This window comes from Ruegeria sp. CF5 (assembly GCF_056537325.1).
In genome coordinates this window covers 168,437-224,587 of sequence record NZ_JBQFRI010000005.1, presented here as the reverse complement: position 1 = coordinate 224,587, position 56,151 = coordinate 168,437, and the positions used below count along the sequence as shown (strand labels likewise).

Here is a 56,151-nt window from a genome sequence, read left to right as displayed (position 1 = left end):
CGTTCGGCAGTTTCAATCCCCGCCATCGCGTTGCGCGGCTGATAACCGAACCGTTCCACTTGTTGGAAACGCCCCCGACCGGATCAGAGCGGCAGGATCGGATTGCCGAGATGCTGACCGCAGTCGGTCTTGGTCCGGATGACGCGGGCAAGTACATCCACGAATTTTCGGGCGGGCAACGCCAGCGGATTGCCATTGCCCGCGCCCTGATCATCCGGCCGGAACTTATCCTGTTTGACGAGGCTGTATCGGCCCTCGACGTTTCGGTCAGGGCTCAGGTTCTCGATCTGCTGGCCGAACTGTGCGCAACCTATGATCTGACCTACCTGTTCATCAGCCACGACCTGAGCGTCGTGCGCACAATCACTGACCGGGTGATGGTGATGCAGGCAGGTCAGATCGTCGAGCAGGGGGAAACCGAGCAGGTGTTTGCCGATCCCCAGCACAGCTACACCCAAAAACTGATCGCGGCGGCGCCGACCTTGCCGAACTTTGCAAGAGGTGCGGCGTGAAACATGGATTTTTCCCTATTCAGGGCCTGATTTTGTCAAGGAGGCACCAATGAGCAACCCAATATGGTTCGATCCCGGCCATTGTCTGATTGGTGACCAGTGGATACCTGCATCTTCCGGTGAAACCCTTGTCCTGACAAACCCCTCCGATGGATCTGAAATCTGCCGTATCGCGCGCGGCGGACCTGCCGAGGTAGATCAGGCCGTTCAGGCAGCGCACCTTGCGATGGAGGGGGAGTGGGGCCGTTCAACGGCATTGGAACGAGGCCGCATCCTTGCCCGATTGGGGCAGCTGGTGCTGGAACGGGTCGATGAGCTTGCCGTGCTCGAAGCGATGGATGTGGGCAAACCCCTGACACAGGCACGCGCGGATGCCTTGGCTCTGGCGCGATATTGCGAGTTCTACGGGGGGGCGGCGGACAAGGTGATGGGCGAAACCATTCCCTATCTGGATGGCTATACCGTTTATACGCTGCGCGAACCGCATGGGGTCACGGGGCATATCGTGCCGTGGAACTATCCGATGCAGATCATCGGGCGCTCTGTCGGGGCCGCCTTGGCGATGGGTAACGCCTGTGTGCTGAAACCGGCAGAGGAGGCTTGTCTGACCGCGCTCGCCTTCGCCCATCTCGCGGTTGAGGCAGGGCTGCCAACCGGGGCCTTGAACGTCGTACCCGGATTGGGGGCCGAGGCGGGTGCGGCCCTGTCCGGCCATCCGGGAGTCGATCACATCTCATTCACCGGATCGGTTGCCACGGGCGCTCTGGTCCAGCAGGCAGCAGGGAAAAACGTGGTCCCGGTGACGCTGGAACTGGGTGGCAAGTCCCCGCAACTGGTCTTTGACGACGCCGATCTGGATGAGGCGCTGCCGTTTCTTGTGAATGCGGGCATACAGAATGCCGGTCAGACCTGCTCGGCTTCGTCCCGAATTCTGGTTCAGCGCGGCGTATACGATCAGGTCAGGGCCAGAATGGCCGAGGCGTATTCAGACCTTACCGTCGGACCCGCACAAGAGGATTTGCGGGTTGGGCCGTTAATTTCAGCCCGGCAGAAAGAGATCGTCAGCGGGTTTCTGGCCAAGGGCAGCGATCTGAACACCGCCGCGCAGGGCCGGGTGGTCGACCATGCGCCTGAAACCGGGGCTTACGTGCGCCCAACGCTGTTTGCCGACGTACCGCCGGATCACGTTCTGGCACGGGATGAAATCTTTGGACCGGTTCAGGTGCTGATCCCGTTCGACACCGAAGACGAGGCCATAAAAATCGCCAACGGGACAGAGTATGGGCTGGTCGCCAGTATCTGGACGCGGGACGGCGCCCGGCAGATGCGTCTGGCCAAGCACCTGCGCGCGGGTCAGGTCTTTATCAACAATTATGGCGCCGGTGGCGGCGTGGAATTGCCATTTGGTGGCGTGGGCAAATCAGGCCACGGGCGGGAAAAAGGGTTCGAGGCGCTGTATGGGTTCTCGCAACTGAAAACGGTGGCCGCCCGCCATGGCTAGATTGGGGCGGGATCTGCTGCCAGCCAGCGGGTGATGATTGCTTCTGCCCACGTCGATTGGGATGGGATAGTGAAAGCCCTTTGACGGCTTTAATGTCAGTCGTTCCTTAAAGCATCCATGATCCTGGGCCTTCGGAGGCCTAATTTATTTTTGCGCGCGTGTTCTTCCCCGAAATAACTGGGGCGGAGCATACTCTGCCCCTCTGACCTTGTTCATTTGCTCTTGCAGATGCAGCCCTCCATTTGGCAAGCTTGCACCGTTCTCAGGGCGGGGCGGAATTCCCCACCGGCGGTATGCGGATTATCTCCGCAAGCCCGCGAGCGGCTTCTGGTAACGGAAGTGTCAGCAGATCTGGTGAGATGCCAGAGCCGACGGTTACAGTCCGGATGAAAGAGAACGTGCAGGCCACGCCGCGATCCGGCGCGGCTGCTCGTGATCGCCTTGGGTGACGTGTCTGTTACGAAAGGAGATCACAATGACACACACCCGCTATGCATTCGTCAAAGCCAACTGGCATTCCGATATCGTCGACCGCGCATTGGATGGATTCCTCGAATTGATCCACGCCGATAAGGTCGATGTTTTCGATGCCCCCGGCGCCTTCGAAATGCCACTGCTGGCCCGCGATCTGGCCCAGACCGGCAAATACGCTGCAATTGCCTGTGCCGCCTTCGTCGTGGACGGGGGCATCTATCGGCATGATTTCGTGGCGCAGGCCGTCGTCGACGGGCTGATGCGCGCGTCTCTCGATACCGGCGTTCCAGTTCTGTCCGTATCGCTAACACCCCATCAGTATCAGGAAACCGATCATCACAATGCGATCTACCGCGCGCATTTCGTCCAGAAAGGCCGCGAAGCCGCGCAGGCTGCCCTGCAGATAACCCAAACACGCCAGAAACTCGATAACGCGGCCTGACCGCTACATCTTGTTTCAAATCCGGTGGTGGTGAATTGAGCCACCGGCTCAAGAGGGGGCAACGCCCCCTCCTTTGCCCTTGTCAAACGCAAATCCGCTTGAGGCCAAGGACACTCCCCGCTAATCACATCGTTCAAAGGAGCACGCCCATGTCGATGAACAGCTTTGGCCATCTTTTCCGCGTCACCACCTGGGGCGAAAGCCACGGTCCGGCGCTGGGCGCGACTGTCGATGGTTGCCCGCCGGGCGTGCAGATTGACGAAGCGATGATCCAGCACTGGCTGGACAAGCGTAAGCCCGGTCAGAACAAGTTTACCACGCAACGGCGCGAAGCGGACGCGGTGAAAATAATGTCGGGCGTGTTCGAAGGGCAAACAACGGGCACCCCGGTCCAGCTGATGATCGAAAACACCGATCAGCGGTCCAAGGACTACGGCGACATCATGGACAAGTTCCGCCCGGGCCACGCCGATATCACCTATTGGCAAAAATACGGTATCCGCGACTATCGCGGCGGCGGTCGCAGCTCGGCCCGCGAAACAGCTGCGCGGGTGGCAGCCGGTGGGCTGGCGCGTGAGGCGATCAAACAGCTGGCCCCGAATGTCCAGATTACCGGGTACATGGTGCAAATGGGTCCGTACAAAATAGACAGAGACCGTTTTGACTGGGTACAAATCGAACAAAACCCGTTCTGGACCCCCGACGCGCAGGCGGCCGGAGAATGGGCGGACTATCTGGACGAGCTTCGCAAATCCGGCAACTCGGTCGGCGCGGTAGTCGAGGTGGTTGCGCGCGGTGTCCCTGCTGGGCTTGGCGCGCCGGTTTATGCCAAGTTAGACACTGATCTTGCCGCCGCGATGATGTCGATCAACGCCGTCAAGGGTGTCGAGATCGGCGAAGGCATGGCCGCCGCCGAACTTACCGGTGAAGCCAATGCGGATGAGATTTTCATGGGTCAGAACGGCCCTCAATACAGCTCGAACCACTCAGGCGGCATTCTCGGCGGCATCTCGACAGGACAAGATATCGTTGTACGTTTTGCTGTTAAGCCAACGTCTTCGATCCTGACGACGCGCAAAACCATCACCAAGTCCGGTGAGGAGACCGAGATCATTACCAAGGGCCGTCACGATCCCTGCGTCGGTATCCGGGCGGTGCCCGTGGGTGAGGCCATGATGGCTTGCGTTATTCTGGACCACCTGCTGCTGCATCGCGGCCAGATCGGCGAAAACCGTGGTAAAATTGGCTGATCTTCGCAACCAATTCCGTAGCATCGCCGCGTCCCGCATGGCGACGGACCCGGCGCATGATCTTGCACATCTGGATCGTGTCTGGGTTAACGCCCGCGCCATCGCAGACGAGCAAACCGATATGCGCGTTCTGCTTGCTGCCTGCTATCTGCACGATTTGGTCAATTTGCCCAAAAACGCGCCTGACCGTCACCTTGCGTCTCGCCTGTCCGCGGAAGAATCAGAGCCTGTGCTGAAGGAAATCGGCTATTCGAGGACGGAAATTCAGGCCACGCAGCACGCTATTGCGGCCCATAGTTTCTCGGCTCAAATCCCACCTGAAACACAGGAAGCCCGCATTTTGCGCGATGCGGATCGTCTGGACGCGCTGGGTGCAATCGGTATTGCGCGCACTTTTTCGGTTTCTGGTTCACTGGGGCGGGAGCTTTATGACCCCGCGGACCCGTTTGCCAGCGCACGGGCCTTAGATGATCTGCGCTTTTCGGTCGATCACTGGAAGGTCAAATTACTGAACCTGCCTGACGATATGTTGACTGATGGTGGAAAAGTGATGGCCGGTGCCCGGATCCAGCGAATGATCCGGTTTCTTGAAGAATTTGCCGAAGAAATCGGCAGCGACCTGCCACCGGACTGGATACCAGATTAATCACGTCCCATCCGGGCGTTGATCTTTAGCCCATAAAGGCGCAGGGTCGCGCCGATGGCAAAATCCTTAACATCGCATCGACCCGTTCTTGCCGTGGTGCTCAAACTGAGCGCCCTTTTTCTGTTCACGGCGATGTCAGCGCTGGTCAAGGCTCTGTCGGATGACTTTCCGCCCGGCGAGATGGTGTTTTTCCGGTCGCTTTTTGCAATCCCGGTCATCGTCATCTGGTTGATTTCACGCGGAGAACTGGCGCACGGGTTCATTGTGAAAAAGCCATCGGGTCATTTCTGGCGCGGCGTTCTTGGGACAACCGCAATGGGGCTGACATTTACCGGGCTTAGTCTGTTGCCTTTGCCCGAGGTTACCGCAATTGGTTATGCGACGCCGATCTTTACCTTGATTCTGGCGGCGCTGATGCTGGGGGAACGTATCCGGATGATCCGCATCGGCGCTGTAGGGATCGGATTGCTTGGTGTTCTGATCATGTTGTGGCCCCGGCTGGGCAGCGGCGGAATGGAGACCGCCGCCACCATCGGCGCCCTGTGCGTGCTGGGTGCAACAATCGCCCGAGCTTTTGTGCAGATACACATCCGGCAACTGGTACAGGTCGATCATCCGGCAGCTATCGTGTTCTATTTCTCAGCGACCGCGACAGTACTGTCCGCCCTGACGGCCTTTTTCGGGTGGACCATGCCAACCTGGGAGCAGGCAGCGATATTGATCGCGATGGGACTGATTGGGGGCGTGGCGCAAATCCTTGTCACGTCATCTTATCGGTTTGGTCAGGCCTCGATGCTGGCGCCCTATGATTATACGACCATGCTGTTCGCCATTGTGATCGGGTACATCTGGTTTGACGAGTTGCCGACGTTGGTGATGTTGTCTGGGGCGGCATTGGTCATTGCAGGCAACGTTCTGGTGATTTGGCGCGAACGCCAGCTGGGGCTTGAACGTGGCAAGGCCCGATCGGTCACGGACCCCAAAGCATGACCTTTACCTTTTCCAAACTTCCCCTAGTTTGGCCCTGACAATGAAATGAGGTTCCCCCATGAGCGACGCCCAGGATCACAAGGAAAAGATGCAGCAGGTGCAGGCCCAGCACCGCAAGAAAGTGTCCGAGGCGGTTGATCCCGAACGCGGGCTGGTCCTGATCAACACCGGCAAGGGCAAGGGCAAATCCTCGGCTGCGTTCGGGGTCGTGATCCGGGCGCTGGGCTGGGGCAAGAAAGTCGCCGTTGTTCAGTTCATCAAGGGCAAGTGGAAAACCGGCGAGCGTCGGTTTTTTGAAGAACACAATCTGGTCACCTGGCACACGATGGGTGAGGGTTTTACCTGGGACACGCAGGATCGCGAACGCGATATCGCCGCCGCCACCGCTGCCTTTGGCAAGGCGCGTGCGCTGATGGAAAGCGGTGAATACGATCTGGTGGTTCTGGACGAGATCAATATCGCCCTGCGTTATGAATATCTTTCGGTGGCTGATGTTCTCGAGGGCCTGCAGGCCCGGTCCGACAAAACCAGCGTGTTCCTGACCGGTCGTGACGCTCCTCAGGAGTTGCGCGACTATGCTGATCTTGTCACCGAGATGACCGAGGAGAAGCACCCGTTTCAGGCAGGGATCAAAGCCCAGCGTGGCGTGGATTTCTGAATCGACGCGCGTCGGATCAAGCTAGTGCCAGATGTCCGGCAAGCTTGATTTCTTGCGCGCCATGAAATCCTGCAACGCCTCTTCGACCGCCTCGTCCAGAGGCGGTGCCTGAAAATCCGAAAGCTGCTTTTTCCACTTGGCATTGGCGCGGACCGCCATATCCGCGCCACCCCGCTCGGACCATGTTTCAAAGGGCTGCGTGTCGGACAGTTCGGCGTTGTAGAACGCGGTTTCGTAATTCCGGAGCGTATGGGCGCAGCCAAAGAAGTGTCCACCCGGCCCGACCTCGGTAAAGGCGTCCATCGCAAAGGCCTCGTCATTCAGGGGAAGCCCGGCCACAAATCGGTGCATCGCACCCAGATAATCCGCATCCATGACCAGCTTTTCGTATGAGATGGTCAGGGCGCCCTCCAGCCAGCCCGCCGATTGCAAAACAAAGTTCGCACCGCTCAGTACGGCGGCATGAAGGGCAGTTACGCTTTCCATCATGGATTGCGCGTCCGGCAGTTTCGAACTGGTAAACGCGCCCGAACAGCGGATGGGCAGACCAACACGTCTGGCAAGTTGCCCGGCCACATAAGACGCAAGCGCCGATTCCGGGGTGCCAAATGAAGGCGACCCGGATTTCAGATCCACCGAGGTGACGAAGTTGCCGAAAACTACAGGCGCCCCCGGGCGGACCAATTGTGCAAGTGCGCATCCGACAAGCACTTCGGAATAGGCCTGAGTGACTGCCGCGATCATCGATACCGGCGCTGTTGCACCACCCAGCACAAATGGAACGATGACGGGGCATTGATTGGCGGCGGCATAAGTTCGAATGGCGCCCGACATCGCATAATCGAACATCAAAGGTGAATTCATGTTGATGTTCGCCATGATCACACAGTTCTGGTCGGTGAATTCGTGTCCGAATGCAATGCGCGCCATCTCAATGCTGTCTTCTGCCCGTTCGGGTGCTGTGACTGACCCCATGAACGGCTTGTCGCTGTATTTCAGATGGGCAAAAACCATGTCCAGATGGCGTTTGTTCACCGGCAGATCGGTGGGTTCGCAGGTGGTCCCGCCGGAATGGTGCAGCCATGGGGACATGTAAACCAGCTTTGTCAGGTCCTGAAAATCGGCAATGGTGCCGTACCGGCGCCCCCGATCAAGGTCACTGACAAAGGGCATGCCATAGGCAGGACCAAACACCAGGTTGTTCCCGCCCAGATCCACCGTGCGATCCGGATTACGGGCGTGCTGACGGAATGTCCGCGGGGCCGTCTTCAGAAGACTCTGTATAAGGCCCGGCGGGAATTGTACCCTATCCCCCTGAATATCCGCCCCGGCTTCGCGCCAAAGTCGCAGCGCCTCGGGGTCGTCGATGAATCGGACGCCGACATCCCGCAATAGCTGCTCGGATCTGACCTCGATAAGCTCCAGCCCTTCTTCGCTCAGCATGTCATAGGGCGGAATTTCGCGCCGTACACCTGCGATGATTGCGGGCTTTAGCGTGCTTGGCACACGCCGGGCGGTGCGTCTTCGAATAGTGCGTTCCATGTCACATCCTGAAAACAGCTGTAATCAAAGACAGTTTCACAAGAAATGGTATCCGGAACTTCGCCGGATGCGACACGAGCCTCCAAACGCGACACAGCGGTTATCACGTTTTTGCGGATTCGTGGACCTGCTGCGCACTAAGCGCGGATACAATTCGGGCCGCGCATTTCTATATACGCGGCCCGGATTTTAGCGATTTGCCGGATCGGTTCCGGTTGTTTCAAGCTGTCACGCCCCGTTCAGGTGCACTGAGTAAAATCACCAGCACCACCGCTGCGCCGTTCAGCCAGTAATAGGCGGCATCCAGACCGGAAAAGCCCAAGAGACCTGGTGCAAACAGGAAAGTGATGCCGACAACAAGGTCCACTGCAAGGTGGAACCTGTATGGCAGAACCCTCCAGATACCCAGATGGTGATCGGTCAGTACGGTCAGAACAAAGGCCGCCACACCGGTGATCACCGAAAGCCAAAGCGCCATCGGGTTGGACTGCCCCAACCCCAGAACAAATGGCAGGATGACCAGCGCAAGGGCGACAGGATAGTCAAGATAGGCGTGCACTGTACGGGTCACAAAACGTAAAGACATTCGAGTTTCCTTTCCCTGGTTAAGATACCCCCAAGTTAGGAAAGTCATCCCGGACGCAGCAGCCCAGATCGTTTTGCATTCTTTGCAGATCGTTCAAAATCCGGCGCGTATTAATGCAACGCCCTGTAGGCCGCCGGTGACACCCCGATCTGTTTTTTGAACACGCGCGAAAATGCGGCCTCGGATGCGTATCCCACTTCGATCGCGGCATCAGCCACATTCCATCGGTTTTCCGTCAACCCGTGGCAGGCGATCTGCATCCGCCAGCTGGTCAGGTATTGCAAAGGCGTTGTTCCCATCTTTTGCGCGAACAGCTGCGCAAATGCCGTTCGTGACATGCCGGCCTCACGCGCAAGGGTTTCAACACTCCAGCTTTGCGCCGGAGAATGGTGAAACGCCGTCAGGGCGCGGGAAATACGGGGATCGGCAAACCCGGCCAGTGCCGCATTGTCCGGGCTTTGACGTTCGAGATAGGCCCGTATTGCCTGGGCAAACAGCACTTCAGACAGTTTCAGCGCAATCAGGTCGCCCCCAATACGCGCGCCGCCCACCTCCGAGCCGATCATGCGCAGTGTGGCTTCGATCCAGGTGCCCACTTCTTCGCCATAGTTTTCTATCAGAATGTATGGCGGCAACCGGTCAACCAACATGTGCCCTGCGCCCCGTTTGCCCGGCGCTTGCGTAAACGAGAAATGCCCGCAGATCAGCTGAGTGTCCCGGCCTTCTTCGGTCCCGCCATAGACCAGAACGCCATCGCCATTGTAACCGGCTGCTTCCAGCACGTTTTCCAGAGGTAAGGCATCCATCGGCCGCACTTCGTTACACAGCAGCGCATGCGCCGCGCCATGTGGAATAAGGATCAAATCCCCTTGTTTGAGCCTAAGCATATCTCCCGTTTCAGGTAAAAACACCTTGAGCTCGCCGCGTTGCACAAAGTGGAACCGCGCCACGTTTTCAAAACTTGGCACCTGAATTCCGAAGGGCGGCGTAAAGGAAGTTCGAAAATAGAATGTCCCCTTCAGGGACAGGCGGGTGAGGATATCGCTTAGCAGGTCCAACATGGCCAGAAGATAGGCAAGTATTGCCTTTCGTCCACTATGCTGAACGATCTGCAACACTATTTGGATGAATGGCACAAAAAAGCCCCCGCAAAATGCGGGGGCGGAAAAAGGTCGTGTATAATTCTCAGGACCGGACGAGTTTCTCGTAGTCCTCGGCGATTTCGCGGGTCAGATCACCAACTTCGAAGGTGTATTCACCAATCTGACCTACAGGTGTGACTTCGGCTGCAGTGCCGGTCAGCCAGCATTGTTCGAAATCTGACATCTCTTCGGGCATGATGTGGCGCTCATGCACGGTGATCCCTTTATCCTTCAGCATCTGAATCACGGTCTGACGGGTGATGCCGTTCAGAAAACAGTCCGGCAGCGGCGTATGAACTTCTCCGTCCTTGACGAAAAAGACGTTGGCGCCCGTCGCCTCGGCCACATAACCGCGGTAATCCATGAACAACGCATCCGAGCAGCCCTTGGCCTCGGCCTTGTGCTTGGAGATGGTGCAGATCATATACAGACCCGCCGCCTTTGCATGAACCGGAATGGTCTCGGGGCTGGGGCGTTTCCATTCAGCGATGTCCAGCTTAGCCCCCTGCATCTTTGCGTCGCCGTAATACGCTCCCCACGGCCAGACCGCGATGGCCATGCGAACCGGGTTCTGGGCGGATGCGACACCCATGTCATCGCCCGAACCACGCCAGACAACCACGCGGACATAAGCATCCTGCAATCCGCTGGCCTTCAGCGCCTCTTCTTTTGCGGCCTCAATCTGATCGACAGTGTAAGGCATTGGCATATCGAGGGCTTCTGCCGACGCAATAAGACGCTCGGAGTGTTCGCGGCTTTTGAAGATTTTACCATTGTATGCCCGCTCACCCTCGAACACGGACGAGGCATAGTGCATCGCGTGGGTCAGAATGTGCACCTTCGCGTCGCGCCAGGGTACCAGTTCGCCATCCATCCAGATGACACCTTCACGATCGTCATAGCCCGCCATGCTAACCTCCAAAACCGGCCTGAATTTCCGATTGTTGCGCCCAATAGGTCCGGAGTGGACATAATGTTGCGCAAAAACTGCGAGTCGATACCTGTTCACTATTGGAATGTCAACAACGCTGACATAAACTCGGATAGAGCTAAGAAAAGAGGCCCGATATGTCCGAAACCCGCCCCGCCCCTGTCTTTGGTGGCGAAAGCCTGTTGTTTCTGACAGACGAGCAATTGCGGCAGGGAATCGAGGCGATGTTCTTTGCCTATCGCGGATTTACGGCGGATCCGGATCGAATCCTGACCCAGATGGCCTATGGTCGTGCCCATCACCGGGCCATCCATTTCATCAACCGGGCGCCGGGAACCACCGTCAACAATCTATTGGCCATCCTTGGTGTTACCAAACAGTCTCTGAACAGGGTTCTGAGGACTTTGATCGAAGATGGTCTTGTCGAAAGCCGTGTGGGCAAAGTGGATAAACGTGAACGGCATCTGTTTTTGACTGAGGCCGGTAAGGCACTGGAAACCCGCCTGTCCGACGCCCAGCGCGCCCGGATGCGTGCCGCCTACAAAGATGCAGGTCCCGAAGCCGTGGCAGGGTTTCGTAAAGTACTTGAAGCGATGATGGATGCTGATATGCGTCGCGCCTATACCAAATTGCGGGAAACAACTTCATGAGCGAAATGGACGCCCACCTGCTGATCGTTGACGATGACGAACGGATTCGCGATCTGCTCAGGAAGTTTCTGATGCGGAACGGCTTTCTGGTGACGGCCGCACGAGACGCCGCGCATGCGCGCCGGGTTTTGTCGGGACTGGATTTTGACCTGATCGTGCTGGATGTGATGATGCCCGGAGAGGATGGCGTCAGCCTGACGCGGGCGCTGCGTGAAACGCACAACACGCCGATCCTGCTGTTGACGGCGCGGGGGGAAACCGAACACCGGATTGCCGGGCTTGAGGCCGGAGCGGACGATTATCTGGCCAAACCTTTCGAACCCAAAGAATTGCTGCTGCGGATCAATGCGATCCTGCGGCGTATGCCGGAAACACCGGCACAGGACAGCGTTTCCAAGATCCTGCATCTTGGGCCTATTCGATATGACATCGAACGCGGCGAGATGTGGCAGGGCGAAAACCCGGTGCGCCTGACGGCGACGGAAAGCCAGCTCATGAAGATATTTTCTGCACAGCCTGGTGAGCCGATCAGCAGGGCAAAACTGGTCGAGGACCTTGGGCGTGACCGGGGACAGGCGCAGGAGCGCGCCGTCGACGTTCAGATCACTCGTCTGCGCCGAAAGATAGAACAAGACCCCAAGCGGCCACGTTATTTGCAGACGGTTCGCGGCGCGGGCTACATGCTGGCACCGGACTGACGTTACGCTTTTTGTGAGTAGTACTCTGGCTCATGATACACTGCGCGCGATTTTAATCGAGTGGAGTGATTATTATGCGTTTCCTCACATTATTTATTGCAATGCTTCCAATGTCTGCGATGGCCCAGGAGTTATGCCGGAATTACGGACCTCAGTCCCCTCGGGACATCTCCAACGATGCGGGCACGAACCCCATCAGTTTTCCGGTCGCAACAGATGCCAGACGGATGAACCTGTGCGACATTCATTCGCATACGCTGGCCGAACACAAGGGGCCGGGCTTCTCGGTGCTGGCGGCTGACGACGGGATGGTGGGGTATAGATGCAATCAAACGGATAAGCTTAGCGAAGCGGAACTCACCCAGCCCGATGGCACCGTAAGCTATGGCGGAGCAAAACCGGGCGACACGATCGAAGTGCATTGGGTGTTTACCACATGCGATGTGGCCCCCGGGCCTACACTGAACTCCTGCTTTAGCGACAGTTGTGCCAACCCTGCACTACGTGTTGAAAGTCAGGTATTTTTGGTCGTCAATGATGATAAAGCGGCTGATTTCGCAGTGTTTGCCTATGACGGCAACATTGCCAACGGCTTTCACCAACCCATGGCCTTGCCGTCAGCTGGCGATGCTGCCGTGATGTACAGGGGCTCGACAACGGGTCCGGACTTTACCCAGAAAATCTGCTCTCCGATGCAGGTGACGTGGAACGTGCGGCCGGATTGCAAGAAAGTCTCGTATAGCTCTCTTCAAGATTGGGCGGCGAAAGGAAATGCGTTCGAAGAGGTTCAGAGCCATGGTGTCCGGCAGTTGGTAACGGCACCGGAATTGTTGTCGCAAATAGATTGACTATTTACCTTCGCGTCCTCGCGTTGATAGCCTGCGCGCCATGACAACCGCCCTGATTACCCATGCCGATTGCCTCGGCCACGTTACCCCGCAGGGCCACCCGGAAAGGGTGGCGCGTCTGGAACATATTCTTCATGCGCTCGAAGCGCTGGAACTCAGGCGCGTGACCGCTCCGCTTGCCGCCGACGACGACCTGCGCCGGGTCCACCCGGACAGTTACATACGCGATATTCGTGCCGCGCGCCCGGACAGCGGATTTACCCAGATTGACGGTGATACGTTCATGTCGCCCGGATCGGTGGATGCGGCCTATCGCGCAGCCGGGGCGGTGGTGCGGGCCGTCGACATGGTTTTGGGCGGCGAGGTGCCAAATGCCTTTTGTGCCGTTCGTCCGCCGGGTCATCACGCCGAATCCGAAACAGCCATGGGTTTTTGCCTGTTCGGCAACGCGGCGCTGGCGGCTAATCACGCGTTGGACCACCACGGGTTGTCGCGCGTTGCTGTTGTGGATTTCGACGTTCACCACGGAAACGGAACTCAGGATTTACTGTGGGACGAGGCGCGCGCGCTGGTGGTAACCAGCCAGCAAATGCCGCTGTGGCCCGGTTCGGGTCGCCCGGATGAAACGGGTGTACACGACACGATCCTGAACATCCCGCTTGCCCCCGGCTCGGGCGGGGCTGAGATGCGTGCGGCCTATGAGGGCCAGGTATTTCCGCGCCTGCGCGCATTCAAGCCAGAGCTGATTATCATTTCCGCCGGGTTTGACGCGCATCAGGACGACCCGTTGGCCAATCTGAACTGGTCCACCGGTGATTTTGCATGGGTTACCGCCGAATTGTGCGGGATCGCCAAAGAGGTTTGTCAGGGTCGTATCGTCTCGACTTTGGAAGGCGGGTATGATCTGAACGCGCTTGCCGACGCGACACGCGCGCATGTGGAAGAACTGATAAAGGCTGCACAATGACCGAGACACCCGTTGACCAGATGACTTTTGAACAGGCGATGAAAGAGCTTGAGACCGTTGTCGGACAGCTGGAACGTGGCGACGTGGCGCTGGACCAGTCGATTGCGCTGTACGAACGGGGCGCAAAACTCAAGGCGCGTTGCGAGGCCGAGCTGAAACGGGCCGAAGAAAAAGTGGCTGCCATCACGCTGGATGCTGGTGGTCAGCCAACCGGGACCACACCTGTCGAAGGGCTCTGATGTTTCGCGAACAATTGGTGGGGGATGCCGAACGCATTCAGAAGCAGTTCGATCTGGTTCTGGGTTCGCTTGACGATCTGGAGATCACGCAGGCGATGGCCTATGCCACCCGGGGCGGCAAGCGACTGCGCGGGTTTCTTGTGCTGGAAAGCGCGCGTCTGCACAATATTGACGAAGCGCAGGCAATCTGGCCCGCCACCGCAATCGAAGCGTTGCATGCCTATTCTCTGGTACATGACGATCTGCCCTGCATGGATGACGATGATCTGAGACGGGGCAGGCCGACCGTGCATGTTAAATGGAATGACGGCACCGCGGTACTTGCCGGTGATGCACTGCAAACTCTGGCCTTTGAACTGTGCACCCGACCCGAGGCGGGAACTGCCGAAGTTCGCGCGGAATTGGCCCTAACATTGGCGAAAGCCAGCGGCGCCCAGGGCATGGTGCTGGGACAGGCGCTTGATATCGCCGCCGAAACCGCGTCTGAACCGCTGACGCTGGAACAGATAACCAGGCTACAGGCAGGCAAAACCGGTGCCCTGATCGAATGGTCGGCCTGCGCAGGTGCCCGCTTGGCCCAGGCAGACGGTACCCCGTTGCGCCAATATGCCCGGGCGCTTGGCCTTGCTTTTCAGATTGCTGATGACATTTTGGATGTCGAAGGTGATGCCGAAAAGGCCGGAAAGCGTCTGCAAAAGGATGCGCAGGCGGGCAAAGCGACGTTCGTCTCGCTTCTGGGGCTGGATGCGGCCAGATCGCGTGCCGCGGAATTGGTGGAAGCCGCCTGTGCGGCGTTGGATGGCTACGGTTCAAGGGCTGAAACCTTGAAGGATGCCGCACGCTTCGTTATTGCCCGGGACAGCTAAGCCGCAAGGGATGCGCCAAAACATGACGTCTGACCGCCCGAATACACCGTTGCTGGATCTCGTGAACCGCCCGGCGGACCTGAAGCAGTTCTCGGATGCACAACTGACCCAGCTTGCGCAGGAGCTGCGGTCCGAGACGATCTCGGCCGTTTCCGTGACAGGCGGGCATTTGGGCGCGGGTCTGGGCGTTGTTGAACTGACGGTCGCCTTGCACGCGGTCTTTGACACGCCGCGGGACAAGGTCATCTGGGACGTAGGCCACCAGTGCTATCCGCACAAAATCCTTACCGAACGGCGCGAGCGCATTCGCACTCTGCGACAAAAGGACGGGCTGAGCGGCTTTACCAAGCGCAGCGAAAGCCCCTATGACCCGTTCGGCGCAGCGCATAGCTCAACCTCGATCAGCGCCGCGCTGGGCTTTGCCGTAGCCCGTGATCTGGGCGGCAATATCCCCGAAGGTCTGGGCGATGCGATCGCCGTGATCGGAGATGGCTCCATGTCGGCAGGCATGGCCTTCGAGGCAATGAACAATGCAGGCCACCTGAACAAACGCCTGATCGTCATCCTGAATGACAACGAAATGAGCATCGCACCCCCCGTGGGGGCATTGTCGAACTATCTTTCCCGGCTTTATGCGGAAGAGCCGTTTCAGGACCTGAAGGCCGCCGCCAAGGGTGCCGTTTCGCTGTTGCCCGAACCGTTCCGCGAGGGGGCGAAGCGAGCCAAGGAGATGCTCAAAGGCATGGCCATGGGCGGAACGCTGTTCGAAGAGCTTGGGTTTTCCTATCTCGGTCCTATCGACGGGCACGACATGGATCAGTTGCTGCCGGTGCTGCGCACGGTCAAAGCGCGTGCGAATGGCCCCATCCTGATCCATGTTCTGACCAAAAAAGGCAAAGGCTATGCCCCCGCCGAACAGGCGCGCGACAAAGGACACGCAACCGCAAAATTCGATGTGGTAACAGGCGAACAGAAAAAGGCGCCCTCGAACGCACCTTCTTATACGTCTGTCTTTGGCAAAACTCTGGTTGAGGAAGCTGCACGGGACGACAAGATCGTCGCCGTCACCGCCGCCATGCCCGATGGAACGGGTCTGAACTTGTTTGCCGAACGGTACCCGTCGCGCTGTTTCGATGTGGCAATCGCGGAGCAGCACGGGGTGACCTTTTCGGCCGCGCTGGCCGCCGGGGGCATGAAACCGTTCTGCGCCATGTATTCGACGTTTCTGCAACGCGGATACGATCAGGTCGTGCATGACGTGGCAATCCAGCGTCTGCCGGTGCGTTTTGCCATAGACCGCGCAGGTCTGGTGGGCGCGGATGGCGCAACCCACGCCGGTTCATTTGACGTTGCCTATCTGTCGAACTTGCCCGGTATGGTCGTCATGGCCGCTGCGGATGAGGCCGAACTGGTGCACATGATCGCCACGGCGGCGGCCCATGACGATGGACCCATCGCCTTCCGCTATCCGCGCGGTGAGGGCGTGGGCGTCGATCTGCCAGAGCGCGGCGAGGTGCTGGAGGTCGGCAAGGGACGGATGATACAGGAAGGTTCACGCGTTGCACTGCTGTCCTTCGGCACACGTCTGGCCGAAGTTCAGAAGGCCGCCGAATCCCTTTCTGCCAAAGGTATCACCCCCACTATTGCCGACGCACGCTTTGCCAAGCCGCTGGACCGGGATCTGATCCTGGATCTTGCGTCAAACCACGACGTTCTGATCACCATCGAAGAAGGTGCGATTGGCGGCTTTGGCAGCCATGTTGCCCAACTTCTGGCCGAGGAAGGCGTCTTTGACACCGGACTGAAATATCGTTCGATGGTCCTGCCGGATATCTTTATCGATCAGGCCAATCCGGCGGATATGTACGCCGTTGCCGGAATGAATGCAGAGCAGATAGAAGCCAAGGTTCTGGACGTTCTGGGCATCGCAACGATCGGAGAGAAGCGGGCCTAAAAATAGCGGGTGCAAGGCCGGAAATTTTTAGTACGAGAAGCCGGTCGCTTTATCAAGCCAGCGATAAAGCCCCGAAAAACGGCTCTGATTCAGAGCACGAACCAACCTGGCTATTTCATCGTTACCAAGTATGTAAACCGGTAGGCGTTCCGGATGAGCGACTGCCAGATTCAATAGTGCCGCCCTCATCCCAAAAACTGCTGGGCCTAACACGATGTCGAACCTTTGCAATGCAGACAGGGATTTCCAGATTTGCTCGGCGGTTCCCGGAAACTGTTGCTGAAGGCGGGCATGCAGTCGCCCCAACGTGCGAAAGTTCCAAATAACATAAACCAGATGCGCCCAACCCATTCCGACGCCTACGAATTTTGCGGGTCAGCACCTTGGGCTTTTAACAGCGCCTCTAACCCAACCCGGTAATTTGGATAGATCAGCTTTACCCCCAACTCATTCTTGATCCGGTCATTCCGAACCCGCTTGTTTTCCTCGTAAAAACTGCGCGCCATCGGCGTCATCTCGGCTTCGTCGAACGGTACAGCGGGAGGAAGGGGCAGGCCCTGCAGTTCCGCCGCATAACCGATCACGTCCTGCGGCGGCACCGGTTCATCATCGCAGACATTGTAGATCGCTCCCGGATTTGGCTGCGCCATCGAAGCCATAAGGACCTGTGCAATGTCCTCAACGTGGATGCGCGAAAACACCTGCCCCGGCTTGATGATCCGCCGCAAACCGCCGCGTTTGAGCTTGGAAAATGGGCCACGGCCCGGCCCGTATATCCCGGCCAGCCGAAAGATGTGCAGGGGAAGGCCGGGTATCGCCGCCCATTGCTCTTCGGCGCTGACACGCCACCGGCCACGTTTTGCCGTAGGCGCGGGTGCGGTGCCCTCATCCACCCATCCCCCCTTGTGGTCCCCGTAGACGGCGGTTGTGGACAGGTATCCAACCCATGAAAACTGGGCTGCGCGGTCTGCAATCTCATCGCCCAATTCACTGAGAACGGGGTCGCCATCTGCATCCGGCGCTGTCGAGATGAGCAAATGGGTAACACCATCGAAAGAAGGCGATTCACCGGGCCAGACAACCGGTTGTGCGCCCGAGCCACGGATTTCGCCGTCCTGCTCTGGATTGCGCGTCGTGCCGATAATTTGCCAGCCCAGGGGCTTCAGCTGCCGGGACAGCGCCCGGGCCGAGTATCCGTGTCCGAAAGAAAGTAACGTACCAGTCATGCCACCTAGATGATCCGGCTGCAAAAAGGATGCAAGCGCCGGATGGACGCACTTGATTCGAATCTCCTGTTGCGCCTTTCATTAAGTCATGACCGATAAAAAACCGAACCTGCACGCCGCTTACGCACTGGAAACCCCCGAAGATCACAAACTGCTCTATGCAGAATGGGCTGGAGACTATGATGATAGTTTTGCGGCGCTCGAAGATTATCAGCTGCATATCCACACTGCCCGCGCTTTCGTTGGTGCGGGGGGGCAGGGGCCGGTGCTGGATGTTGGTGCGGGCACAGGCCTTTGCGGTGCCATTCTGGCCGGGTTGGGCGTGGGGCCTATCGATGCCACGGATATCAGCGCCGAAATGCTGGATCAGGCGATGCGCAAGGACATTTACCGCGATGCGATCGAGGCTGATCTAAACCAGGGTATTCCGGTTCCGCGCGACAGCTATTCCGGCATCGTCTCTTCTGGTACCTTCACTCACGGCCACCTCGGGCCCGAGGCCCTGCCGGCGCTGCTGCGTATTGCCCGACCCGGTGCGCAATTTGCCCTGTCGATCAATGCAAAACACTTTGAGACAATGGGATTTGCCGACGCCCTGAGTAAAATGGAGCAAGGCCAGATTGATAACCTGACCTTGCCCGAAGTCCGTATCTATGGCGACCTCGCGGCCGGTCCCAACAAAGACGACACGGCGTTCATCGCATTGTTCGACAAGGCCTGAGAGGCGTTATCGCCCTTTCCACACGGGATCGCGCTTTTCGGCAAAGGCCAGTGCACCTTCCTTGTTATCGTCGGAGCCATAAAGAACGTCCACGGTACGCAACTGGCGTTTGGTGATCTTGTTCATGACATCCTGGAACTTGGAGTCTTCGGCCTCGCGCACGACCTCCTTGATCGCAGCGTAAACAAGTGGCGGACCACTCGCCAAAAGGCGGGCCAGTTCCCAGGCCCGGTCGAGAAGCTGATCGGCAGGAACAATTTCGTTTATCAGACCCCATCTGTGCGCCTCTTCGGCGTCAAACCAGCGCCCGGTCAACAGCAATTCCATGGCGATGTGATACGGGATGCGTTTTGGCAGCTTCACACTGGCCGCATCTGCGACAGTACCTGACCGGATCTCGGGCAGGGCAAAGGTCGCATGGTCTGCCGCCAAGATCATGTCCGCGCTGAGGGCAAGCTCCAGACCACCACCACATGCAATTCCGTTCACCGCCGCGATAACGGGTTTGTTCATGTCCCGTAATTCCTGCAGTCCTCCGAATCCGCCAACGCCATAGTCACCGTCCACCGCATCGCCATCTGCCGCCGCCTTCAGATCCCACCCCGGGCAAAAGAACTTTTCTCCGCCAGCAGTCAAGATCGCAACCCTCAGATCGGGATCATCGCGGAAATCGCGAAAGACCTCACCCATCACGCGGCTGGTCGCCAGATCAATCGCGTTTGCCTTAGGACGATCCAGAGTGACTTCCAGAATGGCGCCATCGCGCCTCGTTTTTACCGGGTTCATGAACTGGCCTTTCGGATCAGGGCATCTACTGCCACCGCAGTTTCGGCGGTGCAAATGAGCGGGTTGATTTCAACTTCACTGACAGTTGCCGCATTGGCAACCACGTATCTTTGAACGGCTTCGACAGCATCCAGAACCGCGTCCATGTTCGCAGCGGGATTTCCGCGATACCCTCGCAAAAGGGGCGCACAGGCCAGCTTTCCAAGTGCTGCTTTTACGGCATCCCGGCTCGAAGGGATCAGAACTGAAACGGAATCGCGCAGAATCTCGGTCAACACCCCGCCGGCGCCAAGTGTAAGGACGTAGCCATGCGCAGGGTCGCGTGTGACACCGATCAGCAATTCTGCCACGCCACCGGTCACCATTTCTTCGATAAGGACCTCGCTGGTTCCGATTTCTTCGGTTACGGAAGTCAGATCTTCGGTATTGACGCCAAGCCTTACCGCACCGTGTTCGGTCTTATGGGCCAGCCCAACCCCTTTGACGGCAAAAGGCGGTCGCATCTGACAGACGGCATGGTCAACTTCTCCTGCCGTCGCCAAAACACGCCGAGGAGTGTTTACACCAAATTCGGCCAAGGCGTCCTTGGCCTCTGCTTCGGTCAGAACCAGATCTGCTGCACCACTGGTTGGCAACAACACAGGTTCTGCGGCTTCGGGTTGCGCGCGAGATGCGGCTTCAGCAGCCGAAAGCGCCTCGTGCAATCCCGCGAATGGAACTACGCCCCCGCTCATTAATTGATGCGCCACATCCTCGGGCATCAGTTCCGGCAGACCGGCAGCAACGGCAAAGGGTCTGCCGGTTTCGCGGGCGCAGTTCAACGCTGCCTCGGTAGCGCACTTCCAATCCGTTACATCTGTATGCGGATAGTCCACAATCGTCATGGTTAGAGCCACATCCGGTCCCGCCATGGCAGACCAGGCTCGGGTCATTGCCTGAGTATCCCGCCAAATATACGTGTGATAGTCCAGCGGATTGGCCAACGCCACCATTGGGCCAAGCGCCTGACCCAATGCTTCACGCCGGGTTTTCGTCAGCGGTGGAAATACAAGATTTCGGCCTTCGGCCATGTCGGCGATCAGGCTGGCCTCACCCCCGGAACAGCTGATTGAGGCAATGGCATTGCTTTCCAGCCGCCCTGTTACGTGCAGAAGCTTGAGCGTCTCAAGAAAACTCGGGATGTCCGAGAGCCGCGCAATCCCCAACCGATCCAGAAACGCCTGCGCGCCCGCATCACTTCCGGCAAGCGAAGCGGTGTGTGAAATCGTTGCGGCCTGCGCATGGGCCGACCGTCCCACCTTGAGCGCGACGATAGGAACACCCTTGGCCCGGGCGCGTTCAGCTAAAGCCTCCCATTTTCTCAGGTCACCAAAGCCTTCGATGTGAACGCCGATCGCAGTGATACGGTCGTCCTCCAGCAATGCCGAAGCAATGTCGGCCTGATGTGTCTGGGCTTGATTGCCGCAGGTCAACATAAACGCCAAAGGCAAGGCACGACTTTGCATTGTCATGTTGATGGCAATGTTGGAGCTCTGCGTCAGGATCGCCACACCCTGATTTACCGGCTTCATCCCGTGCTGGTCCGGCCAGATTGCCACCCGCTCTAGCGCATTTACGAAGCCGTAACAGTTCGGGCCAAGGATGGGCATATCGCCAGCAGCAGCGACCAACCGGGTTTGCAAATCAGCCGCCCCTGCATCTTCGGCAATAGCCTCGGTGAAACCCGAGGCAAAACAGACAGCGCCGCCTGCTCCCTTGAGGGACAGGGCCGCAACAGCTTCGATTGAAGCTTGTCGGTTGATGCCAACGAAGGCCACGTCCGGCGCACCGGGCAGGTCTTCGATAGTTGCAAAGGCCTGCTCACCCAGAATCTCACCAGACCTTGGGTGCACAGGCCAAATCTCACCCTCAAACCCGATTTTGCGCGCCTGTCGGATGACTTCCTTGCACCATGCACCGCCGCCAATAACAGCAAGTGTCGCAGGTGCCAGAACTCTGGTTAGGCGAGACATCGAGCGCCAGCGTGATTTTTCTACTTCTATCATGCACCCAGCGCCCGCAATAAGTCGCGGCTGATAATGTGGCGTTGAATTTCGCTGGTTCCGTCCCAGATCCGTTCAACCCGCGCGTCGCGCCAGAAGCGTTCAAGCGGATAATCGTCCATCAGGCCCATTCCACCATGTACCTGAATCGCAGCGTCGGTCACCCGGGCCAGCATTTCCGATGCATAGAGCTTGGCAGAGGCGATTTCCCGGTTCGCTGGCAAGCCCTTGTCCAAGCGGTCCGCTGCCGCAAGCGTCAACAGGTCTGCTGCATCGATTTCTGTGATCATGTCGGCAATCTGAAAGCTCACGCCCTGGAATTTGCCGATTTTCTGGCCGAATTGCTCGCGTGTCGCCGCATAATCCAGTGCAAAGTCAAAGGCCCGACGTGCACGTCCAACACTCATTGCCGCGACCGTGATCCGGGTCGCGTAAAGCCACGTGTTCATGACATCGAAGCCGCCATCGACCTCACCCAACACCTGAGCATCGGGAAGCCTGCAATCGTCGAATTCAAGCACCATGTTCTTGTAGCCGCGATGGCTGACGGATTTGTAGCCATCCCGAATTGTGAAGCCGGGTGTACCGCGATCCACCAGAAATGCTGTAATTCGTTTCTTTGGACCCTTAGGCGTCTGATCTTCACCTGTTGCAATAAACACGATGATGAAGTCGGCATGTTCGGCGCCCGAGATGAAATGTTTGGTGCCGTTTACGACCCAGTCACCGCCATCGCGCACCGCTGAACATTTCATTCCACGCACATCCGAACCCGCGCCCGGCTCGGTCATTGCAAGGGCGTCCATCTTCTCGCCCCGCACTGCGGGCATCAGGTATTTTTCGATCTGATCGCCTTCACAGGCCATCAGGATGTTCTGCGGTCGGCCAAAGAAATGGTTCAATGCCATCGAGCCGCGCCCAAGTTCACGTTCGACCAGAGCGAATTCCAGATGATTCAGCCCGGCGCCCCCAACGCTTTCGGGGAAGTTGCAGGCGTAGAATCCCAACTCCAACGTCTTGCGTTTGATGTCGTCGGCAATCTCTTTCGGAACTTCTCCGCTCCGTTCCACGAGGTCTTCATGGGGATAAATCTCGTTCTCCACAAAGCTGCGGACGGTTGAGACAATCATCTCCTGCTCTTCGGACAGGCCATACTGCATTGCTGATCTCCAGATTTGGATTTGGAGTCAGCTTGAAGGGACTTGCCTGACGTATCATGCAGGAATAGACATCTTTCATGCCAGATTGGAAAAAACCTGCCACCGCAGCGCAGAACTTTGGTGTTCTTCTGTTTGACGGATTTTCGAACCACTGCCTTGCGAACACAGTTGAACCCTTGCGGGCGGCGAATACGCTATCGGGTCGCCTTTTGTTTGAATGGCGTTTTCTGTCGCTGGGGCCGGGGCCGGTTACGTCTTCATCCGGTCTGCAGGTTGCTCCACATGCTACTTTGTCCGACGCAGCCGGGGATATGCTGGTGGTCATGCCGTCCTACGGGTTTCAGGCGCATGGGGGATGGCGAACCCAAGCCAGCCTGCGTTCTGCGGACGCTCGATTTCAGGTTCTGTGCGGCATGGATACCGGAAGCTGGCTGTTGGCCGAAGCTGGATTGCTCGACGGGTATCGGGCCACAATCCATTGGGAGGAACTAACGGCCTTTTCCGAGCGGTTCCCCGAGGTTGAAAGCAGCAGGGAGCGCTATGTCATTGATGAAAACCGCATCACATGTTCAGGAGCAATGGCGGCTTTTGACCTGATCATGCACCTGATCGGGCGGGATCAGGGACAGGCGCTGGCGTTGGAGGTCGCGCAACTGTTCATGACGCGCGAGTCGGCTCGCTCTCACTTTGGGGGGGCCGGATCGACCAGTATTTCGGTCAACAAGGCACTGGCACTGATGCAGGAACATGTAGAGGATCCCATCTCAATTCCTGAAATCGCACGGCGGACTGGCAGATCGCTGAAGGTACTTGAAACGCGCATGCAAGCCGAACTTGGTGCGAACCCGGCCCAGGTCTATCGCCGCCTGCGCCTGAATCTGGCGCGAAAGCTTGTTGTTGAAACGGACCTTTCGGTTGGCGAGATCGCCTTACGATCAGGCTATGGTAACCCGAGTGCAATGACACGTGCATTTCGCGCTGAGTTTGGCGCATCTCCGCGAGCGATGAGGGCTGGCCTTGATAAGGTTAGAGACTGATTGGGGTGTTTTCCCGAAAAACGACCTTGTTCTCCGGCATGTAGTTGAATTCTGTGACATCGTACTTGGCACTCTCAAAACCGGCACCGAACGGCAAATTCGGCACAGAAGTCAGACACACTTGCCAGTCTGATTAGGCCAAAACGCGCCGCTATCACAGGTTGATTGCATTCCGTTCAATCAACTGGTTTCCGCGGTGGCGACAGTCAATTTCAAAGAAAAGCTTGGACACATTTTCGCCATAATGACAGACTGACAGTGAGGGTGGCACGTCTTTATTTTATCACGTTAGTATTCCTCAGGGGGGTAAGAGTTCGGCGTGCCACCCCACGAAAATCCCAACTTCAACTGATAGTGTCGCAGAAGGTTCTGCCCTGGTGTTTCGTGGTTCCAGGAATTCAGGTTCGTGTCCGGATGGCAGTACAGTCCTGAACCACGGTTTGACATCGGGCTGGACGGTTTGCGTTCAGTCGGTGAACAGATAATCCAACTGCATGATCTTTCTGCTCTGATCTTCCGAGAGGGACAGAAACTCAGCAATATTATGTGCGTTCTCATCCATGGAAGACGTCTCGGCAATCCGCCAGAGCTGGTCGATACCCGCATCGCGGATACAATCAGATTCGTAAGCAAGGTCATTGCGGATTGTCGGCAGCAAGTGTTTCATGGTTGCTTCCGGAGTGTGGGGTGCCGCCAACCCGACACGATGGGCATGCCCAATCAGATAGTCGTCGGAATACTGGCATCTGATTTCCATGACATGCGTCTTTGCCTGATCGGCACAAAAATCCTGGATCAGATCCAGATTTGCGGGATCGACACATATGATCAGCCTGTCGGTATCGAATTGTTCGAACAACATTCCAACAACGGCGCGGCGATGCCGGTTGCGTTTCTGTAGCGTGGTCTGAATGCCCCCAAGATCAGGAAGCCATGTGTCCTCTTCGTTGAACAGATACTGGACGCTTTTGATATCCGTTTCATCGCTGATCCGTTGCACAAGCCGCTTTGCGACGTGCCACTTTTTGCAAACAACCAGAAACAGCTGGCGTTCGGGTCCTGTGGTGCTGCCCACCTCCCAGAACCGGCGTCCGAACCGGCGTCCGACCCTGCCGCGACCTGCCAGAAAGCTGTACAGGTTCCGGCCCTCGTTAGAGATGCGGAATTCCACGCCACTGCTGGCGTAAAGATTTCCCAGACGCTCTTTCAGTTCTGTCGCTTCCGGGCTGATTTTACGGGCGAACAGATAGTCTTGGGCCAAAAGCATGTCATAGTGATCATTGCAGAATGTGACTGGCATGCCATAGTCCGAGAAGATCAGGAATGTGGGCGTCCGGTTCTCGATCTCTTCCTTGGGAACGAAGTGGCGCACGAGCGTTTGAAAGAACGTCTCGTCCGGAATCCACGTCGTCGAAAAGAACCTCTTTACGTCCCGACGCTTGCGCAGAAACTCAAGTATCATTTCGATGGTCCGACGGCGCAGGCACCACCATTGGCTACCGATCATGATCTGCATGTCATGCGGAACTTCGCGGGTCAGCCCGAATTTCTTTTGCAGTTCGTAAGATGTGTAAAATCGCCGGGCTTGCGTTCTTTCGTTGAAATAGTGGCGATAGATCAGCCGGTCTTCCTTCATTCCGGTCTTGATCCAGTCGCTTTCGAAAAAGTCGTGACTTTCGATGAAATCAGCGTCGTTTTCATCCAGAAAGCGATGGGTATATTCCGCCGTCTTGATCGCCATGCAGTCGCCAGACAGCATGTAGAAATGGGTGGCGCGCGGGAACGCCTCAACCGCGGCTTCTATTGCGTGTAACGTGGCCTGAACCAGTGACCACGCCCCCCAGCCGCATTTGATGCGTTTGCGTGCGAATGTGACATTTGGGTTGTCTTTCAGCGCATTGCGAATGCGGTTGTAATCAACCGCGCTGGCACGGGCATCGAAATGGATCGCCATGCAGTCGCCAGCTGCTGTCAACTGTTCGGCCTGTGCGATGATTGCATCAGGACCTTTGTGGCACAGCAAAATATACGCAATTCTTGCCATTATAGGTACGATTTTTCCGGTTTCCGCCTGGTTTCACCCCTGATACTGAGGATGAGCGATTGAATAAACAGAATATTTTTGGTTCTTTGAACCCAAAAGCTGGCCGATCAGTTTGAGACTCGGTGGGCGAAGGAGGGGTGGCATATGGGATTTCCAGGCACGTGGATGACGGAAAGCGAAAGCGTGGTTTACCGCGTCGTGCCGAAATGCGCATGTTCAACCATCGGCCAGATCATGTATTTTTCGGATCACGGGCAGTTCTTTGACGGCGATATTCACGATGCCAAAGACGGCATGCATAAATGGGCCTTCGATCAGAGCCAGGGGCCGATTTCCAACAATGTCCGTGCGCATCGTTCTTATGCGTTCACCTGTGTTCGCAACCCGTATACGCGTATCCTAAGCTCATTCTTTGACAAGATTTGCGGTATCCAGCGCAACGGCCGTCGCTATCGCGGAAATCTTGTACCGTCGCTGGTCTACAACTACGGGATCGAGGTCGGCGGCGATGACGGGCAGGGTGATTTTGACCAGATCAAGAGTTTCCGGCGCTTTCTGCTGTTTGCCCGTGACACGATCCGCTGGCGTCGCCCGATGGACCCGGACATTCACTGGTCGGCCATGTCGGGGCATGTATCAACCTTTATCGTCAATGGCGGTCGGTATGACCAAATTTTCTGGACCGAAAAGTTCAATGACGGAATGCAGGGCGTCCTGAACCATATTGAAACACCCAACTTGATAAATCTGTCTGAAATTCCGCGGTTCAACGAGTCCGAGGGGCACGGCCCGAAGCGTGCGCATCCGGTAGAGGATTACTTTGACGATCTGTCGATGCATCTAGTCTATGAAATCTACAAAAGCGATTTCGAGCTGTTCAAATACGATTTTGAAAACCCGGCCAACAAGATGCCGACAGGTGAGATCGACTTGGACGAAATTCACGCAAAATTGGGTGACTGAAGCGGTAAGTTCCGCATCCGTCACCAATGCCTGTGACGAGACATCTCTTCCGATTGGGCCCGGCACCGCAGAATGCGCGGTGCCGGGCCCAGGCTTGATCAGACCTGTCGAACGGCCCCTTTCGCCGCACTGGTTGTCAGCTTGGCATAGGCCTTGAGCGCAGTAGACACCTTGCGTTTGCGTGGCTCTGCGGGCACCCATCCCTTTTCGTCCTGTTCTTCGCGCCGCGCCGCCAGTTCCTCGTCCGACACAGCCAGATGGATGGTGCGGTTGGGGATATCGATCTCGATCTTGTCACCCTGTTGCACCAAACCGATCTCACCGCCCTCGGCCGCCTCAGGTGAGACATGGCCGATCGAGAGCCCGGAGGTGCCGCCCGAAAACCGTCCGTCTGTCAGCAGGGCGCAGGCTTTGCCCAGGCCTTTGGATTTCAGATAGGAGGTCGGATACAGCATTTCCTGCATGCCCGGCCCGCCGCGGGGACCTTCGTAGCGGATTACGACCACATCACCTGCCTCGACCTTGCCGGTCAGGATGTCGTTGACCGCCTGATCCTGACTTTCGCAGACATAGGCGGTGCCGGTGAAGGTCAGGCTGTTCGGGTCGACGCCTGCGGTTTTCACGATGCACCCTTCGCGGGCTATGTTACCGAACAGCACTGCCAGTCCGCCATCCTGACTGAACGCGTGCTCTTTGTTCCGGATAACGCCGTTTTCGCGGTCGGTGTCCAGTTCCTTGTATCGGTTTGACTGGCTGAACGCCTGCGTGGTGCGAACGCCGCCCGGTGCGGCTTTGAAAAGTTCCTGCGCCTTGGGGTTGTTGGCGATCTTGATATCCCAGTTTGCAATCGCCTCAGCCATCGTCGCCGAATGCACCGTGCTGCAATCTTCGTGCAGCAGCCCCGCCCGGCTCAGTTCGCCCAGAATCGAGAAGATGCCGCCCGCGCGGTGGACGTCTTCCATGTGGACATTCTCAGTATTTGGCGCGACCTTGCACAGACACGGCACCTTGCGGCTCAGGTGATCCATATCGCTCATGTTGAAATGAACCTCGCCTTCATGCGCGATGGCCAGCAGGTGCAGCACGGTGTTGGTCGAGCCACCCATGGCGATATCAAGGCTCATGGCGTTTTCAAACGCTTCGAAGGTTGCGATCTCGCGCGGCAGGAAGCCTTTTTCGTCCAGCTCATAGTGGCGTTTGGTGATCTCGACGATGCGGCGTCCAGCTTCAAGGAACAGGTCCTTGCGGTCGGCATGAGTGGCCAGCGTCGAGCCATTGCCCGGCAGTGCCAGACCCAGTGCCTCGGCCAGACAGTTCATCGAGTTGGCGGTAAACATGCCCGAGCACGACCCGCAAGTCGGGCAGGCGTTTTCCTCGATATGCTTAACCTGCTCATCAGTGTAATGATCATCGGCGGCAGCGACCATCGCATCGACAAGGTCGATCTTCTTGACGTCCAGATCGGCGATGTCGATCTTGCCTGCCTCCATCGGCCCGCCTGAGACAAAGATGGCAGGGATGTTCAGGCGCATCGCCGCCATCAGCATTCCGGGTGTGATCTTGTCACAGTTCGAGATACAGACCATGGCATCCGCGCAATGGGCGTTGACCATGTATTCGACGGAATCCGCAATCACCTCGCGCGAAGGCAGTGAATACAGCATACCATCATGACCCATGGCGATACCGTCATCCACCGCAATGGTGTTGAATTCTTTGGCGACACCGCCTGCGGCCTCGACCTCGCGGGCGACCATCTGGCCCAGATCCTTCAGGTGTACGTGGCCCGGAACGAACTGCGTGAACGAGTTGACGATTGCGATGATCGGCTTGCCAAAATCGCTCTCGGTCATGCCGGTGGCGCGCCACAGCCCGCGGGCACCGGCCATGTTGCGGCCGTGTGTGGAAGTTCTGGATCGGTACATTGGCATGATGCTGTTTCCCTTTTGCCCGCCCTGCGATAGGGGTTGCGTATGTTATAGCGCACGCTACCCTATGTGCGTTATAACGTACAAGCGATATTGCAGGGCATGAGCATGGATTCGGACGATATTACCCTCAGACTACGCGATGTGCGCGCCGCAGCGGGTCTGAGCCTGTCGAAAGTGGCTGAAATGACCGGGGTCAGCAAGGCGATGCTGGGCCAGATCGAGCGCGGCGAATCAAGCCCGACCATCGCCACGCTGTGGAAGATCGCCAAGGGTTTCCAATTACCGCTGAGCGCGCTGATCGGTTCCGCCGAACTGCGTGACCCGGCAGATACCGGTGTGTTCCGCACCGTGACCTTTCCCGGCAGTATCAAGGTAAAGATCGTTTTCCCTTTCGACCCAACCCTTGGGGCCGAGACGTTTCACGTTGATTTGACAGCGGACCAGTGTCACGAGTCCCCCGCCCATGCAGCCGGCGTGACCGAAGAGGTTTTTGTACTGGATGGCACGCTGGATGTGCTGCGTGATGGAGAGTGGATTACGCTGCAGGCCGGGCAGGGGTTGCGTTTTGCCGCCGATCTGCCACATGGCTACCGCGCTGGCGGGGCAGGCGCAGCATTTCTCAACATGCATCACTATGCGCAGCAGGGCGCGGCGATCGTCTGATGCCATCAGTATTGGAACATCGCTTTTCGGAGGCAGAACATGACGGCATTTTTTGACACCCTGACGCTGGCGGATGCTGTCGGTTCATTTGGGGCACTTATGGTGGTTGCGGCGTATTTCGCCACTCAGATGCGCTGGGTGAATTCCGAAGATCTGGCTTTTCCGGTGGTCAACATGCTGGGGTCGGTCCTGATCGTCTATTCACTTTTACAGAACTTCAATCTCGCCTCGATGCTGATCGAGAGTTTCTGGATTGCGATCAGTCTGGTTGGCATCGTTCAACATATACGCCTGCGCCGGGGTGGTTTGCGTTAGGAAACGAAACGCAATATTCATACCCTTCGGATTTAGTTTAGAGAGCATGTGGCGTTCCGTGGCTGGTGATAGCGCAAGCGAGCCCTAGCGTTAGATTCAGACAAGGCGGCCGGGTACCGGAACATGGCATTCATCTCGGAAATCGATTTTCGCGGCGGCGGTGGCGCACCAAACGGCGAAACCATCGAAATCATTCTTGGCCCCGGAGACAACCCAGCCGATTTTGTCGTCAGTGCCTATCGTAACGACGGAACCCTGCACACCTCTGCCGGTATTCCGGGGGGCGAGGTTACGCTGTCCAGCCTGACCGGCACACCTGATCCGGATAATCCCGGATTCACCGTCTATGTCATTCCACTGGGTCTGAGAAACGGACCCAGCAATGCGAACGAGGCCAGCGGCGTTGCGTTGACCGATACATCATCGGGCAATGTCATCTCGTTTTTCAGCTCTGACAGGCAGGGCGCGATCACTGCAACAGAAGGTGCAGCCAATGGTGTAGCGTCGGACCCATTTCTGGACCATCGTGCGCTTTCACCGGGTGAAAGCTATCAATGGGACATCTTCGGCAATCAGACGATCGGGCCCGCAACGCCCGGGGATGCCGTATTGTGCCTGACAGCTGGAAGCGCGGTTCGCACGTCCAAAGGTCCGGTTTGCCCAACACAACTTGCGGCGGGCGATCTGGTCTGGACACTGGACCACGGCTATCAGCCGCTTCGTTGGGTGGGCCTGAGACGGGTAACAGCTCAGGAGCTCAGCAATCAGCCCCTGCAGCGCCCGGTTCGCTTGGGGCAGGGTGCACTGTCAGAGGGCGTGCCCAGAACAGACCTGCATCTTTCGCCGCAGCACAGGGTTCTGATCCGATCCGCAGTAGCGCAACGCATGTTTGGCAGCGAAGAAGTTCTTGCTGCGGCGAAAAAGCTGGATGCCATTGACGGTATCACTGCAGCGAAGTGCCCAGATGGCGTAATCTATGTCCACCTGCTGTTCGACCGGCATGAAATCATCGATGTCAATGGCGCGCTGGTTGAAAGCCTGCTGATTGCGGATCAGTCCACCGCCGGGCTGCTTGATGGATCGCTTTGGAGTCTGGCCGGAAATCTGCCGTCGGTTTCGATGGCCGCAACCCCGTGTCGCCAGATTGCGCAGGGGCGCCGCTTGCGGCACCTTCTGGAACGAATGCAAAAGAACGGCAAGGACCTGCAACCTGCTGCCGTCTCTTACACGTCGCGGCAGCGTGTTGGGCGCGGCAATAGCGGCCTGTGAATATCCTGTATCTTGCGTCACATTTCCCGGCAGTATAGGGACACCAATGTGTGCGTAGGGGAGGCTTTGATGCAGGACGATCCGAAAACCCTTGTTTCCACTGAATGGCTTGCCGCTCATATCAAGGACCCGGACCTGAGGGTTCTGGATGGGTCGTGGTATCTGCCGCAGCAAGAGCGCGACGCCAGGGCCGAGTACGAGGCCGCACATATCCCCGGCGCACGTTTCTTTGATATCGACGAGATTTCCGATCACCGCTCGGACCTGCCGCACATGGCACCGCCAGTGGAAAAGTTTATGTCCCGTCTGCGCGCAATGGGCGTCGGCGATGGCCATCAGGTCGTGGTGTACGATGGCGCCGGGCTGATGTCGGCCGCGCGGGTCTGGTGGCTGTTTCGCCTTATGGGGCAAGAGAATGTGGCCGTTCTGGACGGTGGGCTGCCCAAATGGCAGGCTGAAGAGCGTGAAATCGAAGATCTGCCGCCGGTCATTCGCGACCGCCACATGACCGTGCGGGTTCAGAACCATCTTGTGCGCGACGTCACGCAGGTGTCTGCCGCCGCCAAGCTGGCCGATCATGAAATTATCGACGCCCGTTCGGCGGGTCGGTTCGCTGGTAGCGAAGCCGAACCGCGCGAAGGCCTGCGCTCGGGCCATATTCCGGGTTCGCGGAACGTGCCCTTTGGTGCATTGCTGAACAAAGATGGCACGATGAAATCGCCCGAGGAATGCCGCGCAGTGTTCGAGGCGGCGGGCGTTGACCTGTCCAAACCTGCGATCACCTCGTGTGGTTCCGGCGTGACCGCCGCGATCCTCAGCCTTGCACTTGAGCGTTTGGGCAAGAAAGATCATTCACTTTACGACGGCTCCTGGGCTGAATGGGGTGCCTTCCCAACCCTGCCCGTCGCAACCGGAGAAACCTGATGTTCGAAAACCTGAAGGCGCAGCCAGCCGACAATATTCTGGCGCTTATGCAGATGTACCGAGACGACCCGCGCGATCAAAAGATTGATCTGGGTGTGGGCGTCTACAAGAATGCCGAAGGGGTGACCCCTGTCATGCGTGCGGTCAAGGCGGCCGAGAAACGCATTCTGGAGGAACAGGAAAGCAAGGCCTATACCGGGCTTGCAGGTGATCCGGCCTTTGCCGATGCGATGATTGGGCTGATTCTGGGTAACGCAGTGCCGCGCGAAAACATTGCGGCCGTAGCAACACCTGGTGGCACAGGGGCATGTCGTCAGGCCTTTGAGCTTATTCGCATGGCGAATCCGAAGGCCCGTGTTTTCGTGTCAAACCCGACCTGGCCGAACCATTTGTCGATCCTGAACTATCTGGGGATTGAAACGGTTCAGTATCGGTATTTCGACAGCGAGACCCGCGGTGTCGATTTTGCTGGTATGATCGAGGATCTGAAAGCCGCCGAAGCCGGAGATGTCGTCCTGCTGCATGGCTGTTGTCATAACCCAACTGGCGCGAACCTTAATCTGGTGCAATGGCAAGAGGTCGTGGCCCTGATCAACGAGCGCGATCTGGTTGCCATGATCGATATTGCATATCAGGGCTTTGGTGACGGTCTGGAAGAGGACGCGCAGGCGACCCGACTGGTTGCATCGTCGGTCAAGCATTGTGTCATCGCGGCGTCGTGCTCCAAGAATTTTGGTGTTTACCGTGAGCGGACTGGTTTGTTGATGGTCGTCAGCAATGGCGGGGCAGATACCGGGCTGAACCAAAGCAATCTGGCGTTTCTGAACCGCCAGAACTATTCGTTCCCCCCCGATCACGGTGCGCGGGTTGTCACGACAATTCTTAACGATCCCGAACTGCGGGCAGATTGGGAGGCAGAGCTGGAGGAGGTCCGCCTTTCGATGCTGGAGCTGCGTCAGCAACTGGCTGACGAACTGCAGCGCCTGAGCGGATCGGACCGTTTCGGTTTCATCGCGGAGCACCGGGGCATGTTCTCGCGTTTGGGCGCGTCGCCCGAACTGGTCGAGAAGCTGCGCAATGATTACGGCATTTACATGGTCGGCGACAGCCGCCTGAACATTGCCGGATTGAATGAGACGACTGTGCCGATTCTGGCCAAGGCGATTATTGACGCCGGCGTCTGAGCCAGCCATCTGCGAATGACAAAAGCCGCGCAGCACAGCGCGGCTTTTTTGTGACCCTTTCCAAAAGAACCTGCCCAGAAGAAAAAGCCGGGCGCGAACGCCCGGCCTTCGAGTGGTTAACTCAGGACTTAGCCCTTGGAGAACTCGGGGTAGGCTTCCATACCCAGTTCTGCCATGTCGAGGCCGTTGATTTCGTCCTCTTCGCTAACACGGATGCCTAAGGTGGCTTTCAGGATGATCCACAGAACCAGAGCGCCGACAAAGGTGAAGACACCGTATGCGATGATGCCGGTCAGCTGTGTGATCAGGTTTGCTTCGCCGTAGAAGATCACGGCGATGGTGCCCCAGATGCCCGCGAACAGGTGAACCGGGATCGCACCAACAACGTCGTCGATCTTGAACTTGTCCAGCATCGGAACCGCGAAGACCACGATGATACCGCCCACAGCACCGATCCACAGCGCACCGAACAGGGTTGGTGCGAGAGGTTCGGCAGTGATCGAAACCAGACCGGCCAGCGCGCCGTTCAGGACCATGGTAAGGTCAGGCTTCTTGTACAGAAGTTGGGTCAGGATCAGGGCTGCGACGGCACCCGAAGCTGCGGCCATGTTGGTGTTGGCAAAGATGCGCGAGACGTCCGATACATCACCCACGGTGCCCATCGCCAGTTGCGAGCCACCGTTGAAGCCGAACCAGCCCAGCCACAGGATGAACGTACCCAGAGTTGCCAGTGCCAGGTTCGAACCGGGCATTGGGTGTACTTTGCCCTCTTTGGTGTACTTGCCGATACGCGGGCCAAGGACGATGACGCCTGCCAGAGCAGCCCAGCCACCGACCGAGTGTACAACGGTCGAACCGGCGAAGTCGGAAAAGCCCATGCCGTCCAGCCAGCCGCCGCCCCATTTCCACGAACCCGAAATCGGATACATGATACCGGTCAGGACGACGACGAAGATCAGGAAGGGCCACAGTTTGATACGTTCGGCCACGGCACCGGACACGATGGACGCGGTTGCCGCCACAAAGACCAGCTGGAAGAAGAAGTCCGAACCGATCGACGCGTAATCCAGCGCGGCGTCTGCGGGCGCAACACCCACTGCATCAAGCACGGTCGGGCCACCAATGGCAAAGATACCATTGAAGTCGCCCGGATACATCGTGTTGAAGCCAACCAGCCAGTACATGATTGCGGCAATGGAAAACAGCGCTACGTTCTTGATCATCTGCATGGCGACGTTCTTAGAGCGCACCAAGCCGCCTTCCAGCATGGCAAAGCCTGCCGCCATGAAGAAGACGAGGAAACCCGCCATCAGGAACAGCAGCGTGGTAAAGATATACTGGGTGTGCAATGCGGCTTCGCCAGCGGCGGCCTCTTGTGCAAGACCCATCTGCGGCAGCGCAATAATCGCGGCAGCAGGGATGAGAGATTTCTTCAGGTTCATTGTCAGTCCTCGAATGATAGTGAATGGGGGCGCCTTACAGCGCCTCTTCGTTCGTTTCCCCGGTCCGCACGCGCAGGGCCTGCTCGACATCGAGGACGAAAACCTTGCCGTCGCCGATCTTGCCGGTTTTGGCGGTTTTGGTGATGGTTTCGACGATCTGGTCGGTCATCGCGGCGGGCACGACGATTTCCAGCTTGATCTTGGGCACGAAATTCACGGCGTATTCAGCACCCCGGTAAATTTCTGTGTGGCCCGACTGTGAGCCGAAGCCCTTAATTTCGGTCACCATCATGCCGCGCACGCCTGCTTCGGTCAGCGCTTCGCGTACCTCTTCCAGCTTGAATGGTTTGATTGTCGCAATAATCAGCTTCACGTCTTTCCCCTCTGCTTTCCGGGCAGGCCGGTTCTTTTGCACCTGCAGAAAAAAGCGCGGCTGGCGCGTCAAAGAAACGGGTTGGAGAGAGTCACGCAGGGGAAAATCCCACTAGTTTGCACAATTTTTGCACAAATAGGCGGTATTGCCTAAAATTGAGGCAAAGAAATGAGGGGAAATACCGGAATTTCACACCTCAACATGTACGGCGTGCCGGGGTATGGTGCGCCAAAAGCAAAGAACGGGCAGAGTTTGAGCATGGCTGAGTCCAAACGCCGCAAGCCGCGACTGGTCGCGGAGAAAAGATACCCGTCGGCGGGCGGAAAGAAGACGTCTGCCAAACGCAGCAGCAAACCTGCGGGAAAGAAGGCGGCGCCCAAAAAGTCCGCGACTACCCGGAAAGCGGCCCGCAAAACCACCCGTCGTAAATCTGGTGGCGGAGGCATCGGAGGATTCTTCCGCCGCATTTTCCGTTGGATATTCCGCCTGATCTGGGGGCTGACATGGCGCATCGGCGCCATAGCGGCGCTGTTGCTCGCTCTGGCTGTGGGGTTGGTTTATACGACACTACCCGAGGCCGACACCTTGCTGGACGGTCGCGCGCGCGGCTCGGTGACATTGCTTGATCGGGAAGGGAACGTTTTTGCCTGGCGTGGTGATCAGTTTGGCGGTGTCATCACGGCGGATACTGTTTCGAAACACCTGAAGAATGCGGTGATCGCGACCGAGGATAAGCGGTTCTACCGTCATTTCGGCGTAAGCCCCCGCGGTGTCGCCAGCGCCGTCCGCATCAACCTGAGCGAGGGGCGCGGCCCGCTGTCCGGCCATGGCGGTTCGACCATTACGCAGCAAACCGCAAAATTGCTGTGTCTGGGCGTTCCCTACGTTCCCAGTGAATGGGAATCCGAGGCGGCATACGAATCCGACTGTCGACAGGGATCGCTGTGGCGCAAGGCCAAGGAAGCGGTCTATGCGATGGCGATGGATGTCAAGTATGACAAGGATCAGATCCTGACGATCTATATGAACCGTGCGTTCCTTGGTGCTGGTGCGCGTGGATTCGAAGCTGCCAGTCAGCGTTATTTCGGCAAGTCAGCTGCCGAGGTGAACCCTTCGGAGGCGGCGATGCTAGCGGGGCTTTTGGTGGCCCCCTCGCGTTATGCGCCCACCAATAACCTGCAACGATCTCAGGACCGGGCGAATCTTGTTATCGGTTTGATGGAAGCTCAGGGCTATTTGTCCACAGCGCAGGCCAGTACTGCGCGCAGCAATCCTGCCGAATTGTCCGAGGCGGCTGCTGCACGGGCGGGAGGGTATTTTGCCGATTGGGTCATGGCCAGCGGGCCCGAGTTCTTTACGCGCAACACGACCGAAGATGTGGTTATCCGGACAACTCTGGATCAACAGATGCAGCAGGCGGCCGAAGAGGCCCTGCAATTCGTGTTTCAGGAAAAGGTCAGTCCGGGCTCCAAGGCGCAGGCGGCCATCGTGGTGATGTCCGCGGATGGCGCCGTTCGTGCCATGGTTGGCGGGCGGAAGACCCGAGTGTCAGGTGCGTTCAACCGGGCAACGCAGGCTTTGCGGCAGACCGGGTCCGCCTTCAAGCCATTTGTATATGCCACAGCGTTGGAGCTTGGATATTCACCGCTCGATACGGTGGTGGATGAGCCTTACTGCATCAACATCCCCGGTTCGGGTCAGTGGTGCCCCAAGAACTATACCAACAAGTACTATGGCCGCGTTACACTGGCCGACGCATTGAAAAACTCGCTGAACATACCGGCAGTGAAAGTGGCCGAGAAGGCAGGGCTCGACAATGTACGCACCGTTGCCAGCGAATTTGGCATCGACAGCGATCTGGCGGCCGGTCCGGCCCTGGCGCTGGGCGCGTCCGAAAGCACGCTGATCGAAATGACAGGCGCCTATGCGGGTATTCTCAACGGCGGGTCGTCGGTGGAACCCTATGGGTTGACCGAACTCAAGCTGTTGGGGGACGTGGACCCGGTTATGGTGACAACCTCGGGCATTGGTGAGCGTGTCATTCGCGAGGACGCCGCAAGGCAGCTGACCTGGATGATGGAGCGTGTCGTGTCGCAGGGGACAGGCAGCCGTGCGGCGTTGCCCGGCTGGCAGGTGGCGGGTAAGACCGGCACAACGCAGGCGGCACGTGATGCGTGGTTCATCGGTTTTACCGCCGATTACGTTGCCGGTGTCTGGATGGGATATGATGACAACACGCCACTATCCGGTGTGACCGGCGGTGGTCTGCCCGCCGAGATCTGGCGCGAGACCATGATCCGCATCACCGAAGGCATGACGCCAACCCCGTTGCCTGCGCAGGCACCCGAACCCCCGGTAAAGACGGCACAGCCGCGCCAGCAGAAGAAAGGCGGCGGTGGGTTTGGCAGGGCCGTGGACAACCTGTTGCGGGACATCTTCGGTCGCAACTGAACGTATTGATTTGCTGTAAAACAACACGGTCGGGTTTGTTTTGACCCGACGTAAGTGAATCGTGGATACGTCATCCGAAGAATGTTATGAATGTCAGAATATATTGATTTGGCGCAGTTCATGGCCCTTTGGCCGGATTCCGATTTTGCGGTCCGATGCGGGAACTGCCAACCGCTTTTGAAGCAAGGCTTGAGGGGGGAACAATGAAATTTGTGTCAAACCGCATCTGGAGTTCGGTCGTTGCCGGTATTCTTGCTGTCACCTTGGGCAATACGGCACAGGCGCAGGCCCTGACACGTTCAGACGCTGAAGACGAAGGCTGGCGTCATTCAATCACGCCCTATCTGTTCCTGCCGCTTACCACAAAAGGCACGTCAACGGTCAGCGGAGTCACCACGGAACTGGATTTGAGCCTGAGCGATATTCTGGATGCGCTCGATGGTGCACTGTCCCTGCGATACGAAGGCTGGAACGGCGATTGGGGTATAATCTCTGAACTCTACTACGTCCGGCTTGGCGGGGATGGCGAACTGCCCGTGCCAAATGTGGGGGTGAATGTGGATGTGCGGCAGGCCTATCTCAGTCTGCAGGGCGCGTACAGATTTGCCCATGGGGTGAACTCATCCGGTCGGCGGTATGCAGTTGATGCCACGGCAGGCATCCGAATGAACCGTCTGAAGCAGGAAATCGACCTGACCGGACCCGGGCCCGGCAGAACATTCGGTGGGACAGAGGAATGGGTCGAGCCCATGATCGGGCTGCGCTATGCAACCGAGCTAAACGACGACTGGGCTTTTGCCGCGCGCGCAGAGCTGAGCGGCTTTGGGGTCAACGGCGACGATCTTCAATATCTGGTGCTGGCCGGTTTTGACTGGCAGGCGTGGAAAAAGACGTCTGTCAGGTTCGGATATCAGTTCTACGGGATAGACTATTCGACCAATGCCGATACAGGTCCGTTTGCCTATAACCTGGATCAGAACGGTTTGTACGCGGCGATATCGTTCAGCTTTTGACGGCAAACGAATGAACGCGCCAGAAAGGGGACCGGCGGCAAAGGCCGCCGGTCAGTTCGTTCAGAGGCTTTCGTCAAGTGCTGCCAGAATCGCGTCGCCCATTTCGGTGGTCGAAACAGGGGTAACGCCTTCGTCAGCCAGCAGATCGCCGGTGCGTACACCATCCGCCAGAACTTTCTCGATGGCTGCTTCCAGACGGTCCGCCTCGGCGCCCTGATCAAAGCTGTAGCGCAGAGCCATGGCGAAGCTGAGGATACAGGCGATCGGGTTGGCCTTGCCCTGACCCGCGATGTCCGGTGCCGAGCCGTGTACGGGTTCGTACATCGCCTTGGGGCGGCCATTGGCCATCGGAGCACCCAGGGATGCCGACGGCAGCATACCCAGCGAGCCGGTAAGCATTGCGGCACAGTCCGACAGGATATCGCCGAACAGGTTATCGGTGACGATCACGTCGAACTGCTTGGGCGCGCGAACCAGCTGCATCGCGCCGTTGTCAGCGTACATGTGGGTCAGTTCGACCTCGGGGTATTCCTTGGCCACTCGGTCAACGACCTCGCGCCATAGGATGCCGGATTCCATGACGTTGGCCTTCTCCATCGAGCAGACCTTTTTGTTCCGACGCATGGCGAGTTCAAAGGCCGAGCGCGCGGCGCGTTCGATCTCGGATTCAGTATAGCGCTGGGTGTTGATGCCCACACGCTCGTTACCTTCCTCGAAGATGCCGCGCGGCTCTCCGAAATAGACACCCGAAGTCAGCTCGCGCACGATCATGATGTCGAGGCCGGCGACCACGTCCTTTTTCAGTGACGAGAAATCGGCCAGCGCGTCAAAACACTGGGCCGGGCGCAGGTTGGAATACAGGTCCATCTCTTTGCGCAGGCGCAGCAGACCGCGTTCGGGTTTCAGGCTGAAATCCAGATCGTCGTATTTCGGGCCACCCACGGCGCCCAGCAGAACGGCGTCCGCCTCCTGCGCCTTGGCCATGGTCTCGTCCGACAGCGGTTTGCCGTGTGCGTCGTAGGCCGCGCCGCCCACAAGATCCTCGCTCACGTCAAATTGAAGACCGCGATTGGAACCGAACCAATCGATGATTTTGCGCACTTCGGCCATAACTTCCGGGCCAATTCCGTCTCCGGGCAGGATGAGGAGCGAGGGGTTGGACATGAAGGGTCTCCTTGCGTTTCGTTGCAATCGCCCTAGCGTGTGCGCCGCAACGGGTCAATGAGACGATCCGGCCAAAACACGAGGAAAATACATGCTGATACCGGGAAATGCCGTCCCCGAACTGAAAATCGAGACATTGGCGCACGGAACCTTTGATCTGGACCGGGACAAGGGCGAAAACGGGACGCTGGTCATACAATACCGCGGTCTTCATTGTCCGATTTGTATCCGCCAGATGGGCGAGGTCGAGGCCGCGCTGGATGAGTTCGCCGAGCTGGGAATCGAAGTCATCATGCTGAGCACTGATTCTGAGGAGCGCGCGGCCGAGACGGTGGGTAAGGCCGGAACCGAGCGTCTGCGCGTTGGGCACAGCCTGCCGCTGTCCGGTGCGCGTGACGACTGGGGGCTCTATCTGTCCAAAGGGCGCGAAGGCACCGCTGAGGCACCGTTCTTTGCCGAGCCAGGGCATTTCTATATTGCGCCTGATCGCAGCCTGTATTTCGCATGGACGCAATCGACCCCATTCGGGCGCCCGTCCATTGCTGACATCAAGGGTGGCATCAAATACGCGCTGGATAATCAATATCCGCCGCGCGGGACCTACACCGACGCTCTGTGACGGAATTCAGATGCTGGCCAGCAACCCGTTGGCCAGCAAATCCCAGACCCTGCGGATGCGCGGGGTCTGGCGCATCGCCTGTGGTGCCGCCAGCCAGACCGGAAGCGGTGGAATGTGCAGATCCAATGGCAGGACCTCGATATCAGGGTCGGCCAGAGCGACGCGAAGTTGGCCGAAACCAATCCCGCACCCGGCCCGAATGAGTTGCCAATAGGCGCTTTGATTGTCGCAGCGCGTGGCAAAACTCTCTCGATCAGCCTCCCAGCCCAGTTGCCGCATGGTCGCAAGGATCAGATCATTCGCATCATATCCGACCAGATCGTGCTGCAGCAGATCTTCGGGGGATTGCGGTCTGCCAGCCCGGTCCAGATAGGCAACTGAGGCGCAGGTACAAAGCGGTACGTCGCCAATAAATCGGGTGACGATGTCCATCTGACGCGGGCGATACATCCGAACGGCAATGTCCGCTTCGCGGAACAAAAGGTTTTCACTGGTGTCTGACGGAACAAGCTCCAACTGGATCGCCGGTTCTTCCTGACGGATTCGGGCCAGAATGGGTGGCAACATGTGATGCGACGCAAAGACCGATGCCGTGATGCGAACCGACCCCTCAAGCTGCTGCGACTGTCCGGCAGCCGTCATCTCAAAACTGTTCATTGCCGTGCGCATCTGCTCGGCCATCGGCAAAAGCTGAATGCCAGTATCGCTCAGCGTCAGTCCTCGGGCGTGTCTTTCGAACAGGGTTATTCCCAAATCCGTTTCCAGAGATTGAATTTGACGACCCACCGTCGGCTGACTGCAGTGCAGTCGACGCGCTGCTGATGACAGAGACCCGGTTTCTGCAACAGCCAAAAAGCTTTGAATCAAGGACCAGTCGGAAAGTTTCAGCGCGTTACTCATTCAGAAATGAATACATGATCTGCATTATTGGGCAATATTCATATTTTTATGAATGGATAAATTGGGGTCAGACAACAGGAGAATCCCAATGAATCAGACAGTTCTTATTCTGGGTGCCAATGGAAGATTTGGCCGGAACGCAGCGACTCAGTTTGGCAAGGCAGGTTGGACGGTTCGGTGGTTTGACCGCAAGACGGATAACCTTATGCAGGCCGCTCAGGGTGCGGATGTCATCGTGAACGCCTGGAACCCTGCTTACCCGGATTGGGCCAGACTGGTTAAGAAGCTGCACGCACAGGTCATTGAGGCCGCCAGCGCCGCTGGTTCAACGGTTCTTATTCCGGGCAATGTCTATGTCTTCGGCGCCGAGGCGTCCGGTCTGTGGTCTGGCGCGACACCACATCTGGCGACCAATCCGTTGGGTCGGATCAGGGTCGAAATGGAAGAGGCCTATCGCGCCTCCAACGTGCGCACGATCATTCTGCGCGCGGGCGATTTCATCGACACTCGGGCCTCGGGTAACTGGTTTGACCAGATTCTGGTCAAATCTTTACACCGCGGGCGGTTTGTCTACCCGGGGAACCCGGACATTCCTCATGCGTGGGCCTTTTTGCCGGATCTGGCCCGCGCGGCGGTAGAGCTCTGCGAACTGAGGGGAGAGTTGCCCCGGTTCGCGGATGTCCCGTTTGAAGGATACACTTTGACAGGTCATCAGATGGCCGACGCCTTGTCGAGGATTGCCCAGCAGGATGTAACGCTCAGGCCTATGAACTGGCTGCCCGTTCGTTTATCCCGCCCGTTCTGGCGTCTGGCACCGCATTTGCTGGAGATGCGTTACCTCTGGGATACGCCGCATCAATTGGATGGATCGTATTTTGCCGATCTGGTCAGAGAGTTCAGGCATACTGCTGTCGACGAGGCGCTCCGCCAGGCAATTCCCGCCGAGTTTTCAAGGCACAAGGTCGACCCAGACCAGCCGGTGGCGGCTGGCGCCTGAGGCGGCCTGCCGCGCGTCAGTACCCGCTTCGGGCCAGTGGACACCGGCATCGACAACGTCCCAGTCCTGCGAGGGCAGCACGTAGTCGACCCGCAACTCACCCACGTTTCGCCAGGCAACGGTCGGGCCGCTGTCCGATAGCGGGTCCTGCAGCCGGGGGTCGGACAATAAGCTACGTATGGCCTGTTTTCGGCCTTCACCAAGAACTGGGTCCTGATTTGCGTCTCCGGAGATTACAAAACGGGTCTGGGGCGCTAGTCCAAACGCGCCCCCGAGGTAGTGCGCCCAAAACTGGATTTCGTCATGATTTCGCAATCCATTCCTGTCTTCGTCGCCGTCAAAGACGGGCGGGCTGGCGTGAAAGGTTAGCACGTACACCCGGCCTCCGGGCGCATCTATCGGAACCGACCAATGCGCAGTTGAAGACAGCCGCTGTATCGTTAGCGCTTCGCGTGACGGGAAGGGCTGCCCATCCTTTTCAGGGATTTGGGCGTCAGGCAGATCCCGCCACAACAGGGTTGAAAAATCCCGCACCTCTTCAGTGGCAATCGGAAAGCGGGATAGAACGGCCAGCCCGCCCTGACCGGTAAAGCGACCCCAGCCCTGAGCGTCGCCGGGACCGTAGAGCTTTCCGTCGCCGTCTAGATCAAGGTCGGTTTCCTGTCCCGAATTGGGTTGTCCGGAAAAACTGTGAGGATAGTCCACCCCGGCCTGCTTCAGCCGGTCCAGAAGGGCGGTAAGCGCCAATCCGTCATGGTCCCAGTCGATGCCCTGCAGTGTCAAAACGTCTGGTGAAACGGCGGCGATCACAGCAACGACACTTTGAACCTGATCCTCATCCCGCCGGATATCCCGCAGCATGAGGCCCGGACCATCCCGGCTGAGTTCCGTGTTGAAGGTTGCAATCCGCAGAGTTTCTGCCTGTGCCGAAAGCGGCAGCAGAAAAATCAGCAGAATTCGGATCATGCAGTCTGGGCAGCCTCGGACGTCGAATAGGCGCGGCGCTTTTCTACGATCAGCCCTGCGATCCGCAGCATGGCCATTCCGCGCATGATCATGCTGGCTGGAAGAAAGGCCCAGGCGCTCATCGTCCAGATTATGGTTTGCGGGTTGCTAAGCGAGATCGGATTGACAAAATCGGTGGTCAGTTTGACCAGCGCAGGGATCACAAACGGTAGCAGTATGCCGACAGAGATGTTGAGGCGGCCATCGCGCTGCAGGCGGGTAACAACATCGCCACCCTTGGTCGGATCAAACAGCGGCAGATTGATCCAGACATTGAATGCGCCGTTGCCGGTCGGCCAGCCCCGTACGCGGACCGCATACGCAAAGCTTGCCACTGTCACCAGCGCGGCGACATAAGCAATACCCGCCGCCATACGCACAAGGTCAACCAACGGCTGAGCGGCTTCCGGAGGCAGCATGAGCACCACTAGGCGCACTGGTGAATAGGGGAAATCCACCACGTTGGCGACCGCCATGCCGATGCCGTAGAACATTTCGGTCATCGGAGTTGGTGTATAGGCGTTTTTGCAGATCAGGGTCAGGAAGGTGACCATCGACATCAGGCCGACGAAGCGAAGGCGGTTTACCGGTGGCGCGTCGCGGAATTCGATAAAGCTCGGGAAGGCTGAGTTGTATTCGGCAAAGGTCAGGATGAACGCCAGGATTGCCAGAAAGACAACAATCTCGGTCGCGTTTGACGTCGAAACTGGCAGGTATAACGCAGGTGTCAGCACAAGAAGTGCAACAAGCAATCCACGTAATGCCGCCCCTGTTGTGCGTGCTATCACTATCCGAACCCTTTCAAACCGGAGTGGCCGATTCTATGTCGGTCCCTAATCCAACTTGTGCCCGTCGTTTGTTATTTTGACGGGTGCCCCCACGAAGAACATTTGTGACTTCATTGGGCACTCAGCTCAAGCCAAGGGGCAGAAAACACGGTGTTTCGGGCAAAATGATGGCGAAACTGGTGCGGCTTTGCATCATTGTTGACGCAAATCCGGCGTGTATTACAAGGCAAGCTCTACATGTTGTGGTTGCCGGGGTTTCCACCCCTAAAATGAGAGCGGGGCCGCCAAGGCGACCCCGTTAGGTTGCGCAGAATGGAATCAGACCCAGGGCCGTGCCTGCGTTGCGTGCGATTCGAACGCGTCGATGTGATGATCCTTTTCCATCGTCAGGCCGATGTCATCCAGACCGTTCAGCAAACAGTGTTTGCGGTGTGCATCGACCTCGAACTTGATGACGACGCCATCAGAGGTGGTGATTTCCTGATCTTCCAGATGCACGGTCATGCGGGCGTTTTCGCCCTTGTGTGCATCGTCCATCAGGATCGCGTGATGCTCTTCTTCCACTACGATTGGCAGGATGCCGTTCTTGAAGCAGTTGTTGAAAAAGATGTCGGCAAAGCTGGTCGAGATCACAACCTTGATGCCGAAATCCTTGATCGCCCAGGGCGCGTGTTCGCGCGACGAGCCGCAGCCGAAATTGTCGCCCGCCACCAGAATTTCGGTGTTGCGATAGGCGGGTTTGTTCAGGACGAACTCTTCGTTTTCACCGCCATGGTCATGATAGCGCATTTCATCAAACAGCACGACGCCAAGTCCGGACCGCTTGATTGTTTTCAGGTGGACCTTGGGGATGATCATATCGGTGTCGATATTGATCAAAGGCATTGGGGCGGCCACCCCGTGGATTTTTTCAAACTTTTCCATGTTCACACTCCTGCGGGAGAGGGCCGCGCCCATGCCCCGCGTTTAAGCTTCTTTCGCTTCTGTCGTTTCGTTAGGCGCGCTTTTGACAAAGAGCGCCATGAAGACCAATCCAAACCCGTTGAACAACATCTCGATGCCCAGCAGAACTCCCAGCAACCGCAGCAGAACGGATGGTTCCGCGCTGGCATAAGACCAGAGGATACCCGCAAGGATGATCGACAAGATGCCCGAGATGAGCGTCGGCCAGTAGAACTGTGTTCCGCGCATCTGAAATGAGAGGAAAATCCGTGCGATGCCGCCTGCCATGAACAGGATCAACACCACAGTGGCCAACGTCAGCGTACCTTCCAGCGGATTGTCGAGGAACGACCATCCGAGAAACAGCATTACGGCACCCATGATGAAGGACAGGATTTTGTTGCCCGCACCTTCCACGGTAAACCCGCCAACGACCTGTAGGGCGCCGGACACCAGCAGCAATGCGCCTGCAACCAATGTCACGGCAATCGATGCCACATATGGGGCGCCCAGCACAACGATGCCGAACACAATCGACAAAAGCCCCAGAAGAAGCCATTTGACCCAGTCACTCATTTCAGTCTCTCCCTCAAAAATTCAACTATGAGGGCAGCTTACATCAATTCACGCACGTCTGTCAGCCGTCCTGTGATTGCCGCAGCGGCAGCCATCGCGGGGCTCAGCAGATGGGTACGTCCGCCTCGGCCCTGACGGCCTTCGAAGTTGCGGTTCGAGGTTGCGGCGCAGCGCTCGCCCGGTTGCAGCTGGTCGGGGTTCATTGCCAGGCACATCGAACATCCCGCCAGACGCCATTCGAACCCAGCCTCTTTGAAGATGTCTGCCAGACCCTCTTCCTCGGCCTGAGCACGTACCAGACCCGAACCGGGCACGACCATGGCGCGCATGCCTTCCTTGATTTTCTTACCCTTCAGAATCTCGGCGGCGGCGCGCAGGTCTTCGATGCGGCCATTGGTGCACGAGCCGATAAAGACGGTATCGACCTCGACATCGCTGAGCTTTTGACCGGCCTTCAGCCCCATGTACTCGATTGAACGGCGGGCCGCGTCGACCTTGCCGCCTTCGAAATCTTCGGGGTTCGGTACGGTAGCCGTGATCGGCAGAACGTCCTCGGGGCTGGTACCCCATGTGACGACCGGAGCGATATCTTCGCCACGCAGGGTGACGACCTTGTCGAAATGAGCGCCTTCGTCGGTGAAAAGCGTTTTCCACCAGTCCATCGCGGCTTCCCACTGCGCACCTTTCGGCGCATGCGGGCGGCCTTTGACATATTCGAACGTGGTCTCGTCCGGTGCGATCAGGCCCGCGCGGGCGCCGCCCTCGATGGCCATGTTGCAGACGGTCATGCGGCCTTCCATCGACAGATCGCGGATCGCTTCGCCGCAATATTCGATGACATAGCCGGTGCCACCCGCGGTTCCGGTCTCGCCAATCACGGCCAGAGTGATGTCCTTGGCGGTCACACCCGGTTGCAGTTTGCCGGTGATTTCCACCTTCATGTTCTTGGATTTCTTCTGGATCAGAGTCTGAGTCGCCAGAACATGCTCAACCTCGGACGTCCCGATACCATGCGCCAGCGCTCCAAACGCGCCGTGGGTGGCGGTGTGGCTGTCGCCGCAGACAACGGTCATGCCGGGCAGGGTCCAGCCCTGTTCCGGGCCGACGATATGCACGATGCCCTGACGGACGTCATGCACCGGATAGTAATGAATCCCGAAATCCTTGGCGTTCTTGTCCAAAGCTTCGACCTGAATGCGCGATTCGGGGTTTTCGATCCCTTTCACACGGTCCGGCGTGGTCGGAACGTTATGGTCCGGCACGGCAATGGTTTTTTCCGGCGCGCGCACCTTGCGGCCTGCCATGCGCAGCCCTTCAAAGGCTTGCGGGCTGGTCACCTCGTGCACCAGATGGCGGTCGATATAGAGCAGGCAGGTGCCATCATCGGCTTCGTGCGCGACGTGGGCATCCCAGATCTTGTCATAGAGTGTTTTGGGGGACATCGGTCCTCTCCCATATGTATTGAGAATAGCTGGCGATCGTTGGCTGGACGCCGCTTATAGGCGGGCCAGAACCGTGCGGGCAGCCCCAAAGAACCGTTCGCGCAGGCGCGTACGGTCTTGCAGGTCGATATTCGGGGCCGTATGGGGTCTCATGCTGCTTCACATAAAGGTGTGAAGTGAGTCTATCAAGGTCTTGTACCGCCCATCGGTGCCTTTGAGGCACAATCGCGCGAGGCTGCCCTGTGCTTTCATTGAAATGTCACGGGGTGCTTGTTACCTTTGTAATACCCCGGCGCCGGGGATTTGCGGCGCGCAACCAAGGAGGACCATGTCCTGTCTCTACATACCCAGGCGGGTTTGCCCGCCGATGATCGGGCCAATGTGATGGCCCACTCTCAGTCAATCAGCGACAAGCTGCTTGAGCGCATCCTTTCCTCACTTTCCGATGACAAGGCCGAAGACGTCGTGCAGATCAACCTGCAGGGCAAGTCCTCGGTGGCGGATCACATGGTGATCGCATCGGGCCGGTCGACCCGTCAGGTCTCGGCCATGGCGGAAAAGCTGACGGATCGCATCAAGCAGGAATTCGGTTTCACCTCGAAGGTCGAAGGCAAGGATGCCGGCGACTGGGTGCTGATCGATACGGGCGACGTGATCGTCCATATCTTCCGCCCCGAAGTGCGTGAATTCTACCAGCTGGAAAAGATGTGGCTGCCTCAGGGCGGCAGCGCCTCGGCTAACTGAGGCGCCATCCCGGCCTGTATTGAAGGGCTGGAGGCGAGAGTAATATGCGTATCAGCATAGTTGCGGTCGGGCGATTGCGCGCCGGACCGGAGAAGACCCTGCTTGACGATTATCTGACCCGATTTGACCGGACCGGCCGTGGCTTGGGCCTTGGGCCTGCGCGAGTGATCGAGGTTGAGGACAAGAAAAACGCAGGCATGGGGGCCGAGGGTGCGCTGCTTCGCAAAGCGCTTCCCAAAGGCGCTGTGATCTGCACGCTGGATGAGCGGGGGCGGGTGATGTCCTCGCCCGATTTCGCCGAGAGGTTGGGCGGCTGGCGCGATGCGGGTCGGCAGGATCTGGCGCTGATTATCGGCGGAGCCGATGGAATAGACCCTAATCTGCGGGCGGAGGCCGATTTTTCCATTTCCTTTGGCTCGATGGTCTGGCCGCACATGCTGGTTCGTGTGATGCTGGCCGAACAACTTTATCGGGCAGCAACGATCCTGTCGGGCGGCCCCTATCACCGGGTCTGACATGGCGCAGCTTTTGATCGTCTACCATTCGCGCACCGGCGGTGCCCGCCAGATGGCCGAAGCTGCCGCAGAGGCAGGGCGGGAAGAGGCAGAGGTGGTTCTGAAACCCGCCGATCTGGCCTGCCCTGAAGATTTGCTGAAAGCCGACGGTTACATCTTTTGCGCGCCCGAGAACCTGGCTGCGATTTCGGGTCTGATGAAAGAGTTTTTCGACCGCTGCTATTACCCTGTTCTGGGTCGCATCGAGGGGCGCCCCTATGCCCAGATGATCTGCGCCGGGTCGGACGGTGAGAATGCCGCCCGCCAAACCGCACGGATTGCCACCGGCTGGCGGTTGAAAGAGGTGCAACCCCCCCTGATCATCTGCACACATGCGCAGACGCCCGATCAAATCCTTGCGGAAAAAGTCATCCCAAAAGATCAGCTAGAGCAATGCCGCGAGATCGGGCTGGCTATGGCCGCCGGTCTGGGTATGGGGCTGTTCTGAGGATTTTCAGGGTAGGTCCACGACATAGGTGGCGTCGGCCCAGCCATCGACATTGCATCTGGCCTGAATCTGTACCTGTTTCATATCCGATGGAATAGAAACGCCGCCAAGGGATCGGGTGAACGGCTGTTCCTGTTCATGCGGGTGGTGTAGGACGCGCAGTCCCAATTCATTGCCCTGCATATCCAGAACACGCCAGCCATCGGCATAGTGATCCCAACCGGTATCCGGATGGGAAACAGTGACGTCAAAACGCCATGTATCGCCAGAGTGTTTGGCGAGTACGTTTTCAATCACTGGCGAATCGGCAAATACTGGTGAGGCCAGAAGGGCAAGTAAAGCAACGCATCTCATGCGGCGAGAATAGATGTGATTGCGATCCATTGCGTTCACGACTCCGTGTCAGGGGGCAGGGTCAGCAATACTGACCGCGAGTGCGAGGCGAATTCGCGCCGATAGAGTACGCCAAATGTGACAAGCGTTCCAAGGATCAGGGCGATCGGACCAATAATCCAGGCCACAGACGCCAGCGCGAAATAGGTGGTTCGCAAGGCCCTGTTAAAGCTGCGTGCGGCGGTGACGCAGATTTCAGCGGCCTGCGCGGCGCGTGGATAGGCTTTGGCGTCTTCGGGGTCATTGGGGACCGCTGCCATCAGAACGGCGCAATATCCGAACAACCGGTGGGCCCAGACGTATTTGAGAAAGGCGTTGGACAGAAACAGCAGGACAACTAGAATTTTGATTTCCCATACCAGTGCGGGCTCGCTGCCGATTGCCAGATCGCTGGCCACGCCTGCAAGGCGTTCGGTATTGCCCAACAGTGCGATCCCGCCGCCGATTGCAATCATTGAGGTGGAGGCGAAGAACGTGCTGCCCTGACGCATGTTTCCGACAAGTTGCGCATCAAACATCCGCGGTTGCCGGGTCACCATTTCCTTCATCCATCCACGCCGGAAGTCATCCATCATCGTGGCAACAGAGAGCTTTTGCGGTGAGGGATTTTCGATTTTCCAACCGATTAACTGCCATGCAAGGATCAGCAGAAGGATGGCCAGGTAATCGAGAGGAGAGAACAAGAGGGCGCGGTCGATCCATGTCATGGTTGAGACACTAAGCAGTGCCGGATGAACTTGCCATATCCTGTAATTGGTAATATTATCTTACCAAAAGGGGATCAGCCATGCAAATGCCAAGCCCGGATCAGCGCGTTCTGTCGCGTAAGGCCAGAATCCTTGCGCGCTTGCTTCAGGTTCTGCCGAGGGATGCGGTGATCGATGACGAATCCGAAACCCGCGCTTATGAATGCGACGCGCTAACCGCCTATAAATGCCCGCCAATGCTTGCGGTTCTTCCATCCTCGACGCGGGAGGTTTCCGAGGTTTTGCGCATTTGCCACGAAGAAGGTGTTCCGGTTGTTCCACGCGGCGCAGGTACATCGCTAGCCGGTGGCGCGCTTCCGACGGCGGACTGTGTCATTCTTGGCGTAGCGCGGATGAACGACGTTCTTGACGTCGACTATGACAACCGTTTTGTCCGTGTCCAATCAGGGCGTACGAATCTGAGCGTTACCGGCGCGGTGGAAGAGGAAGAGTTCTTTTATGCACCCGACCCCTCGTCTCAGTTGGCTTGTGCCATCGCCGGAAACATCGCGATGAACTCTGGCGGGGCGCATTGTCTGAAATATGGCGTAACGACCAACAACCTGCTTGGGGTCACGATGGTCATGATGGACGGAACTGTGGTTGAGATCGGCGGCGCACATTCGGATGCAGGTGGGCTGGATCTGCTGGGTGTTATTTGCGGCTCCGAGGGGCAATTGGGCGTGGTGACCGAAGCCACACTGCGCATTCTGCGTAAACCCGAAGGTGCCCGGCCCGTTCTCATGGGGTTCGACGACAATCAGGTTGCGGGTCAATGTGTGTCTGACATCATAAAATCCGGCATCCTGCCTGTTGCGATCGAGTTCATGGACCGGCTGTGCATTCAGGCCTGCGAGAATTTCGCCCATGCGGGTTATCCCGATTGCGAGGCACTGTTGATTGTCGAGGTCGAAGGGTCCGAGGCCGAAATTGACGGACAGCTAACGAAGATCATCGAAATTGCAAAACGGCATAATCCGGTTGAACTGCGCGAAAGCCAGTCGGCCGAGGAAAGCGCAAAAATCTGGCTGGGGCGCAAATCGGCCTTTGGAGCCATGGGACAGATCAACGATTACATGTGTCTGGATGGAACCATCCCGGTCTCATCCCTGCCAGCTGTGCTGCGGCGGATCAGCGAACTGAGTGAGGAGTATGGCCTGCCGGTGGGTAATGTTTTCCACGCAGGGGATGGCAATATGCACCCCCTGATCCTGTTCGATGCCAACAAGCCGGGAGACCTTGAGAAATGTGAGGCATTCGGCGCGGACATTCTGAAACTTTGCGTCGACGTTGGCGGTTGTCTGACAGGTGAACACGGCGTTGGTGTCGAAAAACGCGACCTAATGGAACATCAGTATTCACGTTCTGATCTTGAGGCGCAGATGGCCGTCAAGGATGTGTTCGATCCGGCATGGCTGCTGAACCCCGCAAAGGTGTTTCCGCTGGACGCCTCGCAGGCGCGCAGGGTCGGGCGGGTGGCGGCAGAGTAATGACGGCCGATCTCCCTCGGCATCAAATAAAGATGAGTTCACATGAGACCTGAAACAGAGGCTGAGCTGGCCGAATGTGTGGCCGCATTGAATGGGCCAGTGAGGATTGCAGGGGGTAGTACACGTGGTGTTGTCGGCCCCGAACCGGTGCTTTGCGCGTCAGGTTTGCTGGGCGTAACGCTTTATGAGCCGGGTGCACTAACACTTGTTGCAAAGGCCGGGACACCAGTTGCTGAAATCAAGCGCGTATTGGACGCCGAAGGGCAGCGGCTGGCGTTTGAACCGATGGATCATCGCGGGCTGCTGGGAACGGTCGGTGAACCGACAATCGGAGGTGTGGTTGCCGCCAACGTGTCGGGTCCGCGCCGGGTTCAGGCAGGTGCGTGTCGCGATTTCCTGTTGGGGGTGCGATACGTCGATGGACGTGGGCAGGTCATCCGGAATGGAGGCCGGGTGATGAAGAATGTCACCGGTTACGATCTGGCCAGACTTTTGGCCGGTTCCTGGGGTACTTTGGGTGTCTTGACCGAAGTTTCCCTGAAGGTCCTGCCGAAAGCCCAGACCGAAGCAACGCTAGCGGTGCAGGTCCCCGACACCAATGACGCAATCAAGGCCATGACCGCTGGGCTGACCTCACCTTTTGAGGTCAGCGGTGCTGCATACGACCCTCAGAAAGGACAAACCCTGTTGCGCGTCGAAGGTTTTGCGGACTCGGTAGAGTATCGCACCGCCAGACTAAGTGACATTCTGAGTACCTTCGGTGCAGTCGACGCTGTAGACGAGTCCGGACCGGTCTGGGCGGATATTCGGGATGTTCAGCCATTCCACGATAGGCAAGGCGATGTTTGGCGCTTGTCGGTCAAACCAACCGAGGCTGCGGCGATTGCCAGCCGGGCCGATGCCGATGGTCTGCTTTACGACTGGGGCGGTGGCCTGATCTGGGTGCTGGTGCCCGAGGGGACGAATTTGCGGGGACGTCTTGGGACTTTTGACGGGCATGCCACCCTGATCCGGGCCAATGACGAGACTTTCAAAACTTTGGGAAGGTTTCAGCCCGAGCCGGTCGCGGTTGCGGCCCTGACCAGTGGTTTGCGCGAAAAGTTTGACCCACGTGGGATCTTTAATCCGGGGCTGATGGGGTAGGCCGATGCAGACGACGTTTACCGAAGAGCAACTGAAAGACCCGGCCATCCAGCGGTCCAACGAGATTTTGCGGAATTGCGTTCATTGCGGTTTCTGCACGGCGACCTGCCCGACCTATCAAGTTCTGGGGGATGAACTGGACAGCCCCCGTGGGCGTATCTACCTGATCAAGGACATGCTGGAGAATGAGCGGGTGCCGGATGAAAAGACGGTCAGGCACATCGACCGCTGTCTATCCTGTTTGGCTTGCATGACCACCTGTCCGTCCGGCGTGCATTACATGCATCTGGTCGACCACGCACGCGAGTACATTGAAGCCAATTACAAGCGTCCGTTTTCGGACCGTATGTTGCGCTGGGTGCTGGCCAGAGTTCTGCCATATCCGATGCGGTTTCGCTGGGCCTTGTTGGGGGCCAAAATCGGCCGGCCGTTCCGCTTTCTGATGCCGGATGCGCGATTGCGTGCGATGCTCGACATGGCTCCAAAACGTATCCCGCCCGTCAGCCGGAATGATGACCCGCAAACTTTTCCTCCTAACGTTCCACGGATCAGGCGCGTGGCTTTGATGACCGGATGCGCGCAAAAGGCGCTGAATACGGACATCAATGATGCCACGATACGGTTGCTGACCCGGCTGGGATGCGAAGTTGTCATCGCTGAAGGTGCCGGGTGTTGTGGGGCGTTAACCCATCACATGGGACAGACAGACGCCAGCCACGCGGCGGCGGCTAACAACATTCGCGCTTGGGTGAGGGAAATGGACCGGGACGGATTGGATGCCATCGTCATCAATACGTCGGGCTGCGGGACAACCGTAAAAGATTACGGCCATATGTTCCGCGAAGATACCTTGGCTTCAGACGCCAAACGTGTTGCCGATATCGCGATGGATGTCAGTGAATTGCTGAAGCATCTGGATATTCCCGAAGGTCCGGCAAAGGGGTTGAAAGTTGCCTATCACGCCGCCTGTTCACTGCAACACGGGCAAAAGATCAAGGCAGCGCCGAAGGACCTTCTGAAACGGGTTGGATTTTCCGTTGTGGAACCTGCTGACAGTCACCTGTGTTGCGGCAGCGCAGGAACCTACAATCTGATGCAGCCCGAGATATCCGCAAAGCTCAAGACGCGTAAAGTTCGGACGCTGGAGGCAAAAACACCTGATGTCATCGCTGCTGGCAATATTGGCTGCATGATGCAGATCGGGTCTGGCACAGACGTACCGATTGTACACACCGTCGAATTGCTGGACTGGGCAACCGGTGGGCCTATTCCTCCGGCCCTGACGGGTGCAGAGGCCGGTATTCCTGTCCTTAAGCCGCGGGAACTGTCGGACTGATGCAGCAGGGCACCAGTGATGAGTTGAAAGACTTAATCCGGGTCTGCCCTATTTTCGCCGCAGCGCCTTCGTAAGAAACTCTGTCGGGAGCGGTCGTCGGAGGCATTCTTGCGCGGGACTATCAAGGCCATCTTGCTGTGCCTAACGCCAATGGCGGTCATGGCGCAGGATACAGGGCTGAAAAGCCTTGAAACGACCGAGGCTGGGCGGGACTGGATGGCCGTCGGACGTCTGGACATCGACGGAACCGGATTTTGCACCGGTGCATTGATTTCACCAACTCTGGTGCTGACGGCCGCGCATTGTCTGTTTGACAAGACGACCCGCCAGCGCATCGACCCGACAAGTATCGAATTTCTGGCAGGCTGGCGGCGCGGCAGTGCGTCTGCCTATCGGGCGGCCCGCCAGGCCGTTGTTCACCCGAAGTATCGCTATGATGAAAAGGCCTCGGCTGATCGGGTGCGCCACGATGTGGCCCTGATCGAACTGTGGCAGCCGATCCGCAACACAACCGTCACCCCTTTTGAAACCGGGTACCGCCCGATCCGGGGTGAAGACGTGGGTGTGGTGTCCTATGCCCACAATCGGGCCGAGGCCCCGTCTTTGCAGGAAGTTTGTTCCGTCATTGCGCGGCAGTCGGGAATTCTGGTGATGTCCTGCGATATCGACTTCGGGTCATCTGGTGCGCCGGTCTTCTCATTCGAGGATGAACAGCCGCGCATCGTGTCCGTCGTGTCGGCCAAGGCCGAGCTTGAGGGAAAGCATGTGGCGCTGGGCGCGGCGTTGGAGGAATCGCTTGAGCTGCTACAGGCGGAAATTTCCGCCGGGCGCGGTTTTGGGTCATCGGAAACTGGCGTCAACCGGATTACCGTCGGCGGCGCACGGAAAAACATAGGGGCGAGGTTCGTCAAACCATGATCCGTCTGCCTCTTTTGGGTACGCTGCTTGTTCTTTTGTTTGCGACCGTTGCCGATGCCCAGAACAGCGGCATACGGCGGTTGACCGACCGGGACGATCTTTACGGCTGGGAAGCGGTCGGGCGGCTTGATATTGCCCAAACAGGGTTCTGCACGGGAACGTTGATCGCGCCCGATCTGGTTCTGACCGCAGCCCACTGTGCCTTGGATAAGCGGACCGGGCGGCCATACCCTTCGGGCCATGTGACGTTCCGGGCCGGGCTGAGCGACGGAAAATCTCTGGCGGATCGTAAGGTTATTCAGATCGCCGCACATCCGGATTTTGTAGCAAACGCACCAGTTTCAGCGGACAGGGTCAGGATCGACGTCGCCCTTATGCGGCTGGATCAGCCGATCCCCTATTCGGTGGCCGACCCGTTTGCCCTGCATAGCGGCAGGGTTTCTAACGCCGAGGTCAGTCTCGCATCCTATGGTCGCGGCCGGGAAGAGGCGATATCGCGACAACGTTCCTGCAGCATCCTGTGGCGGGAACGCGGGCTGATGTCGTTTGATTGCAACGTGACCTTTGGGTCGTCGGGATCAGCGATTCTGGCAAGGTCCGGGCCGCGCTGGCAAATCCTGTCGGTGGTTTCAGCCGGTGGCAATGACGGCAACAGGGCCGTTGGATATGGTATGGAATTGTCCGGTATCGTTTCTGACCTCAAAGCTATTCTGCGCCGCGACGCCCCGCAGCCAAAGGCCACGATCCGCCGCTTGCAGGTCGGTACGGACAAATCCAGCTCGGGTGCAAAATTCATCAGTTCTGGCGGGTCTTGAACTCATCTTCTCTGCTACCCATGTGAACTGTATCGGATCGCCGCTGATGGGGTCCGGTATCATTCACCGCCCGTCCGTATCGGAGGGCATATATCGTAAATCGCTCTGAACATGAGGATAACGACACATGCGTAGTTTTGACTTTGCACCCCTTCACCGCGCCACGGTTGGTTTCGACCAGATTGCCGACATGATGGACCGCGTTCTGACCAATGATGTATCTCAGCCCAGCTATCCGCCGTACAACATCGAAAAAACCGATGTCGACGCCTATCGGATTTCGATTGCCGTTGCCGGTTTCTCCGAAGCGGATCTGACGGTTGAGGTTAAAGAAAACTCTCTTGTCGTCGCGGGCAAGAAAGCCACCGAAGACAAGGACCGCTCCTATCTGCATCGCGGCATAGCCACCCGCGCGTTCGAGCGTCGCTTTGCACTGGCCGATCATGTTCGCGTCACCGGCGCAAGCCATGAAAATGGCATGCTGCACATCGATCTGAAGCGAGAAGTGCCCGAAGCGCTGAAACCGCGCCGGATCGAGATTACTTCGGCTAAGGCCATCGAAAAAGATGTGGTCGATGCCAAGGCTGTGAACTGAGGTTTGCCCGGGGCTGTGACAAGACAGCCCCGAAAGACCCAGCTGCGATAATCTTTCCCTCCCTCGGTTATCGCAACGCCCCGCGTTCCTCCAGAC

Annotated in this window: 57 protein-coding genes and 1 riboswitch (1 of these 58 running past the window's edge); of the genes, 35 read left to right on the top strand and 22 right to left on the bottom strand. The window is 57.9% G+C overall.

What is annotated here, in order from left to right; translation table 11 throughout:
- From ACR0NW_RS14125 to cobO, 7 genes are all read left to right on the top strand, one after another.
- Positions 1–512: the 3' portion of an ABC transporter ATP-binding protein gene (locus tag ACR0NW_RS14125; protein WP_480450838.1), read on the top strand. Its footprint begins 1,087 nt before the window's first position; 512 of the gene's 1,599 nt are visible here — the last part of the coding sequence; the start codon falls outside the window, past its left edge; its stop codon occupies positions 510–512.
- Positions 513–561: 49 nt separating this feature from the next.
- Positions 562–2,013, top strand: coding sequence for an aldehyde dehydrogenase family protein (locus ACR0NW_RS14120; protein ID WP_480450836.1), 1,452 nt, complete (start codon positions 562–564; stop codon positions 2,011–2,013).
- 254 nt (positions 2,014–2,267) lie between these two features.
- Positions 2,268–2,415: riboswitch (FMN riboswitch) on the top strand.
- A 73-nt stretch (positions 2,416–2,488) separates the two neighbouring features.
- Positions 2,489–2,929, top strand: a complete 441-nt coding sequence (locus ACR0NW_RS14115) for a 6,7-dimethyl-8-ribityllumazine synthase (protein WP_480450834.1) — start codon at positions 2,489–2,491, stop codon at positions 2,927–2,929.
- 149 nt (positions 2,930–3,078) lie between these two features.
- Positions 3,079–4,179, top strand: a complete 1,101-nt coding sequence (aroC, locus tag ACR0NW_RS14110; protein WP_480450833.1) for a chorismate synthase — start codon at positions 3,079–3,081, stop codon at positions 4,177–4,179.
- A 37-nt stretch (positions 4,180–4,216) separates the two neighbouring features.
- Positions 4,217–4,825, top strand: a complete 609-nt coding sequence (locus ACR0NW_RS14105; RefSeq protein WP_480450831.1) for an HD domain-containing protein — start codon at positions 4,217–4,219, stop codon at positions 4,823–4,825.
- Positions 4,826–4,879: 54 nt separating this feature from the next.
- The gene (locus ACR0NW_RS14100; RefSeq protein ID WP_170653639.1) at positions 4,880–5,815 is read left to right on the top strand and encodes a DMT family transporter; all 936 of its coding nucleotides are present in this window, start codon (positions 4,880–4,882) and stop codon (positions 5,813–5,815) included.
- Between the two features lie 58 nt (positions 5,816–5,873).
- Entirely contained in the window at positions 5,874–6,473 is a 600-nt protein-coding gene (gene cobO, locus ACR0NW_RS14095) for a cob(I)yrinic acid a,c-diamide adenosyltransferase (RefSeq protein ID WP_170653641.1), read from the top strand.
- A gap of 21 nt (positions 6,474–6,494) precedes the next feature.
- On the opposite strand, the gene ACR0NW_RS14090 is transcribed toward cobO, so the two are convergent.
- The 4 genes from ACR0NW_RS14090 to ACR0NW_RS14075 all read right to left on the bottom strand — a co-directional run bounded on the left by ACR0NW_RS14090 (position 6,495) and on the right by ACR0NW_RS14075 (position 10,653).
- Positions 6,495–8,015 (bottom strand): trimethylamine methyltransferase family protein, encoded by a 1,521-nt coding sequence (locus ACR0NW_RS14090; RefSeq protein ID WP_480450829.1) that lies wholly within the window; start codon positions 8,013–8,015, stop codon positions 6,495–6,497.
- 220 nt (positions 8,016–8,235) lie between these two features.
- A complete protein-coding gene (locus tag ACR0NW_RS14085) occupies positions 8,236–8,601 on the bottom strand; it encodes an SPW repeat domain-containing protein (RefSeq protein WP_480450827.1) in 366 nt (121 codons plus the stop codon).
- A gap of 110 nt (positions 8,602–8,711) precedes the next feature.
- On the bottom strand, positions 8,712–9,662 hold the full coding sequence (locus tag ACR0NW_RS14080; RefSeq protein ID WP_480450981.1) for an AraC family transcriptional regulator: 951 nt from the start codon (positions 9,660–9,662) through the stop codon (positions 8,712–8,714).
- Between the two features lie 124 nt (positions 9,663–9,786).
- Complete coding sequence (locus ACR0NW_RS14075; protein ID WP_480450825.1) at positions 9,787–10,653, bottom strand: branched-chain amino acid aminotransferase; 867 nt, start codon at positions 10,651–10,653, stop codon at positions 9,787–9,789.
- A 158-nt stretch (positions 10,654–10,811) separates the two neighbouring features.
- On the opposite strand from ACR0NW_RS14075, the gene ACR0NW_RS14070 reads away from it, so the two are divergent.
- From ACR0NW_RS14070 to dxs, 7 genes are all read left to right on the top strand, one after another.
- Entirely contained in the window at positions 10,812–11,324 is a 513-nt protein-coding gene (locus ACR0NW_RS14070) for a MarR family winged helix-turn-helix transcriptional regulator (RefSeq protein ID WP_170653649.1), read from the top strand.
- Complete coding sequence (locus ACR0NW_RS14065; protein WP_170653651.1) at positions 11,321–12,022, top strand: response regulator; 702 nt, start codon at positions 11,321–11,323, stop codon at positions 12,020–12,022. The genes ACR0NW_RS14070 and ACR0NW_RS14065 overlap by 4 nt, the downstream gene beginning before the upstream one ends.
- A gap of 74 nt (positions 12,023–12,096) precedes the next feature.
- Positions 12,097–12,870, top strand: a complete 774-nt coding sequence (locus ACR0NW_RS14060) for a delta-class carbonic anhydrase (protein WP_480450823.1) — start codon at positions 12,097–12,099, stop codon at positions 12,868–12,870.
- Positions 12,871–12,910: 40 nt separating this feature from the next.
- A complete protein-coding gene (locus ACR0NW_RS14055) occupies positions 12,911–13,837 on the top strand; it encodes a histone deacetylase family protein (RefSeq protein ID WP_480450821.1) in 927 nt (308 codons plus the stop codon).
- Complete coding sequence (locus tag ACR0NW_RS14050; RefSeq protein WP_170653656.1) at positions 13,834–14,076, top strand: exodeoxyribonuclease VII small subunit; 243 nt, start codon at positions 13,834–13,836, stop codon at positions 14,074–14,076. Before ACR0NW_RS14055 ends, ACR0NW_RS14050 begins: the two co-directional genes overlap by 4 nt.
- Entirely contained in the window at positions 14,076–14,942 is an 867-nt protein-coding gene (locus ACR0NW_RS14045) for a polyprenyl synthetase family protein (RefSeq protein ID WP_480450819.1), read from the top strand. Before ACR0NW_RS14050 ends, ACR0NW_RS14045 begins: the two co-directional genes overlap by 1 nt.
- A gap of 22 nt (positions 14,943–14,964) precedes the next feature.
- Entirely contained in the window at positions 14,965–16,896 is a 1,932-nt protein-coding gene (dxs, locus tag ACR0NW_RS14040; RefSeq protein ID WP_480450817.1) for a 1-deoxy-D-xylulose-5-phosphate synthase, read from the top strand.
- A gap of 359 nt (positions 16,897–17,255) precedes the next feature.
- On the opposite strand, the gene ACR0NW_RS14035 is transcribed toward dxs, so the two are convergent.
- Positions 17,256–18,122, bottom strand: a complete 867-nt coding sequence (locus ACR0NW_RS14035; RefSeq protein ID WP_480450815.1) for an SDR family oxidoreductase — start codon at positions 18,120–18,122, stop codon at positions 17,256–17,258.
- Positions 18,123–18,210: 88 nt separating this feature from the next.
- Between ACR0NW_RS14035 and ACR0NW_RS14030 the strand changes: the two genes are divergently transcribed.
- Entirely contained in the window at positions 18,211–18,843 is a 633-nt protein-coding gene (locus ACR0NW_RS14030) for a class I SAM-dependent DNA methyltransferase (RefSeq protein WP_480450813.1), read from the top strand.
- 6 nt (positions 18,844–18,849) lie between these two features.
- On the opposite strand, the gene ACR0NW_RS14025 is transcribed toward ACR0NW_RS14030, so the two are convergent.
- Genes ACR0NW_RS14025 through ACR0NW_RS14015 form a run of 3 tightly spaced genes read right to left on the bottom strand, consistent with a single transcriptional unit; the run spans position 18,850 to position 22,831 of the window.
- Positions 18,850–19,629 carry a carnitinyl-CoA dehydratase gene (locus ACR0NW_RS14025; protein WP_170653666.1) on the bottom strand — a complete coding sequence of 260 codons (780 nt, stop codon included), beginning with the start codon at positions 19,627–19,629 and terminating at the stop codon, positions 18,850–18,852.
- Positions 19,626–21,674: an acetate--CoA ligase family protein gene (locus ACR0NW_RS14020; protein WP_480450812.1), complete on the bottom strand. Its 2,049-nt coding sequence runs from the start codon at positions 21,672–21,674 to the stop codon at positions 19,626–19,628. Before ACR0NW_RS14020 ends, ACR0NW_RS14025 begins: the two co-directional genes overlap by 4 nt.
- Positions 21,671–22,831 (bottom strand): acyl-CoA dehydrogenase family protein, encoded by a 1,161-nt coding sequence (locus tag ACR0NW_RS14015; RefSeq protein WP_170653668.1) that lies wholly within the window; start codon positions 22,829–22,831, stop codon positions 21,671–21,673. Before ACR0NW_RS14015 ends, ACR0NW_RS14020 begins: the two co-directional genes overlap by 4 nt.
- A 77-nt stretch (positions 22,832–22,908) precedes the next feature.
- Between ACR0NW_RS14015 and ACR0NW_RS14010 the strand changes: the two genes are divergently transcribed.
- Positions 22,909–23,868, top strand: coding sequence for a GlxA family transcriptional regulator (locus ACR0NW_RS14010; RefSeq protein WP_480450810.1), 960 nt, complete (start codon positions 22,909–22,911; stop codon positions 23,866–23,868).
- 466 nt (positions 23,869–24,334) lie between these two features.
- Here ACR0NW_RS14010 and ACR0NW_RS14005 read toward each other — a convergent pair whose 3' ends face one another.
- The gene (locus tag ACR0NW_RS14005) at positions 24,335–25,912 is read right to left on the bottom strand and encodes a DUF5928 domain-containing protein (RefSeq protein WP_480450808.1); all 1,578 of its coding nucleotides are present in this window, start codon (positions 25,910–25,912) and stop codon (positions 24,335–24,337) included.
- Between the two features lie 144 nt (positions 25,913–26,056).
- On the opposite strand from ACR0NW_RS14005, the gene ACR0NW_RS14000 reads away from it, so the two are divergent.
- The gene (locus tag ACR0NW_RS14000) at positions 26,057–26,875 is read left to right on the top strand and encodes a sulfotransferase family protein (protein WP_480450806.1); all 819 of its coding nucleotides are present in this window, start codon (positions 26,057–26,059) and stop codon (positions 26,873–26,875) included.
- A 98-nt stretch (positions 26,876–26,973) separates the two neighbouring features.
- Here the strand turns inward: ACR0NW_RS14000 and ilvD are convergent, their stop codons facing one another.
- Positions 26,974–28,806, bottom strand: coding sequence for a dihydroxy-acid dehydratase (gene ilvD, locus ACR0NW_RS13995; protein ID WP_480450805.1), 1,833 nt, complete (start codon positions 28,804–28,806; stop codon positions 26,974–26,976).
- Between the two features lie 105 nt (positions 28,807–28,911).
- On the opposite strand from ilvD, the gene ACR0NW_RS13990 reads away from it, so the two are divergent.
- The 5 genes from ACR0NW_RS13990 (at position 28,912) to ACR0NW_RS13970 (ending at position 33,161) form a co-directional block, all read left to right on the top strand.
- Positions 28,912–29,469, top strand: coding sequence for a helix-turn-helix domain-containing protein (locus tag ACR0NW_RS13990; RefSeq protein WP_480450803.1), 558 nt, complete (start codon positions 28,912–28,914; stop codon positions 29,467–29,469).
- Positions 29,470–29,508: 39 nt separating this feature from the next.
- Complete coding sequence (locus ACR0NW_RS13985) at positions 29,509–29,784, top strand: CBU_0592 family membrane protein (RefSeq protein WP_480450802.1); 276 nt, start codon at positions 29,509–29,511, stop codon at positions 29,782–29,784.
- Positions 29,785–29,907: 123 nt separating this feature from the next.
- Positions 29,908–31,053, top strand: a complete 1,146-nt coding sequence (locus tag ACR0NW_RS13980; RefSeq protein WP_480450800.1) for a Hint domain-containing protein — start codon at positions 29,908–29,910, stop codon at positions 31,051–31,053.
- Between the two features lie 69 nt (positions 31,054–31,122).
- Positions 31,123–31,977, top strand: a complete 855-nt coding sequence (sseA, locus tag ACR0NW_RS13975) for a 3-mercaptopyruvate sulfurtransferase (protein ID WP_480450799.1) — start codon at positions 31,123–31,125, stop codon at positions 31,975–31,977.
- Positions 31,977–33,161: an amino acid aminotransferase gene (locus ACR0NW_RS13970; RefSeq protein WP_480450798.1), complete on the top strand. Its 1,185-nt coding sequence runs from the start codon at positions 31,977–31,979 to the stop codon at positions 33,159–33,161. Before sseA ends, ACR0NW_RS13970 begins: the two co-directional genes overlap by 1 nt.
- 128 nt (positions 33,162–33,289) lie before the next feature.
- On the opposite strand, the gene ACR0NW_RS13965 is transcribed toward ACR0NW_RS13970, so the two are convergent.
- Positions 33,290–34,603: an ammonium transporter gene (locus ACR0NW_RS13965; RefSeq protein WP_170653686.1), complete on the bottom strand. Its 1,314-nt coding sequence runs from the start codon at positions 34,601–34,603 to the stop codon at positions 33,290–33,292.
- 34 nt (positions 34,604–34,637) lie between these two features.
- Positions 34,638–34,976 carry a P-II family nitrogen regulator gene (locus ACR0NW_RS13960; protein ID WP_170653688.1) on the bottom strand — a complete coding sequence of 113 codons (339 nt, stop codon included), beginning with the start codon at positions 34,974–34,976 and terminating at the stop codon, positions 34,638–34,640.
- A gap of 258 nt (positions 34,977–35,234) precedes the next feature.
- Between ACR0NW_RS13960 and ACR0NW_RS13955 the strand changes: the two genes are divergently transcribed.
- Together ACR0NW_RS13955 and ACR0NW_RS13950 are read left to right on the top strand one after the other, a co-directional pair.
- Complete coding sequence (locus ACR0NW_RS13955; protein ID WP_480450796.1) at positions 35,235–37,427, top strand: transglycosylase domain-containing protein; 2,193 nt, start codon at positions 35,235–35,237, stop codon at positions 37,425–37,427.
- Between the two features lie 203 nt (positions 37,428–37,630).
- Positions 37,631–38,440, top strand: coding sequence for a hypothetical protein (locus ACR0NW_RS13950; RefSeq protein WP_480450794.1), 810 nt, complete (start codon positions 37,631–37,633; stop codon positions 38,438–38,440).
- A 60-nt stretch (positions 38,441–38,500) separates the two neighbouring features.
- Here ACR0NW_RS13950 and leuB read toward each other — a convergent pair whose 3' ends face one another.
- Positions 38,501–39,604, bottom strand: a complete 1,104-nt coding sequence (gene leuB / locus ACR0NW_RS13945; RefSeq protein WP_480450792.1) for a 3-isopropylmalate dehydrogenase — start codon at positions 39,602–39,604, stop codon at positions 38,501–38,503.
- A gap of 91 nt (positions 39,605–39,695) precedes the next feature.
- Between leuB and ACR0NW_RS13940 the strand changes: the two genes are divergently transcribed.
- A complete protein-coding gene (locus tag ACR0NW_RS13940; protein WP_480450790.1) occupies positions 39,696–40,223 on the top strand; it encodes a redoxin domain-containing protein in 528 nt (175 codons plus the stop codon).
- Positions 40,224–40,229: 6 nt separating this feature from the next.
- Here the strand turns inward: ACR0NW_RS13940 and ACR0NW_RS13935 are convergent, their stop codons facing one another.
- Positions 40,230–41,123, bottom strand: coding sequence for a LysR family transcriptional regulator (locus ACR0NW_RS13935; RefSeq protein WP_480450788.1), 894 nt, complete (start codon positions 41,121–41,123; stop codon positions 40,230–40,232).
- Between the two features lie 88 nt (positions 41,124–41,211).
- Between ACR0NW_RS13935 and ACR0NW_RS13930 the strand changes: the two genes are divergently transcribed.
- Positions 41,212–42,120: a Rossmann-fold NAD(P)-binding domain-containing protein gene (locus ACR0NW_RS13930; RefSeq protein ID WP_480450787.1), complete on the top strand. Its 909-nt coding sequence runs from the start codon at positions 41,212–41,214 to the stop codon at positions 42,118–42,120.
- Here ACR0NW_RS13930 and ACR0NW_RS13925 read toward each other — a convergent pair.
- The 6 genes from ACR0NW_RS13925 to ACR0NW_RS13900 all read right to left on the bottom strand — a co-directional run bounded on the left by ACR0NW_RS13925 (position 42,073) and on the right by ACR0NW_RS13900 (position 47,026).
- Positions 42,073–43,086: an endonuclease/exonuclease/phosphatase family protein gene (locus tag ACR0NW_RS13925; protein WP_480450786.1), complete on the bottom strand. Its 1,014-nt coding sequence runs from the start codon at positions 43,084–43,086 to the stop codon at positions 42,073–42,075. The two genes, ACR0NW_RS13930 and ACR0NW_RS13925, sit on opposite strands and share 48 nt — an antisense overlap.
- Entirely contained in the window at positions 43,083–43,913 is an 831-nt protein-coding gene (locus ACR0NW_RS13920) for a hypothetical protein (protein WP_170653703.1), read from the bottom strand. Before ACR0NW_RS13920 ends, ACR0NW_RS13925 begins: the two co-directional genes overlap by 4 nt.
- Positions 43,914–44,231: 318 nt before the next feature.
- Entirely contained in the window at positions 44,232–44,837 is a 606-nt protein-coding gene (gene leuD, locus ACR0NW_RS13915) for a 3-isopropylmalate dehydratase small subunit (protein ID WP_170653705.1), read from the bottom strand.
- A 42-nt stretch (positions 44,838–44,879) separates the two neighbouring features.
- Positions 44,880–45,431, bottom strand: a complete 552-nt coding sequence (locus tag ACR0NW_RS13910) for a DUF308 domain-containing protein (protein WP_170653707.1) — start codon at positions 45,429–45,431, stop codon at positions 44,880–44,882.
- A 38-nt stretch (positions 45,432–45,469) separates the two neighbouring features.
- Positions 45,470–46,873: a 3-isopropylmalate dehydratase large subunit gene (gene leuC / locus ACR0NW_RS13905; RefSeq protein WP_480450784.1), complete on the bottom strand. Its 1,404-nt coding sequence runs from the start codon at positions 46,871–46,873 to the stop codon at positions 45,470–45,472.
- A gap of 54 nt (positions 46,874–46,927) precedes the next feature.
- Positions 46,928–47,026 carry an isopropylmalate isomerase gene (locus ACR0NW_RS13900; protein WP_170653711.1) on the bottom strand — a complete coding sequence of 33 codons (99 nt, stop codon included), beginning with the start codon at positions 47,024–47,026 and terminating at the stop codon, positions 46,928–46,930.
- Between the two features lie 231 nt (positions 47,027–47,257).
- Between ACR0NW_RS13900 and rsfS the strand changes: the two genes are divergently transcribed.
- From rsfS to ACR0NW_RS13885, 3 genes are read left to right on the top strand one after another with little or no spacing between them, the layout of a single operon-like run.
- Complete coding sequence (gene rsfS / locus ACR0NW_RS13895) at positions 47,258–47,617, top strand: ribosome silencing factor (RefSeq protein WP_058276550.1); 360 nt, start codon at positions 47,258–47,260, stop codon at positions 47,615–47,617.
- Positions 47,618–47,661: 44 nt separating this feature from the next.
- A complete protein-coding gene (gene rlmH / locus ACR0NW_RS13890) occupies positions 47,662–48,132 on the top strand; it encodes a 23S rRNA (pseudouridine(1915)-N(3))-methyltransferase RlmH (protein ID WP_480450782.1) in 471 nt (156 codons plus the stop codon).
- Between the two features lies 1 nt (position 48,133).
- A complete protein-coding gene (locus ACR0NW_RS13885) occupies positions 48,134–48,619 on the top strand; it encodes a flavodoxin family protein (RefSeq protein WP_480450780.1) in 486 nt (161 codons plus the stop codon).
- Between the two features lie 6 nt (positions 48,620–48,625).
- On the opposite strand, the gene ACR0NW_RS13880 is transcribed toward ACR0NW_RS13885, so the two are convergent.
- Positions 48,626–49,003 (bottom strand): hypothetical protein, encoded by a 378-nt coding sequence (locus ACR0NW_RS13880; RefSeq protein ID WP_480450779.1) that lies wholly within the window; start codon positions 49,001–49,003, stop codon positions 48,626–48,628.
- Between the two features lie 5 nt (positions 49,004–49,008).
- A complete protein-coding gene (locus ACR0NW_RS13875) occupies positions 49,009–49,719 on the bottom strand; it encodes a DUF599 domain-containing protein (RefSeq protein WP_480450777.1) in 711 nt (236 codons plus the stop codon).
- 80 nt (positions 49,720–49,799) lie between these two features.
- Between ACR0NW_RS13875 and ACR0NW_RS13870 the strand changes: the two genes are divergently transcribed.
- The 6 genes from ACR0NW_RS13870 to ACR0NW_RS13845 all read left to right on the top strand — a co-directional run bounded on the left by ACR0NW_RS13870 (position 49,800) and on the right by ACR0NW_RS13845 (position 56,055).
- A complete protein-coding gene (locus tag ACR0NW_RS13870; protein ID WP_480450776.1) occupies positions 49,800–51,248 on the top strand; it encodes an FAD-linked oxidase C-terminal domain-containing protein in 1,449 nt (482 codons plus the stop codon).
- A 42-nt stretch (positions 51,249–51,290) separates the two neighbouring features.
- Entirely contained in the window at positions 51,291–52,391 is a 1,101-nt protein-coding gene (locus ACR0NW_RS13865; protein ID WP_480450774.1) for an FAD-binding protein, read from the top strand.
- A 4-nt stretch (positions 52,392–52,395) separates the two neighbouring features.
- Complete coding sequence (gene glcF, locus ACR0NW_RS13860) at positions 52,396–53,727, top strand: glycolate oxidase subunit GlcF (protein ID WP_480450772.1); 1,332 nt, start codon at positions 52,396–52,398, stop codon at positions 53,725–53,727.
- Between the two features lie 108 nt (positions 53,728–53,835).
- The gene (locus ACR0NW_RS13855; RefSeq protein WP_480450771.1) at positions 53,836–54,645 is read left to right on the top strand and encodes a trypsin-like serine peptidase; all 810 of its coding nucleotides are present in this window, start codon (positions 53,836–53,838) and stop codon (positions 54,643–54,645) included.
- Complete coding sequence (locus tag ACR0NW_RS13850; protein WP_480450769.1) at positions 54,642–55,460, top strand: trypsin-like serine peptidase; 819 nt, start codon at positions 54,642–54,644, stop codon at positions 55,458–55,460. Before ACR0NW_RS13855 ends, ACR0NW_RS13850 begins: the two co-directional genes overlap by 4 nt.
- 127 nt (positions 55,461–55,587) lie before the next feature.
- Positions 55,588–56,055 carry an Hsp20 family protein gene (locus ACR0NW_RS13845; RefSeq protein WP_170653729.1) on the top strand — a complete coding sequence of 156 codons (468 nt, stop codon included), beginning with the start codon at positions 55,588–55,590 and terminating at the stop codon, positions 56,053–56,055.
- Positions 56,056–56,151 lie beyond the last annotated feature (96 nt).

Bases quoted from the DNA above. Each gene is read 5' to 3' on its own strand.
- ACR0NW_RS13955 (WP_480450796.1), top strand. From the start codon at position 35,235: ATGGCTGAGTCCAAACGCCGCAAGCCGCGACTGGTCGCGGAGAAAAGA.
- ACR0NW_RS14000 (WP_480450806.1), top strand. From the start codon at position 26,057: ATGGGATTTCCAGGCACGTGGATGACGGAAAGCGAAAGCGTGGTTTAC.
- ACR0NW_RS14105 (WP_480450831.1), top strand. From the start codon at position 4,217: ATGGCGACGGACCCGGCGCATGATCTTGCACATCTGGATCGTGTCTGG.
- ACR0NW_RS14065 (WP_170653651.1), top strand. From the start codon at position 11,321: ATGAGCGAAATGGACGCCCACCTGCTGATCGTTGACGATGACGAACGG.
- ACR0NW_RS13880 (WP_480450779.1), bottom strand. From the start codon at position 49,003: ATGGATCGCAATCACATCTATTCTCGCCGCATGAGATGCGTTGCTTTA.
- ACR0NW_RS14115 (WP_480450834.1), top strand. From the start codon at position 2,489: ATGACACACACCCGCTATGCATTCGTCAAAGCCAACTGGCATTCCGAT.
- ACR0NW_RS13845 (WP_170653729.1), top strand. From the start codon at position 55,588: ATGCGTAGTTTTGACTTTGCACCCCTTCACCGCGCCACGGTTGGTTTC.
- cobO (WP_170653641.1), top strand. From the start codon at position 5,874: ATGAGCGACGCCCAGGATCACAAGGAAAAGATGCAGCAGGTGCAGGCC.
- ACR0NW_RS14010 (WP_480450810.1), top strand. From the start codon at position 22,909: ATGCCAGATTGGAAAAAACCTGCCACCGCAGCGCAGAACTTTGGTGTT.
- ACR0NW_RS14005 (WP_480450808.1), bottom strand. From the start codon at position 25,912: ATGGCAAGAATTGCGTATATTTTGCTGTGCCACAAAGGTCCTGATGCA.
- ACR0NW_RS14045 (WP_480450819.1), top strand. From the start codon at position 14,076: ATGTTTCGCGAACAATTGGTGGGGGATGCCGAACGCATTCAGAAGCAG.
- ACR0NW_RS13940 (WP_480450790.1), top strand. From the start codon at position 39,696: ATGCTGATACCGGGAAATGCCGTCCCCGAACTGAAAATCGAGACATTG.
- ACR0NW_RS13850 (WP_480450769.1), top strand. From the start codon at position 54,642: ATGATCCGTCTGCCTCTTTTGGGTACGCTGCTTGTTCTTTTGTTTGCG.
- glcF (WP_480450772.1), top strand. From the start codon at position 52,396: ATGCAGACGACGTTTACCGAAGAGCAACTGAAAGACCCGGCCATCCAG.
- ACR0NW_RS14120 (WP_480450836.1), top strand. From the start codon at position 562: ATGAGCAACCCAATATGGTTCGATCCCGGCCATTGTCTGATTGGTGAC.
- ACR0NW_RS14070 (WP_170653649.1), top strand. From the start codon at position 10,812: ATGTCCGAAACCCGCCCCGCCCCTGTCTTTGGTGGCGAAAGCCTGTTG.
- dxs (WP_480450817.1), top strand. From the start codon at position 14,965: ATGACGTCTGACCGCCCGAATACACCGTTGCTGGATCTCGTGAACCGC.
- leuD (WP_170653705.1), bottom strand. From the start codon at position 44,837: ATGGAAAAGTTTGAAAAAATCCACGGGGTGGCCGCCCCAATGCCTTTG.
- ACR0NW_RS13965 (WP_170653686.1), bottom strand. From the start codon at position 34,603: ATGAACCTGAAGAAATCTCTCATCCCTGCTGCCGCGATTATTGCGCTG.
- ACR0NW_RS14015 (WP_170653668.1), bottom strand. From the start codon at position 22,831: ATGCAGTATGGCCTGTCCGAAGAGCAGGAGATGATTGTCTCAACCGTC.
- ACR0NW_RS14100 (WP_170653639.1), top strand. From the start codon at position 4,880: ATGGCAAAATCCTTAACATCGCATCGACCCGTTCTTGCCGTGGTGCTC.
- rsfS (WP_058276550.1), top strand. From the start codon at position 47,258: ATGGCCCACTCTCAGTCAATCAGCGACAAGCTGCTTGAGCGCATCCTT.
- ACR0NW_RS14085 (WP_480450827.1), bottom strand. From the start codon at position 8,601: ATGTCTTTACGTTTTGTGACCCGTACAGTGCACGCCTATCTTGACTAT.
- ilvD (WP_480450805.1), bottom strand. From the start codon at position 28,806: ATGCCAATGTACCGATCCAGAACTTCCACACACGGCCGCAACATGGCC.
- ACR0NW_RS13980 (WP_480450800.1), top strand. From the start codon at position 29,908: ATGGCATTCATCTCGGAAATCGATTTTCGCGGCGGCGGTGGCGCACCA.
- ACR0NW_RS13925 (WP_480450786.1), bottom strand. From the start codon at position 43,086: ATGATCCGAATTCTGCTGATTTTTCTGCTGCCGCTTTCGGCACAGGCA.
- ACR0NW_RS14080 (WP_480450981.1), bottom strand. From the start codon at position 9,662: ATGTTGGACCTGCTAAGCGATATCCTCACCCGCCTGTCCCTGAAGGGG.
- ACR0NW_RS13865 (WP_480450774.1), top strand. From the start codon at position 51,291: ATGAGACCTGAAACAGAGGCTGAGCTGGCCGAATGTGTGGCCGCATTG.
- ACR0NW_RS13990 (WP_480450803.1), top strand. From the start codon at position 28,912: ATGGATTCGGACGATATTACCCTCAGACTACGCGATGTGCGCGCCGCA.
- aroC (WP_480450833.1), top strand. From the start codon at position 3,079: ATGTCGATGAACAGCTTTGGCCATCTTTTCCGCGTCACCACCTGGGGC.
- rlmH (WP_480450782.1), top strand. From the start codon at position 47,662: ATGCGTATCAGCATAGTTGCGGTCGGGCGATTGCGCGCCGGACCGGAG.
- ACR0NW_RS14090 (WP_480450829.1), bottom strand. From the start codon at position 8,015: ATGGAACGCACTATTCGAAGACGCACCGCCCGGCGTGTGCCAAGCACG.
- ACR0NW_RS13885 (WP_480450780.1), top strand. From the start codon at position 48,134: ATGGCGCAGCTTTTGATCGTCTACCATTCGCGCACCGGCGGTGCCCGC.
- ACR0NW_RS13935 (WP_480450788.1), bottom strand. From the start codon at position 41,123: ATGAGTAACGCGCTGAAACTTTCCGACTGGTCCTTGATTCAAAGCTTT.
- ACR0NW_RS13870 (WP_480450776.1), top strand. From the start codon at position 49,800: ATGCAAATGCCAAGCCCGGATCAGCGCGTTCTGTCGCGTAAGGCCAGA.
- ACR0NW_RS13930 (WP_480450787.1), top strand. From the start codon at position 41,212: ATGAATCAGACAGTTCTTATTCTGGGTGCCAATGGAAGATTTGGCCGG.
- ACR0NW_RS14035 (WP_480450815.1), bottom strand. From the start codon at position 18,122: ATGACTGGTACGTTACTTTCTTTCGGACACGGATACTCGGCCCGGGCG.
- leuC (WP_480450784.1), bottom strand. From the start codon at position 46,873: ATGTCCCCCAAAACACTCTATGACAAGATCTGGGATGCCCACGTCGCG.
- ACR0NW_RS14050 (WP_170653656.1), top strand. From the start codon at position 13,834: ATGACCGAGACACCCGTTGACCAGATGACTTTTGAACAGGCGATGAAA.
- ACR0NW_RS13910 (WP_170653707.1), bottom strand. From the start codon at position 45,431: ATGAGTGACTGGGTCAAATGGCTTCTTCTGGGGCTTTTGTCGATTGTG.
- ACR0NW_RS14075 (WP_480450825.1), bottom strand. From the start codon at position 10,653: ATGGCGGGCTATGACGATCGTGAAGGTGTCATCTGGATGGATGGCGAA.
- sseA (WP_480450799.1), top strand. From the start codon at position 31,123: ATGCAGGACGATCCGAAAACCCTTGTTTCCACTGAATGGCTTGCCGCT.
- ACR0NW_RS14020 (WP_480450812.1), bottom strand. From the start codon at position 21,674: ATGATAGAAGTAGAAAAATCACGCTGGCGCTCGATGTCTCGCCTAACC.
- ACR0NW_RS13950 (WP_480450794.1), top strand. From the start codon at position 37,631: ATGAAATTTGTGTCAAACCGCATCTGGAGTTCGGTCGTTGCCGGTATT.
- ACR0NW_RS14025 (WP_170653666.1), bottom strand. From the start codon at position 19,629: ATGAACCCGGTAAAAACGAGGCGCGATGGCGCCATTCTGGAAGTCACT.
- ACR0NW_RS13900 (WP_170653711.1), bottom strand. From the start codon at position 47,026: ATGAGACCCCATACGGCCCCGAATATCGACCTGCAAGACCGTACGCGC.
- ACR0NW_RS13985 (WP_480450802.1), top strand. From the start codon at position 29,509: ATGACGGCATTTTTTGACACCCTGACGCTGGCGGATGCTGTCGGTTCA.
- ACR0NW_RS13970 (WP_480450798.1), top strand. From the start codon at position 31,977: ATGTTCGAAAACCTGAAGGCGCAGCCAGCCGACAATATTCTGGCGCTT.
- ACR0NW_RS14055 (WP_480450821.1), top strand. From the start codon at position 12,911: ATGACAACCGCCCTGATTACCCATGCCGATTGCCTCGGCCACGTTACC.
- ACR0NW_RS14030 (WP_480450813.1), top strand. From the start codon at position 18,211: ATGACCGATAAAAAACCGAACCTGCACGCCGCTTACGCACTGGAAACC.
- ACR0NW_RS14060 (WP_480450823.1), top strand. From the start codon at position 12,097: ATGCGTTTCCTCACATTATTTATTGCAATGCTTCCAATGTCTGCGATG.
- leuB (WP_480450792.1), bottom strand. From the start codon at position 39,604: ATGTCCAACCCCTCGCTCCTCATCCTGCCCGGAGACGGAATTGGCCCG.
- ACR0NW_RS13875 (WP_480450777.1), bottom strand. From the start codon at position 49,719: ATGACATGGATCGACCGCGCCCTCTTGTTCTCTCCTCTCGATTACCTG.